The 54,985-nt window shown below is 72.4% G+C and carries 60 protein-coding genes and 1 riboswitch (2 of these 61 running past the window's edge); of the genes, 31 read left to right on the top strand and 29 right to left on the bottom strand.

What is annotated here, in order from left to right:
* On the bottom strand, positions 1–871 hold the 5' portion of the coding sequence (locus DVA86_RS19355; RefSeq protein ID WP_208879982.1) for an aminoglycoside phosphotransferase family protein. Its footprint begins 218 nt before the window's first position; only the first 871 of its 1,089 coding nucleotides appear in the window; it begins with the start codon at positions 869–871; its stop codon lies off the left edge, out of view.
* 263 nt (positions 872–1,134) lie between these two features.
* Here DVA86_RS19355 and DVA86_RS19350 point away from each other — a divergent pair, with 263 nt between their 5' ends.
* Positions 1,135–1,875, top strand: a complete 741-nt coding sequence (locus DVA86_RS19350) for an HAD family hydrolase (protein ID WP_208879980.1) — start codon at positions 1,135–1,137, stop codon at positions 1,873–1,875.
* A gap of 395 nt (positions 1,876–2,270) precedes the next feature.
* Here DVA86_RS19350 and DVA86_RS19345 read toward each other — a convergent pair whose 3' ends face one another.
* Positions 2,271–3,161: a GntR family transcriptional regulator gene (locus tag DVA86_RS19345; RefSeq protein WP_208879978.1), complete on the bottom strand. Its 891-nt coding sequence runs from the start codon at positions 3,159–3,161 to the stop codon at positions 2,271–2,273.
* Between the two features lie 221 nt (positions 3,162–3,382).
* On the opposite strand from DVA86_RS19345, the gene DVA86_RS19340 reads away from it, so the two are divergent.
* Positions 3,383–3,565 carry a hypothetical protein gene (locus DVA86_RS19340; protein WP_208879977.1) on the top strand — a complete coding sequence of 61 codons (183 nt, stop codon included), beginning with the start codon at positions 3,383–3,385 and terminating at the stop codon, positions 3,563–3,565.
* A gap of 41 nt (positions 3,566–3,606) precedes the next feature.
* Here the strand turns inward: DVA86_RS19340 and DVA86_RS19335 are convergent, their stop codons facing one another.
* From DVA86_RS19335 to DVA86_RS19325, 3 genes are all read right to left on the bottom strand, one after another.
* The gene (locus DVA86_RS19335) at positions 3,607–4,857 is read right to left on the bottom strand and encodes a GNAT family N-acetyltransferase (RefSeq protein ID WP_208879975.1); all 1,251 of its coding nucleotides are present in this window, start codon (positions 4,855–4,857) and stop codon (positions 3,607–3,609) included.
* A gap of 199 nt (positions 4,858–5,056) precedes the next feature.
* Positions 5,057–6,052: an asparaginase gene (locus tag DVA86_RS19330; protein ID WP_208879973.1), complete on the bottom strand. Its 996-nt coding sequence runs from the start codon at positions 6,050–6,052 to the stop codon at positions 5,057–5,059.
* Positions 6,053–6,281: 229 nt separating this feature from the next.
* Positions 6,282–6,929 carry an RsiG family protein gene (locus tag DVA86_RS19325; protein ID WP_208879972.1) on the bottom strand — a complete coding sequence of 216 codons (648 nt, stop codon included), beginning with the start codon at positions 6,927–6,929 and terminating at the stop codon, positions 6,282–6,284.
* Positions 6,930–7,094: 165 nt separating this feature from the next.
* On the opposite strand from DVA86_RS19325, the gene dtd reads away from it, so the two are divergent.
* The gene (gene dtd, locus DVA86_RS19320; RefSeq protein ID WP_208879971.1) at positions 7,095–7,538 is read left to right on the top strand and encodes a D-aminoacyl-tRNA deacylase; all 444 of its coding nucleotides are present in this window, start codon (positions 7,095–7,097) and stop codon (positions 7,536–7,538) included.
* Between the two features lie 78 nt (positions 7,539–7,616).
* Here the strand turns inward: dtd and ygfZ are convergent, their stop codons facing one another.
* The 12 genes from ygfZ to DVA86_RS19260 all read right to left on the bottom strand — a co-directional run bounded on the left by ygfZ (position 7,617) and on the right by DVA86_RS19260 (position 18,322).
* Entirely contained in the window at positions 7,617–8,588 is a 972-nt protein-coding gene (gene ygfZ, locus DVA86_RS19315) for a CAF17-like 4Fe-4S cluster assembly/insertion protein YgfZ (protein WP_208879969.1), read from the bottom strand.
* Positions 8,589–8,598: 10 nt separating this feature from the next.
* Positions 8,599–9,108, bottom strand: a complete 510-nt coding sequence (locus DVA86_RS19310) for a Fur family transcriptional regulator (RefSeq protein WP_208879967.1) — start codon at positions 9,106–9,108, stop codon at positions 8,599–8,601.
* Between the two features lie 38 nt (positions 9,109–9,146).
* Positions 9,147–10,169 carry an ABC transporter substrate-binding protein gene (locus DVA86_RS19305; RefSeq protein WP_208879966.1) on the bottom strand — a complete coding sequence of 341 codons (1,023 nt, stop codon included), beginning with the start codon at positions 10,167–10,169 and terminating at the stop codon, positions 9,147–9,149.
* 133 nt (positions 10,170–10,302) lie between these two features.
* Entirely contained in the window at positions 10,303–11,067 is a 765-nt protein-coding gene (locus DVA86_RS19300) for an ABC transporter ATP-binding protein (RefSeq protein ID WP_208879964.1), read from the bottom strand.
* Positions 11,067–12,308 (bottom strand): FecCD family ABC transporter permease, encoded by a 1,242-nt coding sequence (locus tag DVA86_RS19295; RefSeq protein ID WP_208879963.1) that lies wholly within the window; start codon positions 12,306–12,308, stop codon positions 11,067–11,069. Before DVA86_RS19295 ends, DVA86_RS19300 begins: the two co-directional genes overlap by 1 nt.
* Before the next feature lie 138 nt (positions 12,309–12,446).
* A riboswitch (cobalamin riboswitch) is annotated at positions 12,447–12,522 on the bottom strand.
* A 148-nt stretch (positions 12,523–12,670) separates the two neighbouring features.
* Positions 12,671–13,249 carry a heme-binding beta-barrel domain-containing protein gene (locus tag DVA86_RS19290; RefSeq protein WP_208879961.1) on the bottom strand — a complete coding sequence of 193 codons (579 nt, stop codon included), beginning with the start codon at positions 13,247–13,249 and terminating at the stop codon, positions 12,671–12,673.
* Positions 13,250–13,614: 365 nt separating this feature from the next.
* Entirely contained in the window at positions 13,615–13,977 is a 363-nt protein-coding gene (locus DVA86_RS19285; protein ID WP_208879960.1) for a DsrE family protein, read from the bottom strand.
* Between the two features lie 171 nt (positions 13,978–14,148).
* On the bottom strand, positions 14,149–14,436 hold the full coding sequence (locus tag DVA86_RS19280) for a DUF1416 domain-containing protein (RefSeq protein WP_208879959.1): 288 nt from the start codon (positions 14,434–14,436) through the stop codon (positions 14,149–14,151).
* A gap of 29 nt (positions 14,437–14,465) precedes the next feature.
* The gene (locus tag DVA86_RS19275) at positions 14,466–15,302 is read right to left on the bottom strand and encodes a sulfurtransferase (RefSeq protein ID WP_208879957.1); all 837 of its coding nucleotides are present in this window, start codon (positions 15,300–15,302) and stop codon (positions 14,466–14,468) included.
* Positions 15,303–15,851: 549 nt separating this feature from the next.
* Positions 15,852–16,568, bottom strand: a complete 717-nt coding sequence (locus tag DVA86_RS19270; RefSeq protein ID WP_208879956.1) for an LmeA family phospholipid-binding protein — start codon at positions 16,566–16,568, stop codon at positions 15,852–15,854.
* A gap of 156 nt (positions 16,569–16,724) precedes the next feature.
* Positions 16,725–18,059, bottom strand: a complete 1,335-nt coding sequence (locus DVA86_RS19265; RefSeq protein WP_208879954.1) for a hypothetical protein — start codon at positions 18,057–18,059, stop codon at positions 16,725–16,727.
* The gene (locus DVA86_RS19260; protein WP_208879951.1) at positions 18,056–18,322 is read right to left on the bottom strand and encodes a MoaD/ThiS family protein; all 267 of its coding nucleotides are present in this window, start codon (positions 18,320–18,322) and stop codon (positions 18,056–18,058) included. Before DVA86_RS19260 ends, DVA86_RS19265 begins: the two co-directional genes overlap by 4 nt.
* A gap of 430 nt (positions 18,323–18,752) precedes the next feature.
* Between DVA86_RS19260 and DVA86_RS19255 the strand changes: the two genes are divergently transcribed.
* The 7 genes from DVA86_RS19255 (at position 18,753) to DVA86_RS19225 (ending at position 26,135) form a co-directional block, all read left to right on the top strand.
* The gene (locus DVA86_RS19255) at positions 18,753–19,532 is read left to right on the top strand and encodes a response regulator transcription factor (RefSeq protein WP_208879950.1); all 780 of its coding nucleotides are present in this window, start codon (positions 18,753–18,755) and stop codon (positions 19,530–19,532) included.
* 172 nt (positions 19,533–19,704) lie between these two features.
* Positions 19,705–20,727 carry a LacI family DNA-binding transcriptional regulator gene (locus DVA86_RS19250; protein ID WP_208879948.1) on the top strand — a complete coding sequence of 341 codons (1,023 nt, stop codon included), beginning with the start codon at positions 19,705–19,707 and terminating at the stop codon, positions 20,725–20,727.
* 225 nt (positions 20,728–20,952) lie between these two features.
* A complete protein-coding gene (locus DVA86_RS19245) occupies positions 20,953–21,876 on the top strand; it encodes a hypothetical protein (protein ID WP_208879946.1) in 924 nt (307 codons plus the stop codon).
* A gap of 92 nt (positions 21,877–21,968) precedes the next feature.
* Entirely contained in the window at positions 21,969–23,024 is a 1,056-nt protein-coding gene (locus DVA86_RS19240) for a S1C family serine protease (protein WP_208879944.1), read from the top strand.
* Positions 23,025–23,172: 148 nt separating this feature from the next.
* Positions 23,173–23,997, top strand: a complete 825-nt coding sequence (locus DVA86_RS19235; protein WP_342776365.1) for a response regulator transcription factor — start codon at positions 23,173–23,175, stop codon at positions 23,995–23,997.
* On the top strand, positions 23,994–25,421 hold the full coding sequence (locus tag DVA86_RS19230; protein ID WP_208884897.1) for a HAMP domain-containing sensor histidine kinase: 1,428 nt from the start codon (positions 23,994–23,996) through the stop codon (positions 25,419–25,421). The genes DVA86_RS19235 and DVA86_RS19230 overlap by 4 nt, the downstream gene beginning before the upstream one ends.
* Positions 25,422–25,499: 78 nt before the next feature.
* Entirely contained in the window at positions 25,500–26,135 is a 636-nt protein-coding gene (locus tag DVA86_RS19225) for an NADPH-dependent FMN reductase (RefSeq protein ID WP_208879940.1), read from the top strand.
* A gap of 86 nt (positions 26,136–26,221) precedes the next feature.
* Here DVA86_RS19225 and DVA86_RS19220 read toward each other — a convergent pair whose 3' ends face one another.
* Complete coding sequence (locus DVA86_RS19220) at positions 26,222–26,953, bottom strand: dienelactone hydrolase family protein (protein ID WP_208884895.1); 732 nt, start codon at positions 26,951–26,953, stop codon at positions 26,222–26,224.
* 75 nt (positions 26,954–27,028) lie between these two features.
* Between DVA86_RS19220 and DVA86_RS19215 the strand changes: the two genes are divergently transcribed.
* Together DVA86_RS19215 and DVA86_RS19210 are read left to right on the top strand one after the other, a co-directional pair.
* The gene (locus tag DVA86_RS19215) at positions 27,029–27,856 is read left to right on the top strand and encodes an AraC family transcriptional regulator (RefSeq protein ID WP_208879938.1); all 828 of its coding nucleotides are present in this window, start codon (positions 27,029–27,031) and stop codon (positions 27,854–27,856) included.
* 66 nt (positions 27,857–27,922) lie between these two features.
* Entirely contained in the window at positions 27,923–29,311 is a 1,389-nt protein-coding gene (locus tag DVA86_RS19210) for a tryptophanase (RefSeq protein ID WP_208879937.1), read from the top strand.
* A gap of 62 nt (positions 29,312–29,373) precedes the next feature.
* Here DVA86_RS19210 and DVA86_RS19205 read toward each other — a convergent pair whose 3' ends face one another.
* The 6 genes from DVA86_RS19205 to DVA86_RS19180 form a co-directional block, all read right to left on the bottom strand.
* Complete coding sequence (locus DVA86_RS19205; protein WP_425470870.1) at positions 29,374–30,183, bottom strand: protein kinase family protein; 810 nt, start codon at positions 30,181–30,183, stop codon at positions 29,374–29,376.
* A gap of 79 nt (positions 30,184–30,262) precedes the next feature.
* On the bottom strand, positions 30,263–30,433 hold the full coding sequence (locus DVA86_RS19200; protein ID WP_208879935.1) for a hypothetical protein: 171 nt from the start codon (positions 30,431–30,433) through the stop codon (positions 30,263–30,265).
* On the bottom strand, positions 30,430–31,548 hold the full coding sequence (locus DVA86_RS19195; RefSeq protein ID WP_208879934.1) for a radical SAM protein: 1,119 nt from the start codon (positions 31,546–31,548) through the stop codon (positions 30,430–30,432). Before DVA86_RS19195 ends, DVA86_RS19200 begins: the two co-directional genes overlap by 4 nt.
* 81 nt (positions 31,549–31,629) lie before the next feature.
* Positions 31,630–31,971, bottom strand: a complete 342-nt coding sequence (locus tag DVA86_RS19190) for a hypothetical protein (protein ID WP_245996785.1) — start codon at positions 31,969–31,971, stop codon at positions 31,630–31,632.
* The gene (locus DVA86_RS19185; RefSeq protein WP_208879933.1) at positions 31,968–32,228 is read right to left on the bottom strand and encodes a DUF7848 domain-containing protein; all 261 of its coding nucleotides are present in this window, start codon (positions 32,226–32,228) and stop codon (positions 31,968–31,970) included. The genes DVA86_RS19190 and DVA86_RS19185 overlap by 4 nt, the downstream gene beginning before the upstream one ends.
* Positions 32,225–32,455, bottom strand: coding sequence for a hypothetical protein (locus tag DVA86_RS19180; protein WP_208879932.1), 231 nt, complete (start codon positions 32,453–32,455; stop codon positions 32,225–32,227). The genes DVA86_RS19185 and DVA86_RS19180 overlap by 4 nt, the downstream gene beginning before the upstream one ends.
* A 105-nt stretch (positions 32,456–32,560) precedes the next feature.
* On the opposite strand from DVA86_RS19180, the gene DVA86_RS19175 reads away from it, so the two are divergent.
* The 13 genes from DVA86_RS19175 to DVA86_RS19115 all read left to right on the top strand — a co-directional run bounded on the left by DVA86_RS19175 (position 32,561) and on the right by DVA86_RS19115 (position 43,732).
* Positions 32,561–33,397: a helix-turn-helix domain-containing protein gene (locus tag DVA86_RS19175; RefSeq protein WP_208879931.1), complete on the top strand. Its 837-nt coding sequence runs from the start codon at positions 32,561–32,563 to the stop codon at positions 33,395–33,397.
* On the top strand, positions 33,394–33,600 hold the full coding sequence (locus DVA86_RS19170; protein WP_208879930.1) for a DUF397 domain-containing protein: 207 nt from the start codon (positions 33,394–33,396) through the stop codon (positions 33,598–33,600). Before DVA86_RS19175 ends, DVA86_RS19170 begins: the two co-directional genes overlap by 4 nt.
* Positions 33,601–33,946: 346 nt before the next feature.
* Complete coding sequence (locus DVA86_RS19165) at positions 33,947–34,201, top strand: hypothetical protein (RefSeq protein WP_208879928.1); 255 nt, start codon at positions 33,947–33,949, stop codon at positions 34,199–34,201.
* Positions 34,173–34,688 (top strand): DUF6879 family protein, encoded by a 516-nt coding sequence (locus DVA86_RS19160; RefSeq protein ID WP_208879927.1) that lies wholly within the window; start codon positions 34,173–34,175, stop codon positions 34,686–34,688. Before DVA86_RS19165 ends, DVA86_RS19160 begins: the two co-directional genes overlap by 29 nt.
* Positions 34,689–34,702: 14 nt before the next feature.
* Positions 34,703–35,554 carry a helix-turn-helix domain-containing protein gene (locus tag DVA86_RS19155; RefSeq protein WP_208879926.1) on the top strand — a complete coding sequence of 284 codons (852 nt, stop codon included), beginning with the start codon at positions 34,703–34,705 and terminating at the stop codon, positions 35,552–35,554.
* A gap of 218 nt (positions 35,555–35,772) precedes the next feature.
* The gene (locus DVA86_RS19150; RefSeq protein WP_208879925.1) at positions 35,773–36,006 is read left to right on the top strand and encodes a hypothetical protein; all 234 of its coding nucleotides are present in this window, start codon (positions 35,773–35,775) and stop codon (positions 36,004–36,006) included.
* A gap of 94 nt (positions 36,007–36,100) precedes the next feature.
* Complete coding sequence (locus DVA86_RS19145; RefSeq protein ID WP_208879923.1) at positions 36,101–37,111, top strand: Gfo/Idh/MocA family protein; 1,011 nt, start codon at positions 36,101–36,103, stop codon at positions 37,109–37,111.
* A 2-nt stretch (positions 37,112–37,113) separates the two neighbouring features.
* Positions 37,114–37,866, top strand: coding sequence for a GntR family transcriptional regulator (locus DVA86_RS19140; protein ID WP_208879921.1), 753 nt, complete (start codon positions 37,114–37,116; stop codon positions 37,864–37,866).
* Entirely contained in the window at positions 37,863–38,822 is a 960-nt protein-coding gene (locus tag DVA86_RS19135) for an ROK family protein (protein ID WP_245996784.1), read from the top strand. The genes DVA86_RS19140 and DVA86_RS19135 overlap by 4 nt, the downstream gene beginning before the upstream one ends.
* A 304-nt stretch (positions 38,823–39,126) precedes the next feature.
* Complete coding sequence (locus DVA86_RS19130; RefSeq protein ID WP_208879920.1) at positions 39,127–40,005, top strand: undecaprenyl-diphosphate phosphatase; 879 nt, start codon at positions 39,127–39,129, stop codon at positions 40,003–40,005.
* Between the two features lie 162 nt (positions 40,006–40,167).
* The gene (locus DVA86_RS19125; protein WP_208879919.1) at positions 40,168–41,697 is read left to right on the top strand and encodes a PucR family transcriptional regulator; all 1,530 of its coding nucleotides are present in this window, start codon (positions 40,168–40,170) and stop codon (positions 41,695–41,697) included.
* Positions 41,694–42,674 (top strand): 5-oxoprolinase subunit B family protein, encoded by a 981-nt coding sequence (locus DVA86_RS19120; protein ID WP_208879917.1) that lies wholly within the window; start codon positions 41,694–41,696, stop codon positions 42,672–42,674. Before DVA86_RS19125 ends, DVA86_RS19120 begins: the two co-directional genes overlap by 4 nt.
* Positions 42,671–43,732: a 5-oxoprolinase subunit C family protein gene (locus tag DVA86_RS19115; protein ID WP_222623334.1), complete on the top strand. Its 1,062-nt coding sequence runs from the start codon at positions 42,671–42,673 to the stop codon at positions 43,730–43,732. The genes DVA86_RS19120 and DVA86_RS19115 overlap by 4 nt, the downstream gene beginning before the upstream one ends.
* A gap of 43 nt (positions 43,733–43,775) precedes the next feature.
* On the opposite strand, the gene DVA86_RS19110 is transcribed toward DVA86_RS19115, so the two are convergent.
* Positions 43,776–44,549, bottom strand: a complete 774-nt coding sequence (locus tag DVA86_RS19110; RefSeq protein WP_208879916.1) for a LamB/YcsF family protein — start codon at positions 44,547–44,549, stop codon at positions 43,776–43,778.
* Positions 44,550–44,735: 186 nt separating this feature from the next.
* Here DVA86_RS19110 and DVA86_RS19105 point away from each other — a divergent pair, with 186 nt between their 5' ends.
* The 4 genes from DVA86_RS19105 to DVA86_RS19090 are packed head-to-tail and all read left to right on the top strand — an operon-like array spanning position 44,736 to position 48,229.
* A complete protein-coding gene (locus DVA86_RS19105) occupies positions 44,736–45,638 on the top strand; it encodes a 5-oxoprolinase subunit B family protein (protein ID WP_208879914.1) in 903 nt (300 codons plus the stop codon).
* A complete protein-coding gene (locus DVA86_RS19100; protein WP_208879912.1) occupies positions 45,635–46,621 on the top strand; it encodes a 5-oxoprolinase subunit C family protein in 987 nt (328 codons plus the stop codon). The genes DVA86_RS19105 and DVA86_RS19100 overlap by 4 nt, the downstream gene beginning before the upstream one ends.
* Positions 46,622–46,646: 25 nt before the next feature.
* Positions 46,647–46,886 carry an acetyl-CoA carboxylase gene (locus DVA86_RS19095; RefSeq protein WP_208879910.1) on the top strand — a complete coding sequence of 80 codons (240 nt, stop codon included), beginning with the start codon at positions 46,647–46,649 and terminating at the stop codon, positions 46,884–46,886.
* Positions 46,883–48,229 (top strand): acetyl-CoA carboxylase biotin carboxylase subunit, encoded by a 1,347-nt coding sequence (locus DVA86_RS19090; protein WP_208879909.1) that lies wholly within the window; start codon positions 46,883–46,885, stop codon positions 48,227–48,229. Before DVA86_RS19095 ends, DVA86_RS19090 begins: the two co-directional genes overlap by 4 nt.
* 109 nt (positions 48,230–48,338) lie before the next feature.
* Here DVA86_RS19090 and DVA86_RS19085 read toward each other — a convergent pair whose 3' ends face one another.
* Positions 48,339–49,511, bottom strand: coding sequence for a CapA family protein (locus DVA86_RS19085; protein ID WP_208879907.1), 1,173 nt, complete (start codon positions 49,509–49,511; stop codon positions 48,339–48,341).
* Between the two features lie 322 nt (positions 49,512–49,833).
* Between DVA86_RS19085 and DVA86_RS19080 the strand changes: the two genes are divergently transcribed.
* Positions 49,834–50,895: a DMT family transporter gene (locus DVA86_RS19080; protein ID WP_208879905.1), complete on the top strand. Its 1,062-nt coding sequence runs from the start codon at positions 49,834–49,836 to the stop codon at positions 50,893–50,895.
* A gap of 61 nt (positions 50,896–50,956) precedes the next feature.
* Here DVA86_RS19080 and DVA86_RS19075 read toward each other — a convergent pair whose 3' ends face one another.
* The gene (locus DVA86_RS19075; RefSeq protein ID WP_208879903.1) at positions 50,957–51,925 is read right to left on the bottom strand and encodes a SigB/SigF/SigG family RNA polymerase sigma factor; all 969 of its coding nucleotides are present in this window, start codon (positions 51,923–51,925) and stop codon (positions 50,957–50,959) included.
* Between the two features lie 266 nt (positions 51,926–52,191).
* Here DVA86_RS19075 and lnt point away from each other — a divergent pair, with 266 nt between their 5' ends.
* Positions 52,192–53,781: an apolipoprotein N-acyltransferase gene (gene lnt, locus DVA86_RS19070; protein WP_208879901.1), complete on the top strand. Its 1,590-nt coding sequence runs from the start codon at positions 52,192–52,194 to the stop codon at positions 53,779–53,781.
* Here lnt and DVA86_RS19065 read toward each other — a convergent pair.
* Positions 53,753–54,658, bottom strand: a complete 906-nt coding sequence (locus DVA86_RS19065) for a Gfo/Idh/MocA family protein (RefSeq protein ID WP_208879900.1) — start codon at positions 54,656–54,658, stop codon at positions 53,753–53,755. The genes lnt and DVA86_RS19065 overlap by 29 nt on opposite strands.
* 19 nt (positions 54,659–54,677) lie before the next feature.
* Positions 54,678–54,985: the final stretch of an FAD-dependent monooxygenase gene (locus DVA86_RS19060; protein WP_208879898.1), read on the bottom strand. Its footprint extends 898 nt past the window's final position; only the last 308 of its 1,206 coding nucleotides appear in the window; the start codon falls outside the window, past its right edge — the gene reads right to left on this strand; the stop codon is at positions 54,678–54,680.

Here is a 54,985-nt window from a genome sequence, read left to right as displayed (position 1 = left end):
TGAACCTGAGATAGCGGTCGAGGTCGGGGTCGAGCGCGGCCGTAGCGCCGGGCAGCGCCTCCTCCATCACCCCGCACCAGCGGGCCACGACCTCCTTCTCCTGCTCCGACGGGTAGTGCATCAGGTGGAGGTGGGTGGCGAGGTCGTAGAGCGGGTCGCCGATCGTGGCGAGTTCCCAGTCGATCGTCCAGAGGCCGTCGGACGGGTCGACGATGAAGTTCTCCCGGTGCAGGTCCCCGTGGAGCAGACAGAACGGCCGTTCGGTCAGCTGCGCGGCCTGTACGCCGAGCTGCGACGCGTCGTCGAACGCGTGGGCGGGGACGCCGAGTCGGTCGAAGAGCCGGCCGTACTCGGGCCGTCGCCGCGTATAGCCGTGCTCTCGTGTGAAGCGCAGGAGACCGGTCAGGAAGCCGGCGCTGTCGCGGTCCTGGACGGGCGCTTCGCCGTCACCGCCTTCGCTGCCGGCAGGCATCAGCGAGAGGTCGCCGGGGCGCACACCAGCCAGACCGCGGAACAGCTCCATGATCTGGTCCACGTGGTGGCGGTCGACCGGCCGGCCCGAGGGCGCGAGCTCGGCCAGTGTGCTTCCCTCGACGAAGCCGTGGATGGCCGGGCCGTCCGTGCCGATGCGCCGTACGGGCGGGATGCGCGGCACCTCGCGTCCCGCCAGCTCCATCAGCAGGGCCTCCTCGGAGGGGAAGCACCGCCGGTCGAACCAGAGCACGCCCTCACGCGGCTCCCCGACCTTCAGCCGCCCCAGCTCGGCGAGTTCGCCGCTGGACCGCACGACGTACCACTCGCGGTGGTATCCGCGCAGCGGACCTTCCAGCACACCGAGACGCGCCGCCTGTGCGTGGGCGTGGGACGTCATCGGCAGGCTTTCGTGTGCGGTCGGCTGGCCAAGGGAAGATGACTGTATCGCCAGTGGATCTGCGGGTCCCGTCAGGGCCGGTGTCCGTCACCCGAACGTAGTGAGGTGGCCGGATGCACGGTACGCCGCCGGCATCCGCCGCTGTCACCCTGGTGAGCAGGCCACAAGGGGCCGGCGTATGCCCGGAGTTCGGCCGGAACGGACGTGAGAGGGGAGGGGAGGCGGTACTGGCTCCCGCATCCCGCATCCAGCACACTGACGAGGTGAGTGTGACCGCAAACGCATCGCCAGCCACTCCCGTCGGCCTGGCGCGTCTCATGGGCGCCGCCAGGGCCGTGTTCTTCGACTTCGACGGGCCCCTCTGCCGGGCGTTCGCGGGCCATCCGGCGGCTCTCATCGCGGCCGAGCTCAAGACCGTGGTGCGGGAGAGCCGTTACGGACTGCACGAGGACTGGGCGGCGTCCGACGACCCGCACCGCATCCTGTGGGGCGTACGGCGGGAGCTGTTCGGCGCGGAGACCCTCGGTCACGAGGGGCGCCGACTCGTCGCGGAGCTGGAACGTGTGCTGACACACCACGAGCGGGCGGCCATCGGCTCCGCCGAACCCGTCCGGGGAGCGGTCGAACTCGTGCGGGCGCTGCACGCAAGCGGCCGCCGGCTGATGGTCACCAGCAACAACGCGCCCGAGGCCGTCTCGGACTACCTCGAACGGGCCGGAATCGACGTGCTGTTCGACGGCGTGATCGGCCGCGACCCCACCGACCCCCTGCTGATGAAGCCCAATCCGCACTCCGTCATCCAGGCCGTGAAACGGGTCGATCTGCGGGCCGAGGAGTGCCTGCTGCTGGGCGACCAGCCGACCGACCACGAGGCGGCGTACGCCGTGGGCGTTCCGTTCCTCGGCTACGCCAGGAACGCCGCCAAGGCGGCCCGGCTCTGCGGCGGCGGAGCGGAGCACGTCGTATCGGATCTGCGGGACGTCCTGGCGGCCGTCACGGGCTGACCTCTCCCGGCCCGCCACCGCCCCCGCGGGGCCGGAGCGGTCGCGTGCCCCCGCGGGGGCGGGGCGGCCACACGCGGGGCGTTCTTGTGGGGCCGTGAACCGGGCGGGATGATGAGCGCGCCCGCAACCAAGTCCGGTACAGGGGGTGGCATGCCAGGAGGGGGTCATCTCCGGGCGGCCCGGGGCTATGCGGCGCGGCTCAAACCCACGCTGGTGCGATGGCTGCTGGCCCTGCTCTGCCTGCTCGGAGTGGTGGCCCAACTCGTGGCGCCCCTGGGCGACATGCTCAGCGGGACCACGTATCTCGGGGGTTCCTTCGCCGCGTTCATCGCTCTGGTGTTGTTCGACGCGATCACCGGGCCCGACCGGCCGCGTGAGGTCGTCGGCGTCAGTCCTCAGTCGAGGGCGAAGGGCCGCGCGATGGTCGACCAGAGCGACTCGTACCAGAGCTGCGACTCCTCGACGAAGGCCGCGTCCTGCTCGTCGCGCCGGTCGGGGCCGTTGGAGGAGCGGAACAGCTTCGTACGGAACCCGAACGCGTCGTAGATCTCCAGCTCCTCCTTGTCGATCTCGACGGAGTGCTCCACCAGTTGGTAGTAACCGATCAGCGACTCGGTGCCGTTGAGGAGGTACAGCTTCTGCACCGGAGTGATCGCCACCGTACGGATGTCTATCGACACCTGCGGCACCAGCTCCAGTTCCTGGAGCGCCAGCAGCTGGTCGCGCAAGGTGCTGGCGTAGCGGCGCATCTTGGCGTGCGAGCGCTCGAGGGGCCGGGAGTCCCCGGCGTCGTCGGAGACCGGCCGCGGGAAGGCCAGGCGCGCCTCGGGCCCGGGGAGCAACACCCGTACGGCGATCGAACGGGGGCTCAGCGTGCCGCTGGTGATGGCCGGCATCGCTCCGGAGAAGGCGGCGTTGAGCGTCTCCGTGGTCAGCGAGAACGCGTCGATCGTGACGTGCGGCGCCTGCAGCGCGACCTGTACCCGGTCGGCCAGCTCGACGCCCGCCGGGCGGGGACCGTCGGTCTCGCGGTGTGCCGGTGTCGTTTCCGCGACCGTTGCCGGGGCGCCGCGGCCCATGGCGACGAGGCCCTCGCGTTGGAGGATGCCGAGGGCCTGGCGTATGACCGTGCGTTTGACGCCGAACTCGGCCTCCAGTTCCTGCTGGGTGGGGAGGCTCGTGCCGGGGTGCCAGTCGCCGTCGTGGATGCGGCGGCGCAGGGCGGCGGCCACGTGCTCGCGGGACGGGGGCCGCTCGCCGTTCGCAGGGGGAGTCTCTGGGCTCACGGGAAGACGGTACAACTTCCGGCCAGCCTCGGGGAGTTGTCTGCCAAGTGTTTTTAACTTTCCGCCAACTGGGAATAACTTCATTGAAGTTGGTCACCAACTCACCGAGGGTGGTGGAGATATCCACCAAGTGTGACAGGTCCTGCCCGTCCGATGGCGTATGGGAGCACCTCCCGCACCGTTCAGGTCCGTCTCCTCGTCCTCCGGAAGGAGGGAGCGCCATGCCTGTGATGGCTCTGGTTTTCGCGGCCTTCGTTGTCGGCTTCGAGCAGTTGGTGCAGTGGCACTTCGGTGTGCTGGGGGTGGTCGGCTGCGTACTGCTGACCGTGGGGGTGAAGGCCGGGAACGTGCCGTGCAGCTGCCTCGGTGCGGCGGTGCTGGCCCTGCTGTTCGCCCAGCCGTGACGGGGCGGCCGGCCGACCGGTCGGCCCGGTCGTGCGGCGCGTCAGAAGATGTCCGGGCACCAGGGCCGGCGCGCCGTACGGAACAGCGCGTCCGCCGTCGCCGCCGCGCCCGCCCGGTGTTCCGTGACGCGGCCGAGCGCCAGCAGTCGCGTCGCGGTCTCGTCGCCGAGGTAGAGCGCACCCAACTCACCGATGTCCAGGGTGAGTTCGGCGTCGTCGCGGGTGCGCGTGCACCGCGCGCCGTCCGGTCCCGCCTCCAGGCGGTAGCGGCCGTCCGCGAGCCCCGCCGTGTCGCCGAGGCCGAGGACCAGGCTGCCCGGCACCGTGTACGTACGGGCCTCCAGCATCCGCGGTACGTCCAGCGGGCGCAGCCACAGGAAGTCCGCGTGCGTCCTGAGCCGGGCGGCGCGCGGGTCCGGGAGGAGCAGCGGGAGTACGTCGTCGGGTGCGCGGTGGCCCGTACGGACGGTGGTCACCCAGTCGACGGACAGCAGGTAGTGCCACAGCGCGCGTTCGGCCGCCGTGGTGGTGCCGAAGAGGTACCGCACGGTGGCGGTGTTGTGCGGGAGCTTGTCGTGCCACACGTCGTCGCTGGTGTACGCGGCCAGCCCTTGCGGTACGCCGCCGGCGTCCCGGTACAGGACGTGGAACGGCGCCACGTAACCGTCCTCGGGGTGCCGCCACTCCCCCGTCGCCTGCTGCCACCACAGCGTGTTCCGGTCGATGACGCCCTGCCGGTGCGGCTGCGCGCGGAAGCGCTCGTACAGCTCGGGCGCGAGGCGGCGTACGTCGGCGGCGTCGATCAGTTCGACGCCGCCCTCGCCCTCGGGCGGGCCCGCGTAGCGCCGGTCGAGGCCCGTACGGACCGCTTCCACCTCGTACTCGCAGGTCCAGGCGGCGGGGCCGAAGCCGTAGCGCCCGTAGATCGGGTACTCGGCGGAGATCAGGCTCGCGAAGGCGTCGCCGCGGTCCTTCGCCGCGCCGAGCGCGTTCGCCATCATGCGCGTGAGCAGGCCGCGGCGCCGGTGCGTGGCGGAGACGGTCACGTTGGTCACCGCGCAGGACGGCAGCGCGGCGCCGCCGGGCACGGTGAGCTGCTGCGGCATCGTGCGGAACGTGCCGACGCAGCGGGCGCCGTCGTACGCGCCCTGCGTACGGTCCAGGTCGATGAACTCGCGCCGGACCTTCAGCTCCTCCTCGCTGACCTCCGGGCCGCGGAGGAAGCCGGTGGCGACGGCGCGGAGCCAGGCGGGGAGGTCGTCGGGGGAGAGGGTCCGGATGTCGAGTGTCATCAGCCAAAGCTAGGTCGGTCCCGCGGGCGTGCGCATGTGCTTTTCGGCGTGCCCGGCCGAGCCCCGGGCCGGGCCGGTGACCGTACGGGGCGGTACGTCCGTGACGGAACGAAGACCTTGCGGGGCAGAGGACGGCGCGGGGGACGGCTCCCCGGGCGGCGAGGCCCCCGAAGTGAGGGCGGTGCCGTGGTCCGTCCGGCTAGAACGCCGGGCGGACCTCGCCGACCCGTTCGCCGCCGCCGAGCACGGGGGACGCCGCGTACAGGCGGTCGACGACCGGCCCGGACACGCCCATCCCGGTCAGCGCGTGCGCCAGCACGGGCGGCAGGGCGCGTGCGCCGCCGTCCGCGACCTTGAACGCGAGGGCGCGCCCGTCCGGCAGCGCGACCGCCTGCACCGCCTCGGCGCCGATCTTCGCGAGCGCGCCCGGTACGCCGCTCATCAGCCACGTGTCGTGCCGGTCCGTGCCCGCGACGTACTCGGGGTGCGCGCGCATCGCCGCCGCCACCCGCCCCTCCGGGCTGTCGGCGGCGGCGAGCGCGAAGTGCCGGAACGTACGGGCCAGCGCGGTCAGCGAGACCGCCATCACGGGCGCGCCGCAGCCGTCCGTACCGGTGTGCGCGACGGGCTCCCCGGACAGCGTGCCCAGGGTACGCGCCACCAGCTGCTGGAGCGGGTGCTCCGGCGAGAGGTACGTGTCCGGCGGCCAGCCGTTCGCGCGGCAGGCGGCGAGCATCGCCGTGTGCTTGCCCGAGCAGTTCATGGCGGTGCGCGTACGGCCGTGGCCCGCGGCGAGCCGGGCCTCCGCGGCCGTACGGTCCAGGGGCAGGTCCGGCGGGCAGCGCAGGTCGGACTCGGACAGGCCGTGCTCGGCGAGCATCTTCTCCACCAGCTCCAGGTGAAACGGTTCGCCGGAGTGGCTGGCGGCGGCGAGCGCGAGGCGCTCGCCGGCGAGGTCCAGGCCGGCGTGCAGCACGGCCGCGGCCTGTACGGGCTTGTTGGAGGAGCGCGGGAACACCGGCGACACGACGTCGCCGAGCGCCCGCTGCACGCTGCCGTCCGCGGCGAGGACGACGAGCGAGCCGTGGTGCACGCCCTCCACGAAGCCGGAGCGCACGACCTCGGCGAGCACCGCCGGGGGCTGCGCCGGCGGCGGGCCGGCGAGGGGGCGTTCTGCGGGCAGAGGGGCGGACATGCGGTGGCCTCCGGGGGGCGCGTTTCGCGCGGCGGCAGGGCGCCGTGCCAGGAGTGGAACGGGGGGACACCCCTTACATTAGCCGCCGCCGCGGACATCCCCGCTGTGCGCCCCCCGCCGTACGGCCCGCCGACTGCCCCCTGCCCGGCTCACGGCCGCCGCGGCACAGCACCGTAGGGATACGCGGCCGTCCTCAACCGCCGGACGGGCTGGATGAGGCGGACTGAGGTCACGGCAGCAGGTCGTCGACCTGCGCCTCGCCCTCCCGGTACCGGCGGGCGATCTCCGCGCTGCACCCGTCCGCCGTCCGCTGGAGCGTCTGGCGGCCCTGCGACACCTCCTGCTCGTACCCGACCAGCCGCCGCATCGCGTCGTGCAGCTCCGCGTCCGTACGCGCCGACAGGTCGGACAGCTCCACCTCGGCGAGCATCGTCTCGGCCAGCTGCCGGTACTCCTCGCCGTGCGGCGTGCCGAGCGTCACGTGCCGGGCGGACGAACGCTGCCGGGACGGCATGTCCGCGAGGATCTCCGGCAGGAGGTCGATCAGCGCGGACGTCGGCGCCGTACGCCGCGCCAACTCCGCGCGCAGGATGTCGATACGGCCCTGGAGCAGGCGCCGTACGTAGCTCAGATCCGCCTCCTCCTGCTGCGCCGTGCGCCGCAGGGAGCGCAGTTCGGGCAGCCGGAGCGCGTACAGGTCGGCCTGAGCGTGGTCACACGGCGCCGCCGGAGCGGCGGGGGCGGCCAGTGCCGAGGCCCGTCCACCGGCTGCGCCTGCGGCCACCGGGACCGGTACTGCTGTGGCCTCAGTGGCCGTTGCGACACCAGGTGCGCCGTGTGGCGTACGTCCGGCTCGTCCGGCACCAGCTGTGTTCATGGGTTTTCGTCCCCTCATCCCCTTTGACCGCAGTCGCAATGCTACGCACCGCGTGTACGCATCGTGTAAGGCATCGTGCCACTGCGTAGCCGGGACACGCAGCGCCAGCGCACCCATACGGACGCACCCGTTCCCGCCTGCGTTGAACACGGCATGATGGCCGCCATGCGAGCTGTGGTGCAGAGGGTGGACGGCGCGAGCGTCACCGTGGACGGCGAGACCGTCGGAGAGATCAACGGGCGTGGGCTGTGCGTACTGGTGGGCGTGACGCACGAGGACACCAAGGAGAAGGCGGCCCAACTGGCCCGGAAGCTCTGGTCCGTACGCCTCTTCGAGCCGGAACACGACGGCGGGAGCGAGCAGTCCTGCTCCGACCTGGGCGCCCCGCTGCTCGTGATCAGCCAGTTCACTCTCTACGGTGACGCCCGCAAGGGCCGCCGCCCCACCTGGAACGCCGCCGCGCCGCGACCGGTGGCCGAGCCGCTCGTGGACGAAGTCGTCGCCCAGCTGCGGGCGTTGGGCGCGGAGGTGGCGACGGGCCGGTTCGGGGCGCCCATGAAGGTGGCGCTGACGAACGACGGCCCGTTCACGGTGCTCGTGGAGGTGTAGGGAAACCGCAGATCTAGGGAAACCACGAGGCGGTGGCGGCACCCAGGGTGGCGCATCGGATCCCTGTGCGCTTCGCGCTCAGGGCGCGACCACGACCTCCTGCGCCGCCGCCGTGGCGTCCTCGCCGACGATCAGCTCCGCGTCGGGCGGGAGGTTCCGCTTGACCAGGGCCAGGGCGATCGGGCCGAGCTCGTGGTGGCGGGCCGAGGTGGTGATGAAGCCCAGGCGGCGGCCCTCCGGGCCGTCCGCCGCGAGCCGCACCTCGTCACCGTGCACGGGGATCTTCACCTCGCTGCCGTCCAGATGCAGGAACACCAGCCGGCGCGGCGGCTTCCCCAGGTTGTGCACGCGCGCGACGGTCTCCTGCCCGCGGTAGCAGCCCTTCTCCAGATGGACGGCCGAGCCGATCCAGCCCACCTCGTGCGGGATCGTACGGTGGTCCGTCTCCAGCCCGAGCCGCGGCCGGTGCGCCTCGACGCGCAGAGCCTCGTACGCCAGCACGCCGACGGCCGGGCCGTACGCCTCCGCGACCGCGGGCAGCGAACCCCGCGGCACGAACAGGTCGCGCCCGTACGAGGTCTCCCGTACGACCGCGTCCGCCGGAGCCTCCGCGATCGAGCCCGCGGGCAGGTGCACGACCGCGTACTCCTCGGTGCGGTCCAGGACCTCGACGCGGTAGAAGAACCGCATGCTCTCGAGGTACGCGACGAAGTCGCCCTGCTTGCCGGGTTCGGTGTGCAGCCAGGTCGTGGTGCCGTCGTCGACGAGATAGACGGCGTGCTCGATGTGCCCGTTGGCGGAGAGGATCAGCGCGTCGGTGGCGTGGCCCGGTTCCAGGCTGCTGACGTGCTGGGTGAGCAGCAGGTGCAGCCAGGAGAGGCGGTCGTCACCCGAGACGGTGACCACGCCGCGGTGCGAGAGGTCCACGAAGCCGCTGCCGTCGGCGAGCGCGCGCTGTTCGCGGAAGAGGTCGCCGTAGTGCGCGGCCACCCCCTCGTCAGGGGCTTCGGCGGCAACGGCGCCGGGGAGGGTGAGGAGCGGGCTCTTCATACGGTCCAGCCTACGGCGCGCCTTTTTTTGTGCTCGGCTCGCCCGCCCCGCTCGTGCCCGTGCCCGTTCCCGCGCCCGTGCCGGGGTCGGCGTCGGCCGCGCACTTCGCCTCGCACTTCCCGCAGCGGCCGAAGATCGCGAAGTGCCGCATGTCCGTCTCGAAGCCGAACTGCTCGCGCAGCGTCTCCGTGAACGGCCCGGCCACCGAGAGGTCCGCCTCGATCACGTCCGTGCAGTCACGGCATACCAGGTGCATGTGGTGGTGCCGGTCGGCGAGGTGGTACGTGGGAGCTCCGTGGCCGAGGTGCGCGTGCGAGACGAGGCCCAGCTCCTCGAGCAGCTCCAGGGTGCGGTAGACCGTGGAGATGTTCACGCCGCCCGCGGTGCGCCGCACCTCGGCGAGGATGTCGTCCGGGGTGGAGTGTTCGAGCTTGTCCACGGCTTCCAGCACGAGCTGGCGCTGCGGTGTGAGCCGGTATCCGCGCGCCCTCAGGTCACTCTGCCAGTCGGTGGTTACCACGGGCCCCAGTCTACGGGGGCGCCGCGGCACCGGGCCGCTCAGCGCCGGAGCCCCCGCAGATATCGGGCCAGCTCGACGATCGCCGCCGGGTTGCGGGGGCTCTCGACCAGGTCGGCGTAGTCCAGCACGAAGATCCGGTCGTGCTTGACCGCGGACACGTTCTTCAGCGGCCCGTACGAGGTCAGGAACCGCTTCTTCTGTTCCGCGCCCACGTCGCCGTAGTCGTTGATCACGATGACGTCCGGGTCGCGCGCCACCACCGTCTCCCAGCCGACGGTGGTCCAGCTGTCCATCAGGTCCTTCATCACGTGGTCGCCGCCCGCCTTGGTGATGATCGAGTGCGGCCCCGCATACCGGCCCGAGGTGAACGGCTTGTCCCGCCCGTCGTCGTACAGGAACACGCGCGGCCGCTCCCGGTCCTCCGGCACCGCCGCCTCGGCCTCGGCGACCTGCGCGCGGAACTTCTTGATCAGCGCCTCCGCGCGCTCCTCGACGCCGAAGAGCTTCCCGAGGTTGCGGAGGTCGGTGTAGAGGGCGTCGAGGGGCGGCATGACGCCGCGGGTCTTGCCGCGGGAGCTCTCGCCGCCGTTGCGGCAGGACTCGGTGAGGACGTACGAGTCGATGCCGAGCTTGCCGAGTACGGCCGGGGTGAAGCCCTCGCCCTCGTCGAAGCCGTAGTTCCAGCCGGCGAAGACGAAGTCGGCGCGGGCGTCCAGCACGAGTTCCTTGTTGAGCTTCTTCTTGGACAGCCACTTCGCCTTGTCGTAGCCGTCGCGCCAGGGGACGCCGGCCAGGTCGCCCTTGTCGTCGGGCATCGCGAAGCCCGCCATGCGGTCGGCGAGACCGAGCGCGAACATGATCTCGGTGATGCCGACGTCGTTGGTGACGACGCGTTCGGGCACCTTGTCGAAGGTCACCTTCCGGCCGCAGTTGGTCAGCGTGACGGCCTCCCCGGAGCGGCCCTTGGGGTCCTCCGCGACGTCGGCGCCGCAGGCGGCGGTCCCGAGGGAGAGGGCCCCGAGGGCCAGGACGAGGGCGAGCGTACGGGCTGTTGCGCGCATGGCAACTCCTTCAGGAGGGGCGAAAGTACGGAGCGACAACGGCGCGATCCAAGCGAGCGAGCAGTGGGGTCTCCCCAGGGCGAAGCCCGAGGGGACGGGTACGCCCGGAGGCGAGCCGAGCACAAGAAGCGGGCTACAACCGGTCGAACAGCAGCTGCACCGCGCCCGACTCCGGATGCCGTACGCGGTGCGCCCGTACGCCGAACACCTCCGCCAGCAGCTCCGGCGTCAGCACGTCGTGCGGCGCGCCGGAGGCGACGATCGTGCCGCCGTCGATGACGTGCAGCCGGTCGCAGTGGACGGCGGCGAGGTTCAGGTCGTGGAGGGCCGTGAGCACCGTCAGGCCGCTGGCCCGTACGAGCTCCAGGACCTCCAACTGCTGGGCGATGTCCAGGTGGTTGGTCGGCTCGTCGAGCACCAGCACCCGCGGTTCCTGGGCGAGCGCGCGGGCGATCAGGACGCGCTGTTTCTCGCCGCCGGACAGGCTCGGGAAGCCGCGCCGTGCGAGGTGCGCGGCGCCGACACGGGCGAGTGCCGCCGCGCACACGCGCCTGTCCTCGTCCGTCGTACGGGCCGCCGCCCGCTGCCGCGGCAGGCGGCCCATCTCGACGACCTCGGACACCGTGAACTCGAAGTCCCCGCCGCCCTCCTGCGGCAGCGCCGCCAGCCGCCGCGCGCTCTGCCGGGGCGTGAGCGCGCGCAGGTCGTCGCCGTCCAGCCGTACGGTGCCGGCGGTGGGCCGCGCCGCGCGGTAGACGCAGCGCAGCAGGCTGGACTTGCCGCTGCCGTTCGGGCCGACGAGTCCGACGAGCGTGCCGCTGCCGGCGTGCAGCGTCACGTCCCGTACGAGGGTGGCGCCCGCGGTCTCCACCGTCACGGCGTCGACGTCGATCCGCATCAGGCACCCCCGAACGCGTGGCCGCTGCGCCGCCGCATCAGCAGCAGGAAGCAGGGGACGCCGATGACGGCGGTCAGTACGCCGACGGGCAGTTCGGTCGGCGCCAGTACGGTGCGGGACAGCACGTCCACCCACACCAGCAGCACCGCGCCGAGCAGCGGCGCGACGACCAGTACGCGGCGGTGGTCGGCGCCGATCAGCATGCGTGTGGCGTGCGGCACCATCAGCCCGACGAAGCCGATCGCGCCGCTGACGGCGACCACGGCGCCGGTGACGGCGGCGGTCAGCAGGAACAGTTCGCGGCGCAGCCGGGCGGCGTCCACGCCCAGGGCGGCGGCGGTCTCGTCGCCCATGGCGAGGGCGTTGAGCTTGCCGGCGGCGAGTACGAGGTGGGCCAGCCCGGCGGCGACGGCGGCGGCCGCGATGGGCAGCGACGACCACGAGGCGCCGCCGAGGCTGCCGAGCAGCCACATCATCGCGGAGCGCGCCGCCTCGCCGTGTTCGGCCGCGAACACCATGAGCGTGGTGACGGCGGTGAAGCCGTAGTACAGCGCGGTGCCGGTGAGGATCAGCCGCAGCGGCGTGAGCCCGTGCGCGGTACGGGCGACGGCGTACACGAGGGCCATCGCGGCGAGCGCCGACAGGAACGCGCCCGCCGACAGCGCCCACACCCCGAGCGCGCTGAACGCGCCGAACAGCAGCACGGTGTTGGCGCCGACGGCGGCGCCGGAGGAGATGCCGAGGACGAACGGGTCGGCGAGCGCGTTCCGCACCATCGCCTGTACGGCCACCCCGACCGCCGCCAGCCCCGCGCCGACCACGGCGGCGAGGAGCGCGCGGGGGAAGCGGAGCTCCCACACGATGGTGTACGCGGCGCGCTCGTCGGCGGATATGCGCCCGCCGGTCAGGCCCGCCCGCAGATAGCGCAGGGTCGCGTCCCAGCCGACGCCGGACGCGCCGAGCGCGACGGCGCAGAGCAGCGACAGCAGCAGGGCGACGCACAGCAGGGCGGCGAGCACGGGCACGGACAGCCGCCGGGGTCCGGCCGGTCGGGGAGGGGGCGCGTCCTTCGCGGGCGCCGCCCTGTCCTTCGCGGACGCTGCCTCGTCGGGCGGCGGCGCGTCGGACTGCACGGAGCCGGGTCGTACGGAGTCGGACTGCACGGAGTCGGGCGGCGCCTGGGGCGGTGCCGCGTCTGCCGCCGCCGGGGCGGCGGCACGGCGGCTGGTGGGCGGGGACATCGCGGTCCGCCTTCACGTCGGGCCGCGGTGGTTCGGGCACCGCTACCCGGTGCCACCGGCGTCGGATTGCCCGCCCGCGGCAGCCCGCGCGGCTTCCCCTCGCAGTCCACGGCGAGTTGTCAGGAGCGTCGCCGCCGTGGGCATTCGGGCTCGCGGTGCCTGGAAGGCACCGCCTACCGTTGCGGGTCAGCGCCGGACTTCGACCGGCTTCCCCCACGGGGCGTCCTCAGCGTACCGCGAGCCCGTACGCCTCCCGCAGGCCGTCGGCGGAAGCGTCCCCGTACGAGTGACGGGGACGGGGACCGCGACCGGAGATGCGCAGGGTGCGCAGAGTGCGTGGGGTGCGTGGGGTGCGCGGGCCGTCAGCGGAAGAAGGCGATGCCGTCGTCGGGCAGGTCCTTGATGTCCTTCGCCCACTCGCTCGGGTCGACGGCCTTCTTCAGCTGCGCCGACATGTACGGGTACAGCGCCGTGTCCGGCGTGGACCGCTCGCCCACCCACATCAGGTCGCCGTTGACGTAGCCGTACAGGCGCTTGCCGCCGGTGTACGCGCCTGCCGAGGCCGTACGCGCGATGGCGTCCGTGGCCAGGTCGATCTGCGGCTTCTGGTGCGCCATCTCGCCGTACCACACCTCCGCGACGCCCTGGTCGCGGATCATGACGACCTCGACCTGGCGGTCCTTGTCGATGCGCCAGTACCCGGTCTCGGTCTCCAGCGGGCGGGTCTTCTTGCCGTCGGCGTCGAGCGCCCAGCTGTGCGAGACGTACTCGAGGAAGTCGCGCCCGTCGTGGCTGAAGGCGACCTCCTGCCCGAAGTTGCACTTCTCCGTGCCGGGGCCCTCGTCGCCGTCCAGGGCGGCCACTCCGGCACCGGTCCAGTTGCCGAGGAGGAAGGCGAGGGGCACGAGGTCCGGGTGGAGGTCGGACGGGATCTCGATCATGGCTGACTCAGACGATCTGTAGCGGGGGCGGAGGGACGGCAGGCGGTCAGCGCTGGCCCTGGTACAGCTTCTTGACGGTGAGGCCGGCGAAGGCGACCGTCCCGACACAGACCAGGATCATCAGCGTGGTGAAGAATGCCTCAAGCACGGGGGCTCTCCTTGAGCGGCTCTACGGGGCGCCGGTGCGCGCCGGTGGGCGTCGTACGGAGTGACGGCCGCCGTCGAGTCTAGTCGTCCGCCACGGGTGTACCGCTGTGAGGTGCGCCGCGCGGACCGGCGTACGGCACGGGGCGGCTCAGACGAGGCGACGGGCGGTTCAGCAGACGAGGCGCGGGTCGGCTCGGTGCACGAGGCGCGGGGCGGCCTCAGTACACGAGCGCCTGTACGCCGTCCCCCAGCGCCTCGCTGACGAAGACCTGCGCGCCCGCGATCCGTACGCCTTCCAGCACGTCCTTCTCCTCGATCCCCCTGCGTTTGGCGCACTGCGTGCACAGGGTGATCTGCCCGCCCGCCTGGATGCCCTCGATCAGCTCGGGCAGCGGCGCCGCGTGCGGCAGCTCGAACTCGGCCGCGCGGCCCGGCAGCGCGAACCACGCCGACTCGCCGGTCAGCCAGAGCGAAACCTCGACACCGCTCGCGGCGGCGACCGCCGCCACCGTGAAGGCCTGCGAGCACCGTTCCGGGGCGTCGGCCCCGGCTGTCACCTTGATCACGAGCTTCTTCGCCATGGCCCCACGGTAGTCCGGCCCGTCCTGCCCCACGGCGCGGCCCGGCACCGGGGCCGCGCACGCGCGAGGGCCGCGCCCCTCAGGTGTCCAACCCGGGAGGAGCGCGGCCCTCGTCCGCCTGCTGTCTGTCTCAGACGCTCAGACCCGCGGATGCTCAGACCCGCGGATGGCTCAGACCGCGATTGCGACCTCCGCCAGGCCGCCGTCCTGCGCGACCACCGTACGGTCGGCGGAACCGCCCGGGACCAGCGCGCGCACCGTCCACGTGCCCTCGGCGGCGTAGAAGCGGAACTGGCCCGTCGCGGACGTCGGGACCTCCGCCGTGAACTCACCGGTCGCGTCGAGCAGCCGTACGTAGCCGGTGACGGGCTCGCCGTCGCGGGTCACGCTGCCCTGGATCGTCGTCTCGCCGGGCTTGATCGTGGCGGCGTCCGGCCCGCCTGCCTGTGCTCCGCACATGGATACGGTTCCCTCTCTTCCGCTGGGTCTCAGTTGCTGCCGAGCTCGACGGGGACGCCGACGAGCGAGCCGTACTCGGTCCAGGAGCCGTCGTAGTTCTTGACGTTGGGCTGGCCCAGCAGCTCGTGCAGCACGAACCAGGTGTGGGCGGACCGCTCACCGATGCGGCAGTAGGCGATGGTGTCCTTGCCGAGGTCCACGCCCTCGGCCTCGTAGAGCTCCTTGAGCTCGTCGTCGGCCTTGAAGGTGCCGTCGTCGTTGGCCGACTTGGACCACGGGATGTTCCGCGCGCTGGGGATGTGGCCCGGACGCTGCGACTGCTCCTGCGGGAGGTGCGCAGGGGCGAGCAGCTTGCCGCTGAACTCGTCGGGCGACCGCACGTCCACCAGGTTCTTCGTGCCGATCGCGGCCACGGCCTCGTCGCGGAACGCGCGGATGGAGGTGTCCTGCGGCTTCGCCTTGTACTCGGTACGGCTGCGCTGCGGCACCTCGGCGACCAGGTCGCGGGAGTCCAGCTCCCACTTCTTGCGGCCGCCGTCGAGGAGCTTCACGTCCTCGTGGCCGTAGAGCTTGAAGTACCAGTAGGCGTACGCGGCGAACCAGTTGTTGTTCCCGCCGTAGAGCACGACCGTGTCGTCGTTGGCGATGCCCTTCTCCGAGAGCAGCTTCTCGAAGCCCTCCTGGTCGACGAAGTCACGGCGCACCGGGTCCTGGAGGTCCTGCTTCCAGTCGATCCGGACGGCGTTCTTGATGTGGTTCTTCTCGTACGCGGAGGTGTCCTCGTCCACCTCGACGATGACCGTCTTCGGGTCGTTGATGCGGGCCTCGACCCAGTCGGCGTCCACCAGGACGTCACTGCGGCTCATGGGTTCTCCTCCGGAGGGCAGGTGCGGGTGCGTGCGGGACCTCTGCGCGCTCGCGCGGCGCCGGGCGACACACGCGGCAGCGCTGTGCGGCGCACAGGCCAGGGGCTGGCGGCGGATGGTGCGGGGGTGGTGCGGTGCGTCGGCGTCGCGGCGCGTGGCACCGGAAGACGGCCGTCAGACGGCGCTGCGACAGAGCATGGCGGCGACGCGGCACAGGTCGACTGCCCGTCGCTTCGTGAGAACCGCCTGTCGCTTCATGGCCTCGATCGTAAGAGAGGCGGGGGGCAGTGTCACCGGCGATCCGTATGATGAGACGAGATCGTCCGTGATGCGGGACCGGGAACTCCCGGCGGCGTCCCGCCGTACGGGCTCCGGGCGCTCGGGGCGGTGCGACATCTGTTCTGCGGACGGCGCTGTCTCGGCCCGTGGACGGACGGGTGCGTACGGGCGCGTGCGAGCGCGTACGGAGGGCCTGCGGGTGCGTGCGGGTGCGGTGGACGGGTGCCTCGTACGGCGGTGGCGTACGGCGTGCTCAGCAGGTCTAGCCGGTCAGCTGGTGAGCTCCACGTCCTTGCCCTTCAGCGAGAAGGTGACGCCGTCGGCGGTCGTCTCCGCCTCGTCCAGCTCCAGCCCGTCCGGGAAGCCGGCGACGGTGGTGCTGAAGTCGACGTTCTTCCTTATCTCCCGCTCCGCGCCCGGAATGCTGGAGCCGGGGATGGTCTCGGCGTGCAGCTGGAGCGTGTTCTTCTCGGTGACCTTCACCGTGCTGTAGATAGGGCTCGGGACCTCCACCTCGCGGCCGAGGACGTCGATCTTGGCGCTGATCTTCACCTGGTTCTTGGCCGCGCGCTCCTCGCCCGCGTACGCCACCTGCACACCGGCCGGGGCGATCGCGTTGAGGTCGCGGTACGAGACGTCCGCCTCGCCGGTCGCCTCCTTCGCGGTCGCGCTGTCGAAGTTCCCGCCGATCGTCACGTCGCTGAGCGAGGCGTCGACCCGGGTCACCGTGACCTCCTGGCCGCCGGCGGCCGCCGTCATGCCGGTCAGCTCCACGTCCACGTCGTCCAGTTCCTTGGACGCGACCTGGGTGAGGAACGGGAAGCCGTGGATCGAGACGGACGCGGACTCGGCGCCGGCCACCCCCTGGGCCTCCTTCACCTTCTTGGCCGCCTCGTCCTCCGCCATGCTCAGGGCGATGCGGTCGGCGGCGATGAAGAGCCCGGACAGCACCACGAGGACGACAAGAGTGATCCGGAGTGCGCGCATGCGTACTTCCCCCAGGTGTTCGACTGCCGTGAGCCTAACGCGACGTCCTGAGCGGGCGGGGAGCCTGAACGGCCACCGCACGGCTTCGTATCAGAGCCGGTACAACCCGGCGGGTGCGGCGGACCGTTCGCCACGCGCGCGTTCCCGCCCGCCGGTTCACACCAGCGCGCGGCCCAGCAGGTACACCGCGGGGGCCGCCAGCGTGAGCGGCAGTGCCACGCCCGCGGTCATGTGCACGAAACGGGACGGGAAGTCGTAGCTCGCGACCCGGAGGCCGGTCAGCGCGCACACCCCGGCCGCCAGCCCCAGCAGCGCACCCTCGTTGCCCATGTCCGTGAGGCGGCCCGCCGCGATGCCCGCGCCGGCCGCCGCGAGCAGCGCCACCGCGGGGGAGACGAACGGGGGCAGCGGCAGCGCACGCGCCAGTACGGCGACGCCGACCGCCGCGGCGCCCACGGTGACCGCGTCCGTGCTCGTCGGCGCGATGGCCAGATGGCCGGCGGCGACCACGGTGAGGCCGGTGGCGGTGAAGGCCGCGGTGAGCGCGTACAGGCGCTCGTCCGGGCTGGAGTGGTTGCGGAGCTGGAGCACGATCGCCAGTACGCACCAGATGCCCAGCGTGCCGACGAGCGCCGTGCCGGTGTGCTCCCGGCCGGCGGCGAGCAGCGCGACGTCCGCCGTGACGCCCGCGAGGAACGCCAGCGCGATGCCCTGGCGCGCGGGCCACATCCCGTTCAGCCGGAACCAGCCCGCGGCCGTCACCGCCTGCAGCAGCACCACGGCCACCGCGAGCACGGCACGCGGCAGCGGCGCGGTACCGGCCAGCAGCAGTGCGAGTACGGCGGTCACCGCGGCCGGCTGCAGACCGGGCGCGATGATCGGGCTCGGCCGCGCGCGCCGCGTGCTGGAGCGCGGCGCGGACGCCGACGCCGTACGCGGGGCGCGCGGAGCGGGGTCGTCCGGTACGAGCGCGCCGGTGGCGCTGGTGGTGTGCTGCTCGGGCGGCAGCGGGCCGGGCCCGGGGTGCGTGCGGTGCGGGCGTGCCTGCGGCGGCGGGGGCGCCTGCGGTACGGGCTGGGCCTGTTGCGGCTGCTGTGGCTGTTGCGTCTGTTGCGTCTGTTGCGGTTGCTGGGGCTGCTGGGCCTGGGGCGGGACGTACACCGTGCCCTGCGAGTGCGGATACGGGTACGCGTGCGGCCCCGGCTGCGGCTCGTACGGCTGCGCGTCGTACGCGTCGTACGGCTCCTGCGGCTGGACGTACGCCACCGGCCGTTGCGGGTCGTACGCCTCGTGCCCGTACGGCTGCTCGTACGGCTCGTACGGCTGCTGCGCGTACGGCTGCTGTCCGCGTGCGTCCGGCCCGTACGCGTCGTGCCCGTACGCATCGTGCCCGTACGCGTCGCGACCGTACGCGTCCCGCCCGTACGGCTGCCGCGCGTGCGGGTCCTGCGGCTCGTACGGGCCGCCGTAGTGCGGCGCTCTCCCCGTCATCGCGCACCGCCCGCGAACGGCGGCAGCACCTCGACCGTGCCGCCCTCGCTCAGCGGCACCGCGTCGTGCGCGCGGGTGCCGACGGGTGCTCCGTCCACCAGGAACGAGCAGCGGAGCAGCACCCGTTCGAAGTCGGGGCGCGCGGTGTGCCGTACGCGTGCGTCGGCGAGCGCGTCGGCGAGCGTCGCGGCGTCGTACTTCTCCTCCGCGAGGCCGGCCGCGGCCTTGGCCGCCGCCCAGTAGCGGATCGTGCCGCTCGCCATGCTGTCCCTCTCGCCGGTTTCCGGTGCGGGTCCCATGATGGCGCGTCGCGGGAGCGGCGCGTGCCGCGCGGGTCGAGTTGCCCCTTTCGGGCGCTTCCGTACGGTGTCACTCCGGCGTTCCGTACGGTGTCACTCCGGCGTTCCGTACGGCATCGCCCGGCCGTTCCGTGTGGTGTCGCACGAAACCGCGAAGTCACCCTCCGTGTTCGCGTGTAAGCGGTGACCGGACATCTCACACTCCCGTTACCTGCCCAGGTGGGCTATTCTGCTGGGCAAGAGGGATCCGGGCAGCGTTGCCCCCGGATCCTTTTGTGCTTTTACGGGCGGTACGGAGCGGTGCCGCCGACGTCCTCGCAGGGACCGAGGAAGGAACCCGACACATGGGTCAGCGAACAGGACACCGACCGCCCTCCACCGGAGGTGAGCGCGCATGAGCTCGCTCCTCCTGCTCACCAACGCCCTCCAGCCGTCCACCGAAGTCCTCCCCGCGCTGGGTCTCCTGCTGCACAACGTACGGGTCGTGCCCGCCGAGGGCCCCGCGCTGGTGAACGCTCCCGGCGCCGACGTCATCCTCGTCGACGGGCGGCGCGACCTGCCGCAGGTCCGCGCCCTGTGCCAGCTGCTGCGCTCCACCGGCCCCGGCTGCCCGCTGGTGCTGATCGTCACCGAGGGCGGCCTGGCGGCCGTCACCGCCGAGTGGGGCGTCGACGACGTCCTGCTCGACACTGCGGGCCCCGCCGAGGTCGAGGCGCGACTGCGGCTGGCGACCGGCCGGCAGCAGATCGGCTCGGACGACAGCCCGATGGAGATCCGCAACGGCGACCTGTCGGTGGACGAGGCCACGTACAGCGCAAAGCTCAAGGGCCGGGTGCTCGACCTCACGTTCAAGGAGTTCGAGCTCCTCAAGTACCTCGCCCAGCACCCCGGCCGGGTCTTCACGCGGGCCCAGCTGCTCCAGGAGGTGTGGGGCTACGACTACTTCGGCGGCACCCGCACCGTCGACGTGCACGTACGGCGGCTGCGCGCGAAGCTCGGCCCGGAGTACGAGGCGCTGATCGGGACCGTACGGAACGTCGGTTACCGCTTCGTCTCGCCCGACAAGGGCGAGAAGTCCGCCGCCGCGAAGAAGGCGGACGCCGAGTCCAAGTCCGTCACCGAGGCGGCCGAGGAGGTCACCCGGCGCGCGGCCGACACCGGCGGCGGACGCTGAGGCGGACGTGACGGCAGCGGTGCCCCGGACGTACGGCGGACGCTGAGCGGACGTACGGCAGCGGTGCGCCGGATCCGCGGCGGCCGGGCGCGTACGGCGGGACGTACCTCCGGTCATACGAGTGGTGCGCGCACCTGCGAGGAGCCCACGCACCCCGCGTAGACTGACCGCCGTGGCCAAGGTGACGCGGGACGATGTGGCAAGGCTGGCGGGTACGTCGACCGCGGTGGTCAGCTATGTGATCAACAACGGGCCCCGCCCGGTGGCACCGGCCACCAAGGAGCGGGTGCTGGCCGCCATCAGAGAGCTCGGCTACCGCCCGGACCGGGTCGCGCAGGCCATGGCGTCGCGGCGGACCGACCTGATAGGCCTGATCGTCCCGGACGCGCGTCAGCCGTTCTTCGCCGAGATGGCGCACGCGGTCGAACAGGCCGCGGCGGACCGCGGGAAGATGGTCCTCGTCGGCAACTCGGACTACCTCGACGAGCGCGAGGTGCACTACCTCCGCGCCTTCCTGGGCATGCGGGTGTCCGGGCTGATCCTCATCAGCCAGGGCCCCAGCGAGCACTCCGCGACGGAGATCGAGGCCTGGGACGCCCGCGTGGTGCTGCTGCACCGCCGCCCGGAGGCGATCGACGACGTGGCCGTGGTCCTGGACGACGTGGGCGGAGCGCAGCTCGCCACCCGGCATCTGCTGGAGCACGGGCACGAGTACGTCGCGTGCCTCGGCGGCATGGAGTCCACACCGGAGAACGGCGACCCGGTGACCGACCACGTCGACGGCTGGTCGCGGGCCATGCGGGAGGCGGGGCGCTCGGTGGAGGGCCGCCTGTTCCAGTCCCCGTACAACCGCTACGACACGTACCGGCTCGCGCTGGACCTGCTGGACCGGCCGGACCGGCCGACGGCGCTGTTCTGCTCGACGGACGACCAGGCCATCGGCGTTCTGCGGGCCGCCCGCGAGCTGGACATCGACGTGCCCGGCGAGCTGGCCGTGACCGGCTTCGACGACGTCAAGGAGGCGGCGCTCACCGACCCGCCGCTGACGACCGTCGCGTCCGACCGCCCCGCGATGGCGCGGGCGGCGGTCGACCTGGTGCTGGACGACGGGCTGCGGGTGCTGGGGTCGCGCCGCGAGCGCGTCCGGCAGTTCCCGTCCGGCCTGGTGGTGCGCCGCTCCTGCGGCTGCGGCTAGGGAAACGGGCCGGCGGGCGCGCCCCGGCGCGCACCTGCGCGCTGCGGTGTACGCCGGCGCGCCCCGCCGTCACCAACCGCCGGGAGCATACGGCCATTAGTGTGATACGCGGGACGAAACGGATGCGTTCGAGGGACGGCGCACGTTGATCCGGCCATGGAACCGAGGCAGCTTTGGGACCGCAACGCGGTACTGGCAGAGGCGTTCTGCCGCAGCGACGAAAACGTGAGAGACGTCCAGGGCACGCTTGACGATGCCCAGGCCGCCCGGTCGCGGATGCTCGCGGCGTTCGCGGTGACCGTACGCAACGACGGTGCGGTGGCCGATCTGCTCGGTCTGACCGAACGGGAGGTACGCATCGCCCGCCGCACGGTGGGCAAGGAGGACGCCCGCGCCGTCGCGGACGAACTGCTCACCGCCCCCGCCGCGAACCCGCCGACGGCCGAGGAGCAGCACCTCGCCAACGGCGTGCCCGACGGCTCGGGATACGCGCAGTCGCAGACCCAGCCGCAACCGCAGGTGGGCCAGACGCAGTTGCAGGCCCACGTACAGGCGCAGCAGGCACAGGCACAGGCCCAGCAGACGCAGCAGACCCAGGCACAGCAGGCGCAGGCGCAGGCACAGGTGACGGGCGCGGGGGCCGCCGCGGGTGCGGGCACGGAGCCGGTGTGGTCGGCGGCGATGGACGCCGTCCTCGTCGGGGGCTGGCAGACGGGCGTGGATCTGCAGGTGCTGGCGGCCGAGTTCGGGCTGGACCTGTCGCGCCTGGTCACCCGCGCCCAGCAGCTGTCGGTGCAGGGCAGACTCGGGCCGTACCGGGGCGCGTACGCACCGGAGGAGGCGGCGGGCCGGCACCGCCGCGGCTCCGGAGCGGTGCAGACCGACGCGTACGGCATCCCCACGCAGCAGGCGACGTCCGGCTGGGACGTCACGGCCGTCACGGACCCGACGCAGGCCGGCTGGAACGCCGCCGTACAGCAGGCGTGGGGCCAGGACCCGAACCGCACGTACACGGGGGACACGGCAGGCGGCACCCACGACTGGGACGGCATCCTGCACGAGTGGGGCGACAACCCGGCCGTACAGGAGAACCCGGCGCAGTCCTACCAGCAGTCCTACCAGCAGCAGGCGTGGCCGCAGTACACCTGAGCCGTCGGGCACGGGTGAGCCGCGGCGCACGGGCCCGGCGCGGGCGCCCGCAGATATAGACGGCAACCTAAGCCCGCACTCACGTAAATCTCATGAGCGGCCAGCACGCTGGTCGGCATGAGCGCATACGACACGAACCACCCGGACCCGGACCGCTCCGCGCACGCGCACCCCGCGCCCGAGCACGCATCCCCCGTTCCGCCGCCGCCCGCCGCGCCCCGCGCCGACTGGCCCCCGCCTCCGCCGCCAAGCCGCCCGCTTCGCGGCGCCGGCCGCGCAGCCGGCCCGCCGCGCTGCTCGCCGCCGTGGCCGTGGCGGCGGCGCTGGTCGGCGGCGGGGCGGGCGCGGTCGTGGAGGGCGCGTACGGCGGCGGCTCGGACGGTGGCGGCGGCAGCTCCGCCACGTCGGCCGCGCAGACCTCCGCCAACGGCGGCACCGTCGGCACGGTGGCCAAGACGGTCAGCCAGAGCGTCGTGGAGATCAACGCCACCTCGGCGGAGGGGGAGGCCACCGGCTCCGGCGTGGTGATCACCGAGGACGGCGAGATCCTCACCAACAACCACGTCGTCGCGGGCGCCGAGAAGGTGCAGGTCACGTTCGAGAACGGCAAGACCGCCACCGCCGACGTCGTCGGCACCGAGCCGGACCTGGACCTGGCGCTGATCAAGGTCGACGGCGCCGGCGGCCTGACCCCGGCCGTCCTCGGCGATTCCGACAAGGTCGGCGTCGGTGACGAGGTCGTCGCCTTCGGCTCGCCCGAGGGCCTGACCGGCACCGTCACCAGCGGGATCATCTCGGCCAAGGACCGCGAGGTGAAGGTGCAGCGGGAGGACGGCGATTCCGGCCGGCAGGGCGGCGGGGACGGGCGGTGGCCGTTCGAGTTCGGCGGCGGCCAGTACAACGGCGACGTCGGCACGGACACCACCACGTACAAGGCGCTCCAGACGGACGCCTCGCTGAACCCCGGCAACTCCGGCGGCCCGCTCGTGAACATGGCGGGCGAGGTCATAGGGATCAACTCGGCCATGTACGGCAACGGCGGCGACGGCGCCGCCGCCTCCGACTCGGGCAGCGCGGGCCTCGGCTTCGCCATCCCCGTCAACGACGCGAAGCGGGTGCTGGACGATCTCCGTGCCGGAAACGACTGAACGGGCGGCGGGCGCGGTGCCGGCGGCGGGCAGTCCCGTGACCGGCGCACCCGCTCCCCCACCTGCCTCCGTCCCCGTAACCGCCCCTGTACCCGAATCCGTCCCGACCGCCGCCGCGGACGGCCCGTCACCAGGCATGCTGGAGGGCATGAGCGTGCTGATCGTCGACGACGAGCCCGCGGTGCGGGACGCCCTGCGCCGCAGCCTCAGCTTCGAGGGGTACGAGACCGTGCTCGCCGTCGACGGCCTGGACGCCCTCGAGCAGGCCGCCGCGCACGAGCCTGAGCTGATCATCCTCGATGTGCTGATGCCCCGTATGGACGGCCTCACCGCCGCCCGCCGGCTGCGTGCCTCGGGCGTACGGGTGCCGATCCTGATGCTGACCGCCCGCGACACGGTCGGCGACCGCGTGACCGGGCTGGACGCGGGCGCCGACGACTACCTCGTCAAGCCGTTCGAGCTGGACGAACTCCTGGCGCGCATCCGCGCGTTGCTGCGCCGCAGCTCGTACGCCGAGGAGGCGGCCGCGGGCGGCGGCGCGGCACCCGGCGCGGCTGGTGCGGCCGGTGCTTCGGGGGCGCCGCCCGGCACGCTGGCCTTCGCGGACCTGCGGATGGACCTGGGCAGCCGCGAAGTGACGCGCGGCGGGCGGCCGGTGGAGCTGACGCGTACGGAGTTCATGCTGCTGGAGATGTTCCTGTCGCACCCGCGGCAGGTCCTCACGCGGGAGCAGATCCTCAAGGCCGTCTGGGGCTTCGACTTCGAGCCGTCGTCCAACTCGCTGGACGTGTACGTGATGTACCTGCGCCGCAAGACCGAGGCGGGCGGCGAGCCGCGGCTCGTACAGACCGTACGGGGCGTCGGCTTCGTCCTGCGCGAGTCCGACGCGGGCAGGGGCGACGGGCCCAAGGGCGACGGGCACAGGGGCAGTGCCGCCCAGCGGGGCTCCGGTACACCGAGAGGCTCGGCATAGTGCGGCGTTGGCTCAACGCGCTGCCGCTGCGCTCCCGGCTCGCGCTGCTGGTGGCGGTGACCGTGGCGGTCGCGGTGGCCGCCTGCGCGATGGTGGCGTGGCTGCTCGTACGCGCCGAGCTGATGACCTCGCTGGACGACGCGCTGCGCGACAACCGCGTACCCGGCCAGGTCGTCATCCGGCAGGTGGAGTCCGGCCAGTGCCGGGCCGTACCGGCGAAGGAACGCCAGGCGGTGCCCAACCCGTTCGACTCCACCGTGCAGATCGTCGACGCCAACGGCACCAGCTGCATGGCCTTCGGCAACCAGCCGCTGCCCGTCACCGACGCCGACGTGGAGGTTGCGCAGGGGCAGCGCAGCGAGTCGATCCACAGCGCCCGCGCCGACGACGGTGAGGACTACCGCGTGCTCACCCGCCCCCTCGAAGGCACCGCCGCCGCCGTGTCGGTGGCACGGCCGATCAGCGAGGTCGACCGTTCGCTGGACACACTCGCGCTGGTGCTCGGCCTCGTCGCCGCGGCGGGCGTACTGGGCGCGGCGGGCGCCGGCGTCGCGCTCGCCCGCGCCGGGCTGCGCCCCGTCGACCGGCTGACCGGCGCGGTGGAACACGTTGCCCGTACGGAGGACCTGACCGTCCACATCCCGGTGGAAGGCGACGACGAGATCGCCCGCCTCTCCCGCTCCTTCAACTCCATGACCGCCTCCCTCGCCTCCTCCCGCGAACTCCAGCAGCAGCTCATCGCCGATGCCGGGCACGAGCTCCGTACGCCGCTGACCTCGCTCCGTACGAACATCGACCTGCTCGTACGCAGCGAGGAGACCGGCCGCGAACTGCCCCCCGCCGACCGCACCGCCCTCCTCGCCTCCGTCAAGGCGCAGATGGCCGAACTCGGCGTCCTCATCGGCGACCTCCAGGAGCTGTCCCGCCCCGATGCCGCGCCCGCGGGCAGCCCGCCCGTCGCCCTCGTCGCCCTGCACGACACCGCCGAACGCGCGGTGGAACGCGTACGGCTGCGCGGCTCCGGCATCACCGTCACCGCGCGCCTCGACCCCTGGTACGTACGGGCCGAGCCCGCCGCGCTGGAGCGCGCGGTGGTCAACCTGCTGGACAACGCGGTCAAGTTCAGCCCGCCCGGCGGCGCCGTCGACGTGAAGCTGGAGGGCGGCACACTGCGCGTACGGGACTGGGGGCCGGGCGTCGCGGAGGAGGACCTCCCGTACGTCTTCGACCGCTTCTGGCGCTCCCCGACCGCACGCAGCCTCCCCGGCTCGGGCCTCGGCCTGTCCATAGTCGCCCGCACGGCCCGCCAGGCCGGCGGCGAAGCGGAGCTGCGCCGCCCGGAGGGCGGCGGCACGGAGGCGGTGCTGCGGCTGCCGGGGGCGCCGGAGCCATTGCCGGAGCCGCCGGGGGCGTCTGACGCTTGACTTGAAGCTGGCTTCAAGTTGCATCGTCGTCGGTGTCGCGCGGTGCTGCGCGATGCCGTACGAACTCAAGGAGAGACCATGTCCAGCGTCAGCAGCAGCACGAGCAGCAGCACTCCGCCCGGCGGCAGCCGGCTCGCCGTGATCTACGGGAGCGTGCGCGAGGGGCGTTTCGGCCCGGTCGTCGGCGACTGGTTCGCGGGCGAGGCGGAGACGCACGGCGGCTTCGGCGAGGTCGACGTCATCGATCTGGCCGACCACGAACTCCCGCTGATCTTCCCGGACTTCAGCGCCGGACCGCCGCCGGAGACGGCGCGCGTGCTGGAAGGGCTGTCCGAACGGCTGGCCGCGGCGGACGCGTTCGTCGTCGTCACGCCCGAGTACAACCACAGCTTCCCCGCGTCGCTGAAGAACGGAATCGACTGGTTCCACGGCGAATGGCAGGCCAAGCCGGTCGGCTTCGTCGCGTACGGCGGCGTTAGCGGCGGCCTGCGCGCCGTCGAACAGCTCCGGCAGGTCTTCGCGGAACTCCACGCCGTCACCGTCCGCGACGCCCTCAGCTTCCACAACGCGGGCGGCCTCTTCGGCCCCGACGGCCGCCCGAAGGACGCGGAGGGCAGCGGCGCGGCGGCAAAGGGCATGCTCGACCAGCTCACCTGGTGGGCCTCGGCCCTGCGCGAGGCCCGCGCCAAGTCCCCCTACGGGGCGGCCGCGTAGCGCGGTCGGCGCGCCCCCTCCAGCCCGTCCGGCGATTGAGGACGGCCCTCAGCCACTGCGAGCCGGTCGGCCCCGGCGCCGGAGCCTCAGCGGCCGGTCAGGGTGCGGCCGAGGAGGGGCAGCAGGCGGTCCCAGTGGTGCCGCAACGCGGCCGGGTCGAAGGAGTCGGTGTCGGACATGGTGAAGCCGTGGACGGTGCCGGGGTAGATCTCGGAGGTGTGGTCGACCCCCGCGGCGTCCAGGATCCCGTTGAGCTCGCCCAGTTCCGAGGGCGTCAAGTCGCCCTCGGCGTGGCCGAAGTGGACCTCGGCGGCCAGCTTCCCGAGGCTGTCGGGCCCGTCCGCGCCCACCGGCGCGTGGAACGCGGCGACGGCGGCCATCTCCCCGGGGTGGGCCGCGGCGGTACGTACCGCCAGGAGGCCGCCGAAGCAGTAGCCGGTCACCGCGACCGGCCCGGCGGCGACTTCGGGCTGGCCGGTGAGGAACCGGAGGCAGGCGTCGGCGTCGCGCAGGGCGAGTTCGGCGGTGTGCGCCTCGATCAGGGGCATCAGCTCGGCGAACACCGCGGGACGTGCCTCTTCCCCGATGTGCGCGGGGAGTTCGATCACCGGCGCCGGGCCGTGCCGGTAGAAGTAGTTGGGGACGAGCACGTAGTAACCGTGTCCGGCCAGCTCGGCGGCCATCTCCCGCAGCACGGGCCGTATGCCGAAGCCGTCCGCGTACATCAGCACCCCCGGGTGCCGCCCCCCGCCGTCGGGGAAGGCGGCGAACGCGTCGGCCTGGCCCAGCGGCCGGAAGCGGCCAGGGAGAGCCGGGATTTTTCTTCAATACCCCGCTGTCGGCAGGTGGCACTCTGAACGCCGACAGAAAGCCGCTGAGCATGGTGGAAGCGCATGACGAGGCAAGCCAGCAGCAAGATCGACTACTTCACGTCGACGGCGAACGGCGTCGAGTTCCTCCTCGGCCGACTGGACGGGTACCGGTACTCGCCGCACCTGCACGACACCTTCATCGTCGCGGCACTTTCCCGCGGCGTCGGCGCGCTCTCGATCGGCGGCCGGTCCTACAGCCCACGGGTGGCGCAGTTGATCTTCTGCAACCCCTTCGAGGTCCACGACGGCGCGGCGAGCGGCGGCGGCCTGAGCTACCGGGCGAGCTATCCGCCGGAACCTCTCCTGCATCGCATCGCTGTCGAGAGCGCGGCGGCTCCCCCGCGCGGGCCGGTCCGTTTCACCGAGCCAGTGGTGGACGACCCCGCGGGCGCGGCCATGTTCCTCAAGGCGCACGAGAGTTCACGGCGCGGCGAGTGCACACTCGAGGCGGAGGAACGCCTCTTCACGGCCTACGCGTACTGCCTGGAACGCTATGCGGGCGTCCGCTTGGCGGCAGCCGGGCAGGAGGACGGCCCCATCGATCGTGCCGTGACGCTGCTGTGCGACGACTACGCCGCCAATGTGACGCTTTCGGACCTCATCAATGAGGCAAAAGTCCCACGGCAGCGACTCATCAGCGCGTTCCGCCGCCGTACGGGGCTCACGCCGCATGCCTTTCTCGTCAACCGGCGCATCATCGCCGCGAAGCAGCTCTTGCGCAGCGGCGAGCGGGCGCCGGCCGTGGCGGTGCGTACCGGGTTCAGCGATCAGGCCCACCTGATCAGGACGTTCAAAGCGCGCATCGGTGTCACGCCCGGCGCGTATCAGCAGGCCGTTCGGGAACGGTGACGGCCCGCCGCCCTCCCCCTCCTTTCTCGCAGCGCCCCTACGGGCCACACTTTGGGAGTACGCAGCATGTCCAGGCGCCTGCCGGAACCGTTTCGCATCAAGGTCGTCGAGCCCATCCGGATGACGACGCGGAGCCACCGCGAGGAGGCACTGCGCCGCGCGGGCCTCAACCTCTTCTCTCTCAGCAGCGACGACGTCTACATCGACCTGCTCACCGACAGCGGCACCGGCGCGTTGAGCGACCGGCAGTGGGGCGGCCTCGTCACCGGCGACGAGGCGTACGCGGGCAGCAGAAGCTTCCACCGGCTGCGGGACACCATCTCCCGGCTCCTCGGTTTTCCCCTGACCATTCCCACCCATCAGGGGCGGGCCGCCGAGAACATCCTCTTCCCCGAACTGGTCGCGCACCGCGGGTCGCCCTCGCCGGTCTTCATCTCCAACTTCCATTTCGAGACGACCAAAGCGCACGTGGAACTCACCGGTGCGCGGGCCGTCAACACCCTGACCCCCGACGCCCTGGACACCGGCACGTACCACCCGTGGAAAGGAAACTTCGACCTTCCGGCGCTCACCTCCGCCATCGAGCAGCACGGCGCCGCGAACGTGGCCGGTGTCATCGCCACCATTACCTGCAACACCTCCGGTGGGCAGCCCATGTCGGTCGCCAACCTGCGCGAAGTCTCGTCCCACTGCCGCAGCCGCGGCATCCCGGTCATTCTTGACATCGCACGCTTCGCCGAGAACGCCTGGTTCGTGAAGCACCGCGAGGAGGAGTTCAAGGACAGCCCGATGTCCCACATCGTGGCGGAGACCATGGCCTGCGGAGACATCGCCGTCGCATCCGCCAAGAAGGACGGCCTGGCGAACATCGGCGGCTTCTGCGCCTTCCGCGAGGACGCCGAACTGTACCGAAGGGCCCAGCAGCGCTGCCTGCTGACAGAAGGCTTCATCACGTACGGAGGGCTGGCGGGCCGCGACATGGAAGCGCTCGCCATCGGCTTGGAGGAGGCGATCGACCCCGACTACCTCACCCACCGGATCGGACAGGTCGCCTACCTCGGCGAGCGCCTGCGCGCCGCCGGCATCCCGATTCAGCACCCCACGGGAGGCCATGCGGTCTTCGTCGACGCCGGGGCCATGCTGCCCCACCTGGCCTACGACCAGTTCCCCGGGCACGCCCTCGCCTGCGCCCTGTACCTGGAAGCGGGCGTCCGATCAGTGGAGATCGGCTCGCTGCTGCTCGGCCGCGCCCCGGACACCGGCGTACAGGAGAAGGCACCACTCGAACTTCTGCGGCTCACCATTCCGCGTCGCGCCTACACCAACGACCACATGGACTATGTGGCCGATGCCCTGATCGAGGTGGCGGCTGGGGCGTCCACCATCAGCGGCATCCGCTTCGACTACGAGCCGCCGGTGATGCGCAACTTCACCGGCCGCTACCGCTGGGTCTGAACCGGCCCCAGCCCACTGGCCGAAACCGGGCGCCACAGCGTGGTGTTCACGGAGGCCCGCGCCTATACGGATTTCCGGTACTCCGCCCAACGACGCGACCCGTTGACCATGCGTGCCGTCCACGGGTCCCAGTCTTCACCGGCGATCTCTTCCCACAGGTTCGCCGTGGCCTGGGCAAAGGCTGTGACGCCTGCCGCGGGGGCGGAGCGCCAGGCGGGAACCTCGGCCGCCCACTGCTCCGCTTCCGCGGGTTCGTGCCCTCCGGCAGCGATGAGCCACACGACCCAGTAGCCGGCGTCCAGCCACGCGGCGCCGCGAGTTGCCCATGCCCAGTCGACGAGGTACGCGGTGGTGGCGTCAACGAGAACGTTGGCGTTGTTGAGGTCTGTGTGGAGTAGCGACTGCCCTGCGAAGTGGTCGAGATCCGACGCGTGGTTCACGTACCGCCCCATGCGTTGCTCAGCGCGCCGAAGCTCGATGTCCGGGCAGCCGATCTCCCCCAGACAGCGCAGCAGTTCCGCGGCCTTCGGCAGGTCCGGTGAATCCGGCGAGTAGTCGGCGTGACGGCCTTCCAGAGACTCGAAAGCCAAGAGGTCCCATCCGGCTTCTTCGATGCGCCAGAGCAGCGCCGGGGCGATGCCGCGGAGGAAGGGGTTTACCTCGGCTTCCCGCCGCTGTGTCCACACCCGCTTGTGGTCGGCACGTAGCCCCTTCACAAAGCAGGTGCCGGACTCGGTGGAAACGTGTGCTCCGATTTCGCTGTTGAATCCCTGACTTACGGGCTCGGCCTTGAGGATCGGTCCTGTCCGCGCTTCGACGGCGGCGAGAACGGGCGCCGGCAGGTCTTCGAAGTCGGTACGCATTGTTGCCACGGTGCCTCACCCTCTCACAGGGCGGGCCGCGCGGGCTCCACAGCTTGGACGCAGTGATGCCCGCGCGGGATGTGCTTCTTTACCGGTAGGGGTTGTCGTCGTTGCAGCCGGGGCCGGTGCCTTCGGCGAGCGTCTCCACATCCTCGACAATGACCACACCAACGGGCTCAGGGCTCGCCTGAGGGAGGGCTGTTGGCGTGGGCGAGGCCGCCACCTGCCGGGGGGTGATCTCTACGGCTACTGCGGTCATGCCATGACTCCGTTTCCGTGTTGACAGTAGGTTTCCAGTGGTGCCTTCGCTTCCTGGTAGGCCTTTGCGAGCGGTCGGCACACCCGGCAAGTGGCCGAGAGCCGACAGCCGCCACAACCTCCGGAGCGAAGCATTTGGGCGTCCGCGATGGCAGGCAGACGCAGGAGCCCGTCCAGCCCGTCTGTCATCAGGTTGACGGGGTTCTCACGACCGACTTTGCACATGGTCGCGAAACCGTGCGGGTCCACGTGAAAGAACGAGTGTCCAGCCGGACAGCCTTCGAAGACGGCGGACTTGTTCAGAAACCCGGGCGCCTGCGCCGCAAGCGGTTCGGGGTTGCCGTCGTACGTGGGTGAGATGTTCGCGTATTCCCTGAAGCTCACGGCGTAGCGTTCTGCCACGGCGCGCATCTCATCCACTTCATGCGCGTTGTGCTTCGTGATGATCAAAGCGAGTTCGAGTGACACACCGGCTTCTTGGGCAGCACTGAGGCCCTTCATCAGGAGCTTGAACGCGCCAGGCTTCCGCGTCAGGGAATCGAAGCTCTCCTCGGATGCTCCGTAAAGCGAGACGGTCACCTTGTGCGGAGGCATGGACGACAGGAGTCCGATGGTCTCCGCCTGGTGCAGTCGCGACCCGTTCGTCAGGATCTCGATCATCATCCCCATTCTGTACGCCTGCCGGTAGGCGTGACGGAAGTCCCGGTCAATCGTGGGTTCCCCGCCCGTGAACTGCAGCCACAGGACGCCGGCGTCACGCAACACGGCAAGCAGTCGGTCCTTCTCGTCTCGCGGTACCCCGGAAAACCTGCGCTCCGCGAGAAAGCAGTGCTCGCAGTTGAAGTTGCAGCCCTTGTTGATCTCGTAGGTTGCCCGGCTGTAGTTCAACCGCGTGATGGGGCGGACAAGCACAGTCCCCGTGCTGGGCCGTCCTGAGAGGTCCAGTCCCCACGCCTGCCGAGCAGCGTCGGCAAGCCACGGCAGGACGGGCCTTTCCCGCGATACGGACTCTGTCAACTCCCGGTAGAAGTCCCGAGGGATGTGCATTCCCTTGCGCGCGCCCGGCCGTACGACGACGAACTTGTCATGTTGCGGGCTGGCAATCACCTGGTGCATGTGTCCTCCGCTGTCGAATAGACCCCTGCGGCCACCGTGCCGTCCTGGGGCTGGCCGGGCGGGCGCGGGAGCGTGAACAGTTCACAGGTAGAGCTGTCGCTCGCAGTCCCGGCAGTGCGTCTTGCCGCCGCGCTTCGCCAGCCGCCGGTGTTCACACGTCGTCGTTCCGGCCGCCCCCGCCGGGTCCCTGCCGTACGACTCCTCGCGCACCATGCGGTCCAGCTCCGCGATGCACGGGCCGCACGCGTACACGTCGCCCGTCGCGCCCGGCGTACGCACGGAGCCGACCCACAGCACGCGTACGCCCTCGCGCCGGCAGTACAGCCAACACGCCCCCGTCACCCACGCGTTGCCGTCGCCGGTCTGCGCGACCGGGGGCCACGTCACGCGCCACGAGCGCTCGACCGCGAGGGCGGGGTTCACGACGCGCACCCTTCCACCGGCACCGGTTCGCCCCGTCGCACCAACGCGTAGTCGGAGAAGATCCGGAGGCAGCGGCGGTGCCCGGTGTCGTCGGCGTGTCGGCGCATCCACACCTCGACCGGGCCCGCGTCCCGATGCGGCCCGGAGTTCTCGCAGCACGCGATCTCGCCCGAGGCGCACTCCGCCTCGTACGTGGGCTCCACCGCCTCGTCCCGCACGACCGCGTACGGAACAGCGCGGAACGCGCCCGGGGTCACCGCGCCGCCCCCCTCTCGATGGCCGCCGCCAGGTCACGCGCCACGACCGGAGCGCAGTCCCCGAGGCTCACCAGGGCGTACCCCGCGCCGTCGGCACGCGTCGTGGGGCGCACGTCCATCGACGGCAGCTGAATACCCGCCCGCCGCAACGCCGCACGCAGCGCCTCCCGCGCCTCCTCCGCCTCCTCCGCCTCCCTGAGCTTATTCGCCGTCCGCCAATCGGACATGTCCGCTCCTCTCCGTAGTGCTGCGACTACTAAGGGGTTCAGCGTGGCCCACGGCGGGGAACCATTCAACTGGTCAGCCAAGAACGAAAGATTGGTGCAAGCGCTTTGAACCGTAAGGAGTTGGACCCGGACAGTTCTCCTCAGGCCGCCTTCGGCGCTCGTTTACGCCATGCACGGGAGGAACGTGGCTGGACACAGGAGGACCTGGCGGAGCGGGTGGGGTATGCCAGTTCGCATGTCTCGGCTGTGGAAACTGCTCGGAAGATGCCGACCTTGCGCTTCTCGCGCAGTGTGGACCTTGCCTTCGGTATCGCGGACACCACCGACACGTTCGAGCGCCAGGGGCGCGAGATCCGGCACGGCAGCCTGCTGGAGGGCTTCCCTCAATTCGTTGACCACGAGGCGCGCGCGGCGGAGATCCGGCTGTACGAAGTAGGTGTTATTCCCGGCCTGCTTCAGACATCCGAGTACGCAACGGTCGTGGCGGACAGCGCCGTCAAGCGGGGAGCGATCACCGACGAGCAGGCACACGAGAGGGTCACGCTCGTCGCGGAGCGGCAGGCCGCGCTCGTTCGGACGCCCCCGCCGCTGATCTCCGCGGTGCTGGATGAAAGCTGTCTCCGTCGACCCGTCGGCCAACCCGCCGTCATGAAAGCCCAGTTGGCGCGGCTACTCGAGTTTGCCGAGCTGCCCAACACCGTGCTTCAGATCGCCCCGTTCACCATGGGGGAGCGCCGACCGCTCAGCCTGCCGGTCTACATCCTCACGATGTCGGACCGGTCGCTCCTGTCGTACGCCGAGTCCGCCCAGCGGGGCCATCTTGAACGGGACGACAGGTTCGTCCTGCCCATGATGGCGGCCTACCATCAACTACAGGCCGAAGCCTGCTCGCAGGCGGAATCTGTGGCCATGGTCAACCAGTTGCGAAAGGGCACCCCGTGACGACCGAGTCCCCCCGTTGGTTGAAGTCCTCCTATAGTGAGAACGGCGGCGCCTGCGTGGAGGTCGCCGGAAACCTCGTCGCCTCGCGCGGCGTCGTCCCCGTCCGTGACAGCAAGAACCCGCACGGCCCCGCGCTCGCGTTCGAGTCGGCCGCCTGGTCGTCGTTCGTCGGCGCCGTCAGGGGCGGGGAGTTCAGCGCCTGAGCCACGCACGAAGCAACGACCGGCCCCCGCCCAGGCACTAGGCACGGGCGGGGGCCGTCGCTTGCTCAGCGGCGGCGGAGGCCCCGGAACGATTCCAGCGCACGCGGTGGATGTGCGGAACTCGAAGTCGTGCGCTGCGGCCATCATGCGTATCCCTTCGCCGGGAGTGCGGGGATCGGCCCCGCGCCATCGATGTGGCGACGGTAGGAAGCGGGGCGTGCCGGGCTCTACGAATTTGCACGAGATTGCACCTCAATTCGCTTGGCTTAATGCGGCATTGACGCTATCGAGCCAGTTCGTAGACGCTGATGCAAGCCCGAGCAATTATCCGGACCAGGGAGCTGCCATGGCCGTGGAGTTCGTTGGGATCGACCCCGACACCGACCGGGACCACTGCCCCACCGTGTGGGCGGACGGGGAAGCTCAGGAGATCTTGTTGCAGGGATGGAAGCCGAGTCCCGAGACTCAGGCGGAGTGCGAGGGAGCCAGCCCCGCGAACGGTCCCGTCCCCGGCGGTGAGGCCATCGTCAGGATTCCGGCCCGGATGATTCCGATGATCAGGGAGGCGTGTGATGCCGTCGAGCGCGCCCAGCTTCGCTGAGCTGCTTGGTGGGTGCGAGCGCTCCGCCGTCCACCTGGAGTTGCGCGATTCGTACGCTGCCACGGACCGGTTCGAGGCATGGAAGCGCGGGCAGCGGATCAACTGGGAGGATCGCGAGTCCTGGTGGCATCCGTACGACCAGTTGATCGCTGACACGGTGGCCAGTGGTGTGGTGATCCGAAGGGCGCGGGTGGTCTCCGAGCCGGTATCGGAGTACGTCCGGTGGGAGCACTACGTCACTCATGCCAACGTCACGGCCGGAGAGCAAGTCCGCTGGCTGCCCCGGCGACTGGCCACGAACATCCCCTTGCCGGGAAACGACTTCTGGCTGTTCGATGACGCGCTGCTCCGGGTGCACCACTTCTCGGGTGACGGCGCGGTGGTGGAGGACGAGATCACGGCCGATCCGGAAGCGGTGAAGCTGTGCTCCGCCGCGTTTGAAACGGTTTGGGAGCGAGCGATCCCGCACAACCGGTACAACGTCTGACGAAAGCCAGCTCCATGCCGCCGCACCCCTCTTCACGCGTTCAGAAGGCCCGGGAGAAACTCGCGGCCCGCCTGCGGGAGATCCGGAAGGATGAGGGGATCAGCGGGCGGGAGCTGGCGGTCAGGTGCGGTTGGTCGGAATCGAAGTCGTCCCGGATCGAGAACGCCAAGACGCCGCCCTCCGATGCCGATATCCGAGTGTGGTGCCGGGCCTGTGCCGCTGACGACCAGGCAGCCGACCTGATCGCGGCCAACCGGCAGTCCGCGGAAGCGCATGTGGAGTGGAGGCGGCTTCAGCGGACCGGCCTCCGGCGCCTGCAAGAGACCACCGGCGACGTGTACCAACAGACCAAGACCTTCCGCGTCTATGTATCCGACGTGATCCCTGGGTTTCTTCAGACAGTGGGGTACGCCTCCGCGCTGCTGTCCTCCATCGCGGACTTCCGAGGTACACCGGATGACGTGAGTGATGCCGTGGCAGCCCGCATGCGGCGAAATGAGGTGTTGAGCAACGGTGGGCGCCGGTTCTCCTTCGTGCTGGAAGAGTCGGTGTTGCGATACCGGCTGTGCAGCGCCGAAACCATGGCGGCGCAGCTCGGCCACCTGCTCGGAGCCATGGACCTTCAGAACGTCGCCGTCGGCATCGTCCCGTTCTCGGAACAACGGGCTGTCTGGCCCATGCCAACCTTCACGGTCTTCGATGACCGCAGGGTGCACGCCGACACCCTGGACGCTGCCTCCACGCTCACACAGCCCAGTCAGATCGAGCTGTACACCCGCGCCTTTGAACGTCTCTCGCAGCAGGCCGCACGGGGAGCGGCGGCCCGCGCCCTCGTCGCGGACGCGGTGGCATCCCTGGGCGGCTGACTGGGTGTCGGCCCGAGGAGACACGACGGCCCCCGCCCCGACAGAGACGCTGTTGGTTAATTCGGGGGCTCGCGTGACGTCGGCCTTCAAGACCCGGTTGTGGTCTTGAAGGCCGACGTTGTCGTATGGGGTGGGTGCGGGTGTCGATGCAGCCGAGCAGGCCGAGCGAGGTGTATGTGCGGGCTCGTTGCTTCGTTCTGCACTGCCCGAACGTACCGGTGGCCACTGACAACCCGGCCGCCGAGACCGGCGGAATCCGGCCCTCCGCCCGGCCCGCCGCACCCCGTGCAACCGGCTGCTACCAGCTGGACTTCCGGCTCAGCTCCCACATCTTCATGATGATCTACGGGTCGAGGCACCCCTCGACGCCCGCGACGTCCTTCCGGGCGGCCAGGCACACCTTGCCCTCCCACCACGGCAGCAGCCTGTCGTCCTCCGCGAGTCTCTTCTGAGCCCTGGTGACCCCCCCCCCCCCGCCCCCGAGCCCCCGAGCCGCCAACAGAACGTCCGCACCCGCTCGTTCACGTACGACCCAAGGAGAAACCCATGCCCCTGTCCCTCGCCGTCGTCGGAGCCGGCTTCATGGGCAGCCTGCACGCCCGTACGGTCGCCGAGTGCGACACCGCCGAACTGGCCGCCCTCGTCGACCTGGACGAGACCGCCGGAAGGCGGGCCGCCGAGGAGTACGGCGCGCGCTGGCACCGCACCGTCGAGGACGCGCTCGAGGACCCGTCGATCGACGCGTACATCGTCGCGCTGCCCGACCGGCTGCACGTGGCGGCCACCTCGACGCTGCTCGCCGCGGGCAAGCCGGTGCTGCTGGAGAAGCCGATGGCGGACACCCTGGACGGCGCCCGCGCCATCGCCGACGCCGCCCGCCGCGGCGGGGCCCGGCTGCTGGTCGGCCAGCTGCTGCGGTTCGACCCGCGCTACGCGCAGGCCGCCGAGGCGGTACGCGGGGGCGCCGCCGGCGACCCGGTGGTGGCGAAGGCGGGGCGGTTCGCCGTACGCGACATCGGCACCCGTACCAACGGCACCAGCAGCGTCGTCTTCTACCTCGGCATCCACGACGTGGACGCGCTGCAGTGGGTGACCGGGTCCAGGATCACGCGGGTGTACTCGCGCGCGGTCTCGCGGCTGATGCCCAGTCTCGGTGTGGACAGCGAGGATGCCATCCTGTCCGTCGTGGACTTCGCGGACGGCTTCGTCGGGCAGCTGTTCAACGGCTGGGTACGGCCCGAGAACTCGGCGTTCCAGATCGACGGGCGGCTGGAGCTGATCGGCACCTCCGGCACCGTGGAGGTGGACGTGCGCGACCACGGGCTGCAGATCGGCTCCTCCAAGGGCTACGCGCTCCCCGACGGCAACCACTGGCCGGACGTCAACGGCCGGATCAGCGGCGACCTCGCGGCCGAGGTGGCGCACTTCGTACGGGCGCTGCGCCGCGACGAGGACTTCGTGATCAGCGTCGACGAGGCGATGTCCGCGGTCGCCGTGAACGACGCCATCCTGCGCTCGGTCGGGTCCGGTCAGGCCGAGGACGTCGAAGGGCTGTGAGCGTGAGCACGACCGCGGGCGGTACGCCCGGCAGGCAGGCGGGCGGTACGCCCAGCAAGCACGAGTGGCTGCGGCAGCGGCTCCAGGAGGTGGTCGCCGGGCTGGAGCCGCACACGCCGCTGCCCACCGAACGGGAGATCGCCACACAGCACGGCGTCTCCCGGCAGACGGTGCGCCGCGCGCTGGACGCCCTGGAGGACGCGGGCAGCATCTACCGCGTGCACGGCTCCGGCACGTACACGGCGGGCCCGATGATCAGCAAGACGCTGACCATGACGTCGTTCAGCGAGGACATGACCGCCCGCGGCCTGGTGCCGTCCTCACGGCTGCTGGCCGCCGAGGCCATGCCGGCCGGCGACCGTATCGGCGAGCAACTGGCCATCCCCGGCGAGGAGTCCGTCGTACGCCTCGCACGGCTCCGGCTGGCCGACAACCGGCCGATGTGCCTGGAGACCACGTACCTGCCCGAGGCCCGTGTGCCGGAACTGCTGGAGCAGGACGACCTGGAGCGCTCGCTGTACGCGCTGCTGCACTCCGCGTACGGCTTCCGGCTGACCCGCGCCGAGCAGATCGTCACCGGCGCCGTCCTCACCGGCACGGAAGCCGCGCTGCTGCGCGCCCCGGAGAACACCCCGGCGCTGCGCGTCCACCGCATCGGCCTGGACGACCGGGACTGCCCGCTGGAAGTGACCGAGAGCCTGTACCGGGGCGACCGCTACGACCTGCGTTTCACCGTCCGCAGGGAGGGCGAGTGACGGGCGCGGCGCTGGCCGTCGGCATCGACATCGGCGGCACCAAGACGGCCGGCGCGCTGGTGGACCTGGCGGCGCTGCGCGCCGGGGCCGCCGGGGCGGACGGCGTACGGGCCGCTGGCGCGGTCCTGCGCCAGGCCCGTACGCCCACGCCGGTCGGCGAGGGCCCGGACGCGCTGCTGGACGCGGCCGCGGAGCTGGTGGCGCGACTGCTGGAGGGCACGCCGCGGGACCGGGTGCGCGGCGTCGGGGTCGGCACCGGCGGCGTGGTCGACAGCACGACGGGCACGGTCTTGTCGGCCACCTCGGTGCTGCCCGGCTGGGCGGGCACGGAGGTCGCCGCGGGCCTGGGGGCGCGCTGCGGCCTGCCCGTACGGGCCGACGGCGACGGCAACACCACGCTGCTCGGCGAGCACGCGGCGGGGGCGGCGCGGGGCGCGTCGTCCGTACTGCTGGCGGCCGTCGGCACGGGCATCGGCGGCGCGCTGATGACCGGCGGCACGCTCGTACGCGGTGCCCGCCACGCCGCGGGCCACCTCGGGCACGTCGCGGCGCCGGACGCCGCCGGCGTGCCGTGCAGCTGCGGCGCGCGCGGGCACGTCGAGGCGGTGTCGTGCGGGCCCGCGATCGTCCGCCGCTACACGGAGGCGACGGGCACCGCGGTCCCCGGCGGCCTGCGCGAGCTGGCGGCCCGTACCGGCACCGACCCGGGCGCGGCGCGGGCCGTCGCGGACGGCGGGCGCAGCCTGGGCGTGGCGCTGGCCGGGCTGGTGAACACGTTCGATCCCGAACTCGTCGTCATCGGCGGCGGGGTCGCCGACATCGGCGCCCCCTTCACGGACCCGCTGGAGGAGGGCCTGCGCGGCGGGCTGCTGCCCGCGGTGCGCACCGTACGGCTGGCTCGCGCCGCGCTCGGCTCCGACGCGAGCGTCCTCGGCGCGGCGACCCTGGCGGGGTGACGGGACGGCGGGCGGGGAGCGCGTACGCACGGGGTGCGGCCTCGCGCGGGGGCGGCCGACAGCCGCGGGTTCCGGGACGCTACGCTGCCTCGCAACCAGGGCGCGAACCTCATTCGCTGCCGCGCTGCCCACGCCGCCCGAGAGACTGACGTCCCGTCAGCCAGTCCGCAAAGGATCAGCATGAGTAAGGCGACAGCCCCAGCGACATGATCAGACGCGCACCTCGCCCGGCAGTCCGCAACCATCCGCTGATCCGCGCCTTCGCCGGTCAGTCCTGATCACACCCTGGATGGCGTAACTCTCCATGTCTTGGTTCGAATCATTCATCCTCGGGCTCGTCCAGGGGCTGACCGAATTCCTCCCCATCTCCTCCAGCGCGCACCTGCGGCTCACGGCCGCGTTCGCGGGCTGGGAGGACCCCGGCGCCGCGTTCACCGCCGTCACCCAGATCGGGACGGAGACGGCGGTGCTCATCTACTTCCGCAAGGACATCGCGCGGATCGTCTCCGCGTGGTGCCGCTCGCTGGTGAACAAGGAGATGCGCCGCGACCACGACGCCCAGCTGGGCTGGCTGGTGATCGTCGGTTCGATCCCGATCGGCGTCCTCGGGCTCACGTTCAAGGAGCAGATCGAGGGCCCCTTCCGCGATCTGCGGCTGATCGCCACCACGCTGATCGCGCTCGGCATCGTCCTCGGCATCGCGGACCGGCTGGCCGCGCGGAGGACGGTGGGCGGCAGGCACCGCGCCGCGCCGGAGGCCAAGACGATCGAGCAGCTCACGGTGCGGGACGGCGTGCTCTACGGCCTCGCCCAGTCCCTCGCGCTCATCCCGGGCGTCTCCCGCTCCGGCGCCACGATCAGCGGCGGCCTGTTCATGGGCTACACCCGTGAGGCGGCGGCCCGCTACTCGTTCCTGCTGGCCATCCCCGCCGTGCTGGCCTCCGGCCTGTTCGAGCTCACGGAGATCGGCGAGGGGCACGTCTCGTGGGGGCCGACGATCTTCGCGACAGTGCTCGCGTTCATCGTCGCGTACGCCGTCATCGCATGGTTCATGAAGTTCATCTCGACCCGCAGCTTCATGCCGTTCGTGATCTACCGCATCCTGCTGGGGCTCGTCATCTTCGCCCTGATCTGGGCCGGCGTCCTCACCCCGCACGAGGGCGAGTCCATCGGCGCGGAGTAGGAGGCCCGCGCGCGGGCAAAGTGCCGTACGGCCCGGGCCGCGGTGCGGCTGCGACTCTACGATGGCACTTCGCCCGGCAGCCGGGAGGCGTTATCGTCGCGTCCCCGGACCGGCCCGGCGGCCTCCGGGCAACCGGTTCGCGAGCCGTGGGGAGGTGCGGGGATGGCGCCCACTCTGCGCTGGCTGCTGCACCGCGGCGAGCTGCGGCTGCGGGCGCTGGTGGACGCGGCGGACGAGCGGACCGTGCGGTGGGTGCACGTGAGCGAGCTGGCCGACCCGACGGCGTACCTGGCCGGTGGCGAGCTGCTGCTGACGACCGGCCTGCACACCTCGGACCGCGACTGGGACGGCTACCGCGCGTATGTCGGGCGGCTCGCCGCACACGGTGTGTCGGCGCTCGGCTTCGGGGTGGGCCTCACCCGCGACGAGGTGCCCGACGAGCTGGTCGAGGCCGCCCGCGAGGCGGGGGTCCCGTTGCTGCGGGTGCCGCGGCCGACGCCGTTCATCGCGATCAGCGAGGCCGTGGCGGGCGCCATCGCCCGTACGCACGAAGAGGTGCTGACGTCGGCCCTGAAGGCGCAGCGCGACCTGATCGGCGCGGCGCTGTCCACCGGCGGGCCACGCGCCGTCGTGGGCGAGCTGGCGGCGGCGCTCGGCTGCTGGGTGCTTCTGCTGGACCGGTCGGGGGCCGCCCGGCACGGGGCGCCGCCCGACGCACGCCGGCACGCCGCCCGTATCCGCCACGCCCTGGACCGGCTCAGCCCCGAAGCACGCGACACGACGGCGCACGCCGTGTCCCTGGATGCCGGCGGCGACCAGGTCTCCGTGCTGCCCGTCGGCGCGGGCGGCCGGGTCACCGGCCATCTCGCGGCCGGGCGGAAGGAACCGCTCGGCCCGGCCGAGCAGGCCGTCATCGCGGGCGCCGTCGGGCTGTTGTCGCTGGACACCACGTACCAGGAGCAGACGCGCGAGGCGCAGCGGCGCACCCGGCTCGCGGTGCTGCGGCTCGCCGCCGGGGCCCACGCCGAACTGGCCGAGTCGACCGCCGACACGCTCGGCGTGCCGCTGCCGTCGCAGCCGCTGCGCGTCGCCGTACTCGGCTGCGAGCGGGAGGACATGCCCGAGCTGCTGCGGGCGGCCGAGGAACACCTGGCGCTCAGTCAGGCGGGCGCGCTCATCGCGCCGTACGACACGTACAGCGTCGTCGTGCTGCTTCCCGAGGCGCAGGGCGACCAGCAGGCGCTCGAGGAGGTGCTGCACCGCGTCCCCGGCGCGCGCGGTGCGGTCAGCGAGGCGGCGCCGCTGTCCGAGGTGCCGGACGCGCTGCGGCGTGCCCGCTCGGTCTTCTACGGCACCACCGGCGACAGTGCGCGGCTCGTCCTGGCGAAGGACGTCGTCACCGCCGGGCTCCTCGCCCAGCTGGACAACCCCGGTGCCCAGGGGTGGGCGGACGCCCTGCTGGAGCCGCTGGAGCGGCACGCCGTACGCTCCAAGCTCGACCTGATCTCCACCCTCCGCGTCTACCTCGCGCACAACGGGCACATCGACGCCTCGTCGACCGCCCTCGGCATCCACCGGCACACCCTGCGCTACCGGCTCGACCGGATCACCGAGCTGCTCGACCACGACCTGGAGAACCCCACGGCACGTGCCGAACTGTGGCTGGCGCTGCTGCTGCGGGAGGCCCGGTGACCGGGGCGGGCGTGCCCGTGCCCGAGCACGCGGTCCTCGCCGCCGCGCCGGCCGCCGGAGGACGCCCGTCCGTCACCTACCGGCAGGCGGGCGACCGCTGCGTGCTCGTGGAATACGGGCCGCCGGAGCTCGACCTGCGCCTCAACTTCCACGTGCTGCGCATGCTGAGCGCCCTCGGCGCCGACCCGCCGCCGGGCCTCCTCGACGCCGCTCCGGGACTCCGCTCCGTGCTGCTGTGCTTCGACCCCTCCCGTACGGCGCGCACCGCGCTCGTGGACCACCTCCACACACTCCACGAACGCCAGCCGGACCTGTCCGGCGTCACCCTCCCCAGCCGGCGGGTCACGCTGCCTCTCGCCTTCGACGACACGGCCACCCGGGAGGCCGTCGTACGGTACGCCCGCACCATCCGTCCGGACGCGTCGAACACCAGGGGCGGCAACAACATCGACTACATCGCCGCCCAGAACGGGCTGCCCGGCCGCGACGCGCTGTACGAGGCGATCCTCGCCACCGAGTGGTGGACGGCCTTCACCGGCTTCGCCCCCGGCCTCCCGTTCCTGTTCCCGCTGCGCGGCCCCACGGCGCTGTCCGTACCGAAGTACAACCCCACCCGTGCCTGGACACCGGAGGGCGCGGTGGGCATCGGCGGGCCGTGCGTGGCCATCTATCCCGCCGAATCACCGGGCAGCTACCAGCTGTTCGGCCGCACCCTGCCCGTCAGCGACGTCTTCGCACGCAACCGGGTCTTCGGTGACGACCCGTTCCTCCTGCGCGCCGGGGACCGGGTGCGGTTCACCCTCTGCGGTGAGGAGGAACTGCTGGAGCTGCGGCGTCAGGTGCTGGAGGACCAGTACGTCTACCGGATCGAGGACGCACCGCTCGCCCTGGCCGCTCACGTCCGCGGCGCTGTGCCGGGCGGCACGGGGCACCCGGACGGCTCCGGCCGGGCCTGGGCCGGCGGGGAGGTGCCGTGAACCACGGGCTGCGCGGAGACGCTCACGACGAGGCACCGGAGCTGGAGATCCTCGTGCCCGGCGTGCAGACCACCGTGCAGGACCACCCGGGCAGGACCGGCCTGCAGGCCCGCGGGTTCTTCCCGTCGGGGCCGGTGGACGGCTTCGCGTTCCGTGCGGCCAACCTGCTCGCAGGCAACGATCCCCGGCACGCCGGTCTGGAGATCACGCAGGGCGGCTTCGCGGCCCGCTTCCGCTGCCACGCCCGCGCCGCCCTCTGCGGCGCCGAGGGCGCCGCGCCCACGCTGGGCGGCGAACCGGTGCCGCTGTGGCAGACGTTCGCCGTACGCCCGGGGGACGAGCTGGTGTGCGAGGCGGCGAAGGGCCCGGGGTTCCGGCTCTACCTGGCCGTCTCCGGGGGGATCGACGTGCCCGAGGTCCTCGGCTCGCGTTCGGTGCACACCCTCGCGGGCATCGGCGGCGTCGACGGCCGCCCGGTCCTCCGCGGCGACGTCCTCCCGCTCGGCCGGGCGGCCGAGGCGCCGCTGCTGCGGCTGCCGCAGTCGCTGCGCCCCGCGTACCACACGCACTGGGAGCTGGAGGTCGTCCGCGGCCCGCACGGCGACCCGGGGTTCCTCACCGCCGAGGGCTGGCGGGAGTTCACCTCCCGCACGTGGCGGGTCGACCTCAACTCCGACCGGCTGGGTGTGAAGCTCGACGCCCACGCCCTGGCCTGGGCGAGGCCGGACGGCGGTGTCGCGGGCGGCCACCCGTCGAACGTGCTCGACGTCAGCTACCCCGTGGGCGGCGTCACCGTCATCGGCGACGTGCCGACCGTCCTCGGGCCGGACGGGCCGACGTCCGGCGGCTACACCGTCATCGCCACGCTCGCCCACGCCTGCCTGTGGAAGCTCGGCCAGATGCGGCCCGGCCGCGACACCGTACGCTTCCGGGAGATCTCCCTCGCCGAGGCCGACGCGCTGGCGGCGCACACGGAGTTCGCCCTGCAACGCGGGCGGCTGGAGCGGCTGGAGCCCGCCGGACCCGCCGGAGCCGCCGCTCCCGCCGCTCCCGTGTGAGCGCGGCGGGGTTCCGCCGGCCTCGCGGATGCGCGGGAGCGGTTCACGCGCCGCGCCGGGCCAGCACCTCACCCATGGGCAGCAGGGCCGCGCCCTCGGCCGCGATCCGGTCGCGGACCGCCGTGGCGACCTCGACGGCGTTGGGACGGTCGCCGTGTACGCAGACGGTGTCGGCGTCGACCTCGATGCGCCGCCCGCCGCGCGTGGTGACGTGTCCCCGGAGAATGCCGGCGGCCTTCTCCGCGCACGCCTGCGGGTCCTTCGCGGGCGGGTCAGGCTCGATCACGATGTGCCCCTCGTCGTCGTACTCCAGGTCCGCGAAGGCCTCCCGCGCCACCCGCAGCCCCCGCGCCGCCACCCGCTCGGCCGTCGGACCGGCGAGCAGCACGACGATCGCCTCCGGGTCGACGGCAGCCACGGCGTCGGCCACGGCGTCCGCCACGTCCGGGTTGCGCATGGTGAGCCCGTAGAACGCGCCGTGCGGCTTGACGTGGGTCACCCGTACGCCCGCCGCGTCCGCGAACCCCCGCAGGGCGCCGTACTGGTACAGGCAGGCGTCGGCGGCCTCGCGAGGTGACAGGGCCAGTGCACGGCGGCCGAACCCGGCCAGGTCGGGCAGCCCGGGATGGGCACCCAGCGCCGTACCGGCCGACCGCGCCAGCCCGACCGAGTGGCGCATGATCGCCGGGTCGCCCGCGTGCCAGCCGCAGGCCACGTTGACGGAGCTGACCAGCGGAAGCAGCGCCTCGTCGTGCCCCAGCCGCCAGCGGCCGAAACTCTCCCCGGCGTCCGCGTTCAGATCGATCCGCGTCTTCATGGGCATCCTCCGCCTCGCAGGTCACCGGCGGCCTCACCGTGCGACGGCGGCGCGGCGCCGGCAATTCCTCGGCTGGGCCAAACCGGCCCCCGCCGCTTGGCCCACCGGGCCAATAGCCGCCCGTACCGCCTCGCCGCGAGGGTGCTCGCAGCACGGCCGAAGAGATCCGCTGACGAGGAGGGTGGCGTGGTACGCACAGCCCTGACGCTGCCGCCGGCGCGTTACGAGCACGGCGGAGACGAGTACGTCTTCGTGGAGATCGACCAGGCCATGAGCCTGGAGGCGAACTTCAAGGCCATGACGGTCACCACGGCGCTGCGGCAGCGCGCGGTGGACGGCGTGGTGGACATCTGCCCGTCCAATGCCTCCTATCTGATTCGCGTGGACCCCGACCGGCTGCACCCGGCGGACCTGGTCAAGGAGCTGCGGGCGCTGGAGGAGTCGGCCACCGAACTCACCTCCGAACAGACGCTGCACACCCGGGTCATCGACGTACCCGTCCTCTACGACGACCCGTGGACCCGCGAGACGCTCATGCGCTTCCGCGACCGGCATCAGGACCCGGAGGCCACCGACCTGGAGTACGCGGCGCGCATCAACGGCTTCTCCGGTACGGGTCCGCTGATCGAGGCGCTCTCCGGCGCCCCGTACATCGTCACCATGCTCGGCTTCGTGCCGGGCCTGCCCTTCTGCTACCAGATGGTGCCGCGCGACCGGCAGATCGAGGTGCCCAAGTACGTGCGCCCGCGCACCGACACCCCCGAGCGTGCCTTCGGTTACGGCGGCGCCTTCGCCGTCGTCTACCCGGTGCGCGGCGCCGGCGGCTACCAGCTGTTCGGCCTCGCCCCGGCGCCCGTGTTCGACGGCTCGCAGACGCTGCCGGACTTCCGCGAGCGCCTCGTCTTCCCGCGCCCCGGCGACATCCTGCGCTACCGCGCCATCGACCAGGGCGAGTTCGACGAGGTGCGCGGCGAGGTGGAGCGCGGCACCTTCCGGTACCGGATCCGGCCGTACGACTTCCGGCCCGCCGACTTCCTCGCCGACCCCGACGCCGTCACCAACGAACTGCTGGAGGTGCTGTACCGGTGAGCGAGCTGATCGTGCACTCCCCCGGCCTCTACACGACCGTCCAGGACACCGGCCGCGACGGGCACTACGACATCGGCATGCCGCCGTCCGGCGCCATGGACCAGTACTCCTACCGCGCCGCCAACCTGCTCGTCGGCAACCCGGAGGACGCGGCGGCCCTGGAGGCGACCTACATCGGGCCGCGGCTGGAGTTCACCGACGACCGGCTGGTGGCCGTGACCGGCGCCGACGCGCCGGTCAGCCGCAACGGGGAGCCGGTGCCCGCCTGGCAGACCCTCGCCGTGCGCGCCGGCGACGTGCTCTCCTTCGAGATGATCACCGCCGGCGCCCGGATCTACATCGCCGTCGGCGGTGGTGTCGACGTACCCGAGTACCTGGGGTCGCGTTCGACGTACACCCTTACGGGCCTCGGCGGGCACCAGGGCCGCAAGCTGGCCGAAGGCGACCGGCTGCCACTCGGCGAGGCCGCGGCCGGCGGCGGCGCGCCGCGCGAGGGCGCCGCGGTGGCGGACGCGCTGCGTCCGGCGTTCTGGGAGGTCACCCCGGTGCGCACCGTGGTCGGGCTGTGCTCCTACCGGCTGACCGAGGGCGGAACCCGCTCCTTCCTCGACACCACCTGGAAGGTCACCAAGGACGCCGACCGCGTCGGTTACCGGCTGCGCGGCGGCACGCTCGACTTCATCGAACGACAGCAGCCGTTCGGCGCGGGCAGCGACCCGGCCAACGTCGTCGACCTCGGCTACCCGGTCGGGTCGATCCAGGTCCCCGGCGGTGACGAACCCATCGTGCTGCTCAACGACGCCGTCACCGGCGGCGGTTACGCGACCATCGGCACGGTCGTCTCCGCCGACCGGGACCGCATCGCGCAGGCGAAGACCGGCGACCAGGTGTCGTTCGAACCGGTGGACCTGGACGGGGCGCTGGCGGCCCGGCGCGACCGGCGGCAACGACTCGACCGCGTGCGCGACGCGCTGCGCAGCTGACCGCGACGACGCAGACGGAGGAACGATGGCAACGATCAAGGCCACCATGCCCGGCGTGTTCTACCGGCGCCCGTCGCCGGAGGCGGAGCCGTACGTCAAGGAGGGCGGCGGCTTCGCCGCAGGGCAGACCATCGCGCTGATCGAGGTGATGAAGACCTTCAACGAAGTCAGGGCGGACACGTCCGGCACCCTCGTGCGGTTCCTGCTGGAAGACGGCGACGAGGTGGCCATGGGCCAGGACATCGTGGAGGTGGACGCCGCGTGAGCCCCCTGCGGAGGGTGCTCGTCGCCAACCGCGGCGAGATCGCGCTGCGCGTCGTGCGGGCCTGCCACGAGTCGGGGATCGAGGCGGTCGCCGCCTACTCCGACGCCGACCGGGACGCACGCTGGGTGCGGCTCGCCGACGACGCCGTGCACCTGGGCGGTTCGCCCGCCGCCAAGTCCTACCTCGACGCCGGCGCCGTGCTACGGGCGGCGCGCGAGAGCGGGGCGGACGCCGTGCACCCCGGCTACGGCTTCCTCTCCGAGAACGCCGGCTTCGCGCGGCGGGTCGAGCAGGCGGGGCTCGCCTTCGTCGGCGCCCCGCCCGACGTCATCGACACGATGGGAGACAAGGCCGCGGCCCGCCGTACCGCGCGGCAGGCGGGTGTACCGGTGGTGCCGGGAAGCGGCCCGGTCCGCGACGTCGACGAGGCGCGCGCCGCGGCCGCGGACATCGGCTACCCGCTGCTGGTGAAGGCGGCGGCGGGCGGCGGCGGCCGCGGCATCCGGCCCGTGGCGGACCCCGGACAGCTCGCCGACGTGCTCCCCACCGCGCAGGCCGAGGCGACGGCGTCCTTCGGCGACGGCACGGTCTATCTCGAACGTGTCATCGAACGGGCGCGCCACATCGAGGTGCAGGTGCTCGCCGACGCGTACGGGAACGTGGTGCACGCCTACGAGCGTGACTGTTCGGTGCAGCGCCGCAGGCAGAAGCTCATCGAGGAGGCGCCGGCGCCCGACCTCGACGCCGGGACCCGGTCGGCGATCTGCGCGGAGGCCGTACGGCTCGCCGCGCACGTCGGCTACCGGGGCGCCGGCACCGTCGAGTTCCTGCTGGCGGAGAACGGCTCGTTCTTCTTCATGGAGATGAACACCCGCATCCAGGTCGAGCACCCGGTCACCGAGTGCGTGACGGGCCTGGACCTGGTGGCGGAGCAACTCCGCGTGGCGGGCGGCGAACCGCTGTCCGTCGCCCAGGACGCCATCGCGCTCGACGGCGCCGCCGTCGAACTGCGCCTCAACGCCGAGGACCCGGAGAACGGCTTCCTGCCCGCCCCCGGCGAAATGACGGCCTTCGACCTGCCGGGCGGCCCCGGGGTGCGTGTGGACACCGGCTTCGCGGCGGGCGACCGGATCAGCCCGTTCTACGACTCCATGATCGCCAAACTGATCTGCACGGGCGCCGACCGCCCCCAGGCCCTCGCCCGTGCCCGGCAGGCGCTGGCGGAGCTGCGGATCACGGGCGTGCCCACCACGGCGGGCCTGCATGCCCGCCTGCTGGCCGACGACGACCTGCGCAAGGGCGCGGTGCACACGGGCTGGCTGGAGGAGTGGGCGGCGGGCTGACGGCGGCGCCGGGAGGCGCACGCGGCCCGCGCGGTGGTGCCCCGCCCGCGCGGTGGTGCCGTACGGGCGTACCGCACCACCGCGCGCTGGGCCTGCGGGCCGTACGCGGTCAGCGCGCCATCGTGAGCCCGTCCGAGGCCGCGCCCCGGCTCAGCACGGCGTCCCGGATGGTGTCGCGGGCGCCGGCGTGTACGGGGTCGCCGGACCGGCGGGTCTGCGGCGAGTTGAGGTTCACCAGCCGGTGGTCGGGCTCGGTCTGCATGAGGAACGGCACGAACTCGGCCTTCTTGACCGTCCAGCCGCTGCCCTCCTCGCGCGGCGGCACGAACGTGAAGCGGGCGGCGGAGCCCATCTGGCCGCGCGGGTCGTTCATCTCGCCGGCGACCTGGTCGCCCATCCCGTAGACCACCCACGTGCCGTTGACCTTCTCGTACGCCTGCGGCACGTGGTTGTGCGTGCCCAGGATCAGGTCGATGTCGCGGCGGCCCTCCGTACGGGAGCGGGTGAGCTGCTTCGCGAGCGACAGCTGCTGCTTGTTCGGATCCTCCTGCCACTCGTCGCCCCAGTGCACGCTGACCACGACGACGTCCGCGCCCGCGCGGCGCGCGGCCCGTGCGTCGGCGATGATCCGCTGCGGGTCGATCAGGTTGACCAGCCAGGGGCTGTCCTCGGGGACGTCGATGCCGTTGGTGCCGTAGGTGTACGCGAGCTGCGCCACCTTCGCGCCGCCCGCCCGCAGCATGGCGGGCCGGTCCCGCTCCGCGCTGGAGCGGGCCGAGCCGGCGTGCTTCAGACCGGCCTCGTCCATCGCCCGCAGCGTCCGCTGTACGCCCTCGGGACCGGCGTCGAGGGTGTGGTTGGAGGCCGTCGAGCAGCTGTCGTAGCCGGTCGCCTTGATGGCGCGGGCGACGTGCGGCGGGGTCTTGAAGGCGGGGTAGCCGGTGAAGGGGCCGCTGTCCGGCCCGTACACGGTCTCCATGTGGCACATCGCCAGGTCGGCGCCGGAGGCGAGGGGCTCGGCGCCGGCGAGCATCTTGCGGAAGTCGTAGCCGGAGCCGCCGGCGTCGGCCCGCGCCTGCCGGATGATCGAGTCGTGCGCGAGGATGTCGCCGGTCGCGACGAGGGTGAAGGCGCGTGCGTCGTCGCCCGCGAGCGCCGCGGAACCGCGGCCCTTCTCGGAACCCGTCGTCCCGCCGCCGGACCCGTCCGTGCCGCACGCGGTCACCGTGCCCAGCAGGACGGCCGCGGCCAGCAGCACTCCGGTGCGTACGTGTCTGGTCATTGAGCTGCTCCATGATCGTGATTAATAGGACAAGCCCAATAACCGACGGATCGCGGAGCGCCGCAGCACGGGACGGCGCGGGTTGGGACGAATGGCGCAACAGATGCATCCGGCTGGCCCCGGAATGCCCGCTGCGACCGGAGTGTTGGGAGTTGTGCCGGTGCGGCACGGGGAGTGCCGCATCCACTGCCGGGTGTAGTACGCGGTCCGACGTACTCCGCTGGCTGTACGCCAAGACTCCACTGCCAGACGACGACAGATGAGTCTCGGAGGAGAATGGTGGAGGTATGAACAGGACGCGCTCACCCCGTCGGGACCAGCCATGAGTGCCCTGCTGGCGTCGGTCCTGCTGTCGCTGGTGTCGGCCGTGGCGTACGCTGCGGCGGCCATTCTGCAGGAGCGGATCGCCGCGACCACGGCGCCCAGCCGCTACGCCCTGCTCAGGCGCGGCCGGTGGTGGGCCGCGGTCGTCCTCAACGGCGTCGGCGCCCTGCTTCACGTCGCGGCCCTCGGTCTCGGCCCGCTGACCGTGGTGCAGCCGCTCGGCGTGCTGACCATCGTCATCGCGGCCCCGCTGGCCGCCGTCATGGTGAAGCGCCCCGTCACGGCGGACGCCTGGCGCGGCATCGTCCTCGTCTCCGTCGGCCTTGCGGCCATCCTGATGTTCACCGGCGCGCACCAGTCCCGGCCGCTTACCGACCCGGAGCAGTACGCGGTGGCCGGCGCCGCCGTCTCCGTGATCGTGCTGCTCGTCGGGATCGCCGTGGCGGCGCGCGGCGCGCACCGCGCCGGCGCCCGCAGCGTGGCCCTGGCCATGGCCGCCGGAGTCGCCTTCGGTACGGCTTCGGTGTGCGTGAAGGCGGTCGCCGAAGGGTGGGCGCTGACGTCGCTCACGGCGGCGCTCCCGGTGCTCGCGCTGATCGCCCTGTTCGCCGTCACCGGTCTCGCCACGTCCCAGGCCTCGTACCGGGGCGGCGGCCTCGCCGCCCCGCTGGCGACCGCGACGGTCGTCAACCCGGTGGTCGCCGCGACGGTCGGCATCCTCCTCCTGGAGGAGGGCTTCCGCTACGGCGCGCCCGGAGCGCTGACGGCGCTCGCCGGCGCGCTGCTCGCGGGCCGGGGTCTGATCATCCTCACCGGCACCAGCACCGCGCAGAGCGCCGCCGAGCACACCGCGCCCGTGGAGACCGGCGGCACCGGCACCGTGGTGATCCCGCGGCCCGCGGCGGCGCCGTCCGCGCCGCGTGCAGCCGCCTTCGCCGACCGGGCGCCGGTGGCCGCGCCGGGCCCGCGGATGACGGTGCCCGACACCGTGCCCGACGAGGTTCCGGTCACCGTCCCCGATACCGTTCCGGACCGATTGCGGGTCCCGACGTCGCACTGACGACGGCCGCCACCCCGGCTACGGGCCCCGCCCGGGACCCGTAGCCGTGGCATGTCCGGCGTCAGGCGGCGGTCCGCTGGCCGTCGTCCGCCGGTGTCGTGACGGGCTGTTCGCCGGGCCGCGGCGCCTCTATCTCGTCGTGTATCCGCTGGCAGGTGCGATTGATCAGGCGTGAGACGTGCATCTGCGAGATGCCGAGCTGCTCGGCGATCCGGCTCTGCGTCATGTCGTGGAAGAACCGCAGGTACAGGATGCGGCGTTCGCGTTCCGGCAGCTGTTCGAGCCGGGGCTTGACCGCCTCGCGGTACAGGACGAGGTCGAAGCCGGGCTCGTCGTCACCCAGGGTGTCCTGCAGGCTGTACCCGTCGTCGGCACCGGGGAGTTCGGCGTCCAGGGACAGGGTGCTGAAGCTCTCCAGCGCCTCCATGCCGGCCAGCACGTCCTCGTCGGACAGGCCGCTGTGCTCCGCGATCTGGGCCACCGTGGGCGAGCGGCCGTCGAGGTTGAGCGTGAGGGCGCGGGTGCTGGCGCGGACCCGGTTGCGGAGCTCCTGGATGCGCCGGGGCACGTGCAGGCCCCAGAGGTGGTCGCGGAAGTGCCGCTTGATCTCGCCGACGATGGTCGGCACCGCGTAGCTCTCGAACGCGCTGCCCCGCTCGGGGTCGTAGCGCGCGACGGCCTTGATCAGGCCCAGGGCCGCGACCTGCTCGAGGTCCTCGAGGGTCTCGCCGCGGTTGCGGTACTGCCGGGCCAGCCGCTCCGCCATCGGCACCCAAGCCTCCACCACCTGCTGCCGCAGGGCCTCGCGTTCGGGCCCTTCGGGCAGCGCGGCGATCCTGGCGAACTCTCCGGCGGTGTCGGGAGCGTCGTCGTGCGGGTGGCGGCGCGTGCGCCGCTGCCCCTGGCGCTGCCGCTGCGGCTGGCGTTTCCGTACGGGCCTGGGCTGGGCCTGGTCCTGCTGCTGCCGCTGCGGCGGCTGGTGCTTGGCGCGGTACTGGCTTCGGTCTCGAGTGCGTGTCGCCGTGGTCATGGTTCGCTCTCTCCGTCGCGATGGTCTGCTGTGTAAGCGATCACCGCGGGAGCAGGCACATGCGGGGCAGGTCACGCGACACAGGGTGTCGCTCCGCTCCCGCGGCAGTGCCTTCACGTCCGAAGCACGGTGGGACGCATGCCCTGACGCTGCGAGACCAAACCGTTATCCGGCCGTCGAACTCTGATCGATCTTCCGCGGCGCCGCTCCGCGTACGGGTGTGAGCTGCGGGGTACCGGCCACACACCGAGGCAAGGAGGCGCGGTATGCGGATGTCGCTGGACTCGCCGTGGTCGCGCGGCGCGTTCGCGCTCGGGGCCGGAGCGCTGCCGGCGCTCACCTTCCCCGCGCCTTCGCTCTGGTGGTTCGCGCCGTTCGCCCTGGTGCCGTGGCTCCTGCTGCTGCGCTCCGCGCCCACACCCCGGCGGGCCGGGCTGGAAGGCTGGGCCGGGGGTACGGGCTTCATGCTCGCGGTCCACCACTGGCTGCTGCCGAACCTGCACGTCTTCCTCGCCGTCCTCGCCGCGCTGCTCGGCCTGCTGTGGCTGCCGTGGGGCCGGCTCGTACGGCGGCTGCTGCACGGGAGCGCCGGGCCCGTACGGTTGGCCGCCGCGCTCGTCCTGGTGCCCTCGGGCTGGCTGCTGGCGGAGCTCGTCCGCTCCTGGGAGTACCTCGGCGGCCCGTGGGGCCTGCTGGGCGCGAGCCAGTGGCAGGTACCGCCGGCGCTGCGGCTGGCGTCGGTGGGCGGGGTGTGGCTCGTCAGCTTCCTGCTGGTCGCCGTGAACACGGCGGTGGCCGCGCTGTTCGCGCTGCCGTCCGCGCGGGTCGCCGCCGTGGCCGCGGTCACCGCGGTGGCGGCGGGCACGGGCGCCGTGTGGACGTGGGCGCCCGCGCCGGAGGAGGACGGGCGGCTGCGCGTGGCCGTCGTACAGCCGGGCGGTACGCCGTCGCCGGAGGCCCGCTTCGCGCGCAGCGAGCAGCTGACCCGGCAACTGGCGGGCCGCGGCGCGGACCTGGTGGTCTGGGGCGAGAGCAGCGTCGGCTTCGACCTGCGGGGCTACCCCGGGCTGGAGCGGCGGCTCGCGGCGCTCTCCCGCGAGACGGGCGCGGAGCTGCTGGTGAACGTGGACGCGCGCGGCGCGGGCCGGCCCGGCATCTTCAAGTCCTCGGTGCTGGTCGGCCCGCAGGGGGTGACCGGGCAGCGCTACGACAAGATGCGGCTGGTTCCGTTCGGCGAGTACGTCCCGTTCCGGTCGGCGCTCGGCTGGGCGACGTCCGTGGGGCGCGCGGCGGGAGAGGACCGGCGGCGCGGTGAGGAACCGGTGGTGGAGTGGGCGGGCGGCGTCCGTACGGGCCCGCTGATCTGCTTCGAGTCGGCGTTCCCGGACATGAGCCGGCGGCTGGTGCAGGACGGGGCGCGGCTCCTGGTCGCGCAGTCCTCGACCTCGACGTTCCAGCACAGCTGGGCGCCGCAGCAGCACGCCTCGCTCGCGGCGCTGCGCTCGGCGGAGAGCTGGCGCCCGATGGTGCACGCGACGCTGACCGGGGAGAGCGCGGTGTACGGGCCGCGCGGCGAGCCCGTCGGCGAGCGGCTGGGCACGGACGCCGGCGCCGCGCGGGTGTACACGGTGCCGCTGGCTTCGGGCACCAGCCCGTACGTGCGCTTCGGCGACTGGGTCGTGTACGGCGCGCTGGGCTCGCTCGCGCTGTTCTGCGGCGCGCTGGGGGTGCGGCGGGCGCGGCGTACGGAAACCCCGCGTACGGGCGCGCGTACGGGCGCGGAGGCGGCACGTACGGACGGGGCGTCCGGCGGCCGGTCCCGGCCGTTCAGCCGGCCTGGTCCTGGACGGAGTTGACGACCCGTTCGCACAACTCGTGGGTGCGCAGCGCGTCCTGAGCCGACAGCAGCTTCCCCGCGCGCACCGCGTCGAGGAAGGCGAGCACGACCTGCTCGATGCCGCGCTGCCGGGCGACGGGCACCCAGTCGCCGCGCCTGCGGACGCTGGGCTGGCCCTTGTGGTCGACGATCCCGGCGAGGTCGCGCACCTCGCGCTTGGCGTCCTGCCCGGACACCTCGAGGATCTCCTCGGCGGAACCGGAGAGCCGGTTCATGGCGCCGATGGCGGTGAACCCGTCGCCGGCGAGCTGCAGCACGACGTGGTGCAGCAGCCCGTCCCGTACGCGCCCGCGCACGCTGACGTGGTCCGCGGTGCCGGGGGCCAGGAAGCGGAGGGTGTCGACGACGTGGACGAAGTCGTCGTAGACCATCCGGCGCGGGTCCTCGGGGAGGCCGACGCGGTGCTTCTGCAGCAGGATCAGGTCGCGGGGGTGCTCGAGGCACTGGGCGTAGCCGGGCGCGTAACGCCGGTTGAAGCCGACGGCGAGCGACACGCGGCGGTCGTCGGCGAGGCGCACCATGCGGTCGGCGTCGGCGAGTTCGTACGCGAGGGGCTTGTCCACGTACGTCGGGATGTCCGCTTCGAGCAGGCGCGTGACGAGTTCGGGGTGCGCCGCGGTCGCCGCGTGGACGAACGCGGCGTCGGGGCGCTCGCCGAGCAGACCGTCCAGGGTGCCGTGCCGGTGCTCGCGGGGCACGCGGTGGGCGTCGCCGAGCCGCTGCAGGACGGCCGGGTCCCGGGTGACGAGGTGCGGCTCCAGCCCGGGCTGGGCGGTGAGCACGGGCAGGTACGCCTTCTCGGCGATGCCGCCGAGCCCGATGATGCCGACCTTCACGCTGCTCCCCCTGGAACCGTCAGGACGCTGGCTGCTGTGTCCCGGCAGCATACGTCCGCTGCGGCGGGCTCCAGTCGGCGATCCCGTCGAGAGCGCGCAGAACAAGCCGCGGGCCGAGCCGGTTGACGGCGACGGCGGCCGCGTCGCGCAGGGCGCAGCCGGCGGCCGAGCGGACGGTGACCGCCCGCGCGGCGCTGCCGGACCGGCGTACGACGCGCATGGTGCGGGGCAGCCGGTCGGCGGTGTAGGCGGCGAGGTCCGCGGCGCCGGGCGGCGCGTGGTGGGCGAGGACGACGGCGTCCTCGGCGGCCTGGTTGCCGCCCTGGC

The organism is Streptomyces armeniacus (assembly GCF_003355155.1).
Lineage (GTDB): Bacteria > Actinomycetota > Actinomycetes > Streptomycetales > Streptomycetaceae > Streptomyces > Streptomyces armeniacus.
Note: the sequence above shows the minus strand (reverse complement) of the source record. Positions and strands in the feature narration are given on the sequence as shown.

Excerpts from the sequence above, each read along its gene's own strand:
- lnt (WP_208879901.1), top strand. The coding sequence starts at position 52,192 with ATGCGGATGTCGCTGGACTCGCCGTGGTCGCGCGGCGCGTTCGCGCTC.
- DVA86_RS19085 (WP_208879907.1), bottom strand. The coding sequence starts at position 49,511 with ATGACCAGACACGTACGCACCGGAGTGCTGCTGGCCGCGGCCGTCCTG.
- DVA86_RS19270 (WP_208879956.1), bottom strand. The coding sequence starts at position 16,568 with ATGCGCGCACTCCGGATCACTCTTGTCGTCCTCGTGGTGCTGTCCGGG.
- DVA86_RS19095 (WP_208879910.1), top strand. The coding sequence starts at position 46,647 with ATGGCAACGATCAAGGCCACCATGCCCGGCGTGTTCTACCGGCGCCCG.
- DVA86_RS19300 (WP_208879964.1), bottom strand. The coding sequence starts at position 11,067 with ATGCGGATCGACGTCGACGCCGTGACGGTGGAGACCGCGGGCGCCACC.
- DVA86_RS19155 (WP_208879926.1), top strand. The coding sequence starts at position 34,703 with ATGCCGCCGCACCCCTCTTCACGCGTTCAGAAGGCCCGGGAGAAACTC.
- DVA86_RS19280 (WP_208879959.1), bottom strand. The coding sequence starts at position 14,436 with ATGTGCGGAGCACAGGCAGGCGGGCCGGACGCCGCCACGATCAAGCCC.
- DVA86_RS19215 (WP_208879938.1), top strand. The coding sequence starts at position 27,029 with ATGACGAGGCAAGCCAGCAGCAAGATCGACTACTTCACGTCGACGGCG.
- DVA86_RS19340 (WP_208879977.1), top strand. The coding sequence starts at position 3,383 with ATGCCTGTGATGGCTCTGGTTTTCGCGGCCTTCGTTGTCGGCTTCGAG.
- DVA86_RS19210 (WP_208879937.1), top strand. The coding sequence starts at position 27,923 with ATGTCCAGGCGCCTGCCGGAACCGTTTCGCATCAAGGTCGTCGAGCCC.
- DVA86_RS19295 (WP_208879963.1), bottom strand. The coding sequence starts at position 12,308 with ATGTCCCCGCCCACCAGCCGCCGTGCCGCCGCCCCGGCGGCGGCAGAC.
- DVA86_RS19125 (WP_208879919.1), top strand. The coding sequence starts at position 40,168 with ATGGCGCCCACTCTGCGCTGGCTGCTGCACCGCGGCGAGCTGCGGCTG.
- DVA86_RS19235 (WP_342776365.1), top strand. The coding sequence starts at position 23,173 with ATGAGCGTGCTGATCGTCGACGACGAGCCCGCGGTGCGGGACGCCCTG.
- dtd (WP_208879971.1), top strand. The coding sequence starts at position 7,095 with ATGCGAGCTGTGGTGCAGAGGGTGGACGGCGCGAGCGTCACCGTGGAC.
- DVA86_RS19290 (WP_208879961.1), bottom strand. The coding sequence starts at position 13,249 with ATGATCGAGATCCCGTCCGACCTCCACCCGGACCTCGTGCCCCTCGCC.
- DVA86_RS19335 (WP_208879975.1), bottom strand. The coding sequence starts at position 4,857 with ATGACACTCGACATCCGGACCCTCTCCCCCGACGACCTCCCCGCCTGG.
- DVA86_RS19165 (WP_208879928.1), top strand. The coding sequence starts at position 33,947 with ATGGCCGTGGAGTTCGTTGGGATCGACCCCGACACCGACCGGGACCAC.
- DVA86_RS19195 (WP_208879934.1), bottom strand. The coding sequence starts at position 31,548 with ATGCACCAGGTGATTGCCAGCCCGCAACATGACAAGTTCGTCGTCGTA.
- DVA86_RS19255 (WP_208879950.1), top strand. The coding sequence starts at position 18,753 with ATGAGCTCGCTCCTCCTGCTCACCAACGCCCTCCAGCCGTCCACCGAA.
- DVA86_RS19160 (WP_208879927.1), top strand. The coding sequence starts at position 34,173 with ATGCCGTCGAGCGCGCCCAGCTTCGCTGAGCTGCTTGGTGGGTGCGAG.
- ygfZ (WP_208879969.1), bottom strand. The coding sequence starts at position 8,588 with ATGAAGAGCCCGCTCCTCACCCTCCCCGGCGCCGTTGCCGCCGAAGCC.
- DVA86_RS19080 (WP_208879905.1), top strand. The coding sequence starts at position 49,834 with ATGAGTGCCCTGCTGGCGTCGGTCCTGCTGTCGCTGGTGTCGGCCGTG.
- DVA86_RS19260 (WP_208879951.1), bottom strand. The coding sequence starts at position 18,322 with ATGGCGAGCGGCACGATCCGCTACTGGGCGGCGGCCAAGGCCGCGGCC.
- DVA86_RS19110 (WP_208879916.1), bottom strand. The coding sequence starts at position 44,549 with ATGAAGACGCGGATCGATCTGAACGCGGACGCCGGGGAGAGTTTCGGC.
- DVA86_RS19130 (WP_208879920.1), top strand. The coding sequence starts at position 39,127 with ATGTCTTGGTTCGAATCATTCATCCTCGGGCTCGTCCAGGGGCTGACC.
- DVA86_RS19145 (WP_208879923.1), top strand. The coding sequence starts at position 36,101 with ATGCCCCTGTCCCTCGCCGTCGTCGGAGCCGGCTTCATGGGCAGCCTG.
- DVA86_RS19305 (WP_208879966.1), bottom strand. The coding sequence starts at position 10,169 with ATGCGCGCAACAGCCCGTACGCTCGCCCTCGTCCTGGCCCTCGGGGCC.
- DVA86_RS19240 (WP_208879944.1), top strand. The coding sequence starts at position 21,969 with ATGAGCGGCCAGCACGCTGGTCGGCATGAGCGCATACGACACGAACCA.
- DVA86_RS19180 (WP_208879932.1), bottom strand. The coding sequence starts at position 32,455 with ATGTCCGATTGGCGGACGGCGAATAAGCTCAGGGAGGCGGAGGAGGCG.
- DVA86_RS19075 (WP_208879903.1), bottom strand. The coding sequence starts at position 51,925 with ATGACCACGGCGACACGCACTCGAGACCGAAGCCAGTACCGCGCCAAG.
- DVA86_RS19225 (WP_208879940.1), top strand. The coding sequence starts at position 25,500 with ATGTCCAGCGTCAGCAGCAGCACGAGCAGCAGCACTCCGCCCGGCGGC.
- DVA86_RS19200 (WP_208879935.1), bottom strand. The coding sequence starts at position 30,433 with ATGACCGCAGTAGCCGTAGAGATCACCCCCCGGCAGGTGGCGGCCTCG.
- DVA86_RS19325 (WP_208879972.1), bottom strand. The coding sequence starts at position 6,929 with ATGAACACAGCTGGTGCCGGACGAGCCGGACGTACGCCACACGGCGCA.
- DVA86_RS19265 (WP_208879954.1), bottom strand. The coding sequence starts at position 18,059 with ATGACGGGGAGAGCGCCGCACTACGGCGGCCCGTACGAGCCGCAGGAC.
- DVA86_RS19275 (WP_208879957.1), bottom strand. The coding sequence starts at position 15,302 with ATGAGCCGCAGTGACGTCCTGGTGGACGCCGACTGGGTCGAGGCCCGC.
- DVA86_RS19330 (WP_208879973.1), bottom strand. The coding sequence starts at position 6,052 with ATGTCCGCCCCTCTGCCCGCAGAACGCCCCCTCGCCGGCCCGCCGCCG.
- DVA86_RS19285 (WP_208879960.1), bottom strand. The coding sequence starts at position 13,977 with ATGGCGAAGAAGCTCGTGATCAAGGTGACAGCCGGGGCCGACGCCCCG.